At 49.3% G+C, this 57,671-nt stretch carries 53 protein-coding genes, 1 rRNA gene, 1 pseudogene and 1 riboswitch (1 of these 56 running past the window's edge); of the genes and pseudogenes, 7 read left to right on the top strand and 48 right to left on the bottom strand.

Annotated features, from left to right (window positions below; genetic code table 11):
• On the top strand, positions 1 to 123 hold the end of the coding sequence (locus J2736_RS29030; RefSeq protein WP_310502068.1) for a helix-turn-helix transcriptional regulator. 1,986 nt of this gene lie to the left of the window's left edge; only the last 123 of its 2,109 coding nucleotides appear in the window; the start codon falls outside the window, past its left edge; the stop codon is at positions 121 to 123.
• A gap of 395 nt (positions 124 to 518) precedes the next feature.
• Here the strand turns inward: J2736_RS29030 and J2736_RS29025 are convergent, their stop codons facing one another.
• Both J2736_RS29025 and J2736_RS29020 read right to left on the bottom strand, forming a co-directional pair.
• Complete coding sequence (locus tag J2736_RS29025) at positions 519 to 1,916, bottom strand: ABC transporter substrate-binding protein (protein ID WP_310502067.1); 1,398 nt, start codon at positions 1,914 to 1,916, stop codon at positions 519 to 521.
• 79 nt (positions 1,917 to 1,995) lie between these two features.
• Positions 1,996 to 2,895: a DUF3048 domain-containing protein gene (locus tag J2736_RS29020; RefSeq protein WP_310502066.1), complete on the bottom strand. Its 900-nt coding sequence runs from the start codon at positions 2,893 to 2,895 to the stop codon at positions 1,996 to 1,998.
• Between J2736_RS29020 and J2736_RS29015 the strand changes: the two genes are divergently transcribed.
• Entirely contained in the window at positions 2,888 to 3,118 is a 231-nt protein-coding gene (locus J2736_RS29015; protein WP_310502065.1) for a hypothetical protein, read from the top strand. The two genes, J2736_RS29020 and J2736_RS29015, sit on opposite strands and share 8 nt — an antisense overlap.
• 123 nt (positions 3,119 to 3,241) lie before the next feature.
• Here J2736_RS29015 and J2736_RS29010 read toward each other — a convergent pair whose 3' ends face one another.
• The 7 genes and pseudogenes from J2736_RS29010 to J2736_RS28980 form a co-directional block, all read right to left on the bottom strand.
• Positions 3,242 to 8,650, bottom strand: coding sequence for a fibronectin type III domain-containing protein (locus J2736_RS29010; protein ID WP_310502064.1), 5,409 nt, complete (start codon positions 8,648 to 8,650; stop codon positions 3,242 to 3,244).
• A 213-nt stretch (positions 8,651 to 8,863) separates the two neighbouring features.
• The gene (locus J2736_RS29005; protein ID WP_310502063.1) at positions 8,864 to 9,271 is read right to left on the bottom strand and encodes a rhodanese-like domain-containing protein; all 408 of its coding nucleotides are present in this window, start codon (positions 9,269 to 9,271) and stop codon (positions 8,864 to 8,866) included.
• Between the two features lie 27 nt (positions 9,272 to 9,298).
• Positions 9,299 to 9,541 carry a metal-sensitive transcriptional regulator gene (locus J2736_RS29000; RefSeq protein WP_397341850.1) on the bottom strand — a complete coding sequence of 81 codons (243 nt, stop codon included), beginning with the start codon at positions 9,539 to 9,541 and terminating at the stop codon, positions 9,299 to 9,301.
• A 100-nt stretch (positions 9,542 to 9,641) separates the two neighbouring features.
• Positions 9,642 to 10,121: a DsrE/DsrF/DrsH-like family protein gene (locus J2736_RS28995; protein ID WP_310502116.1), complete on the bottom strand. Its 480-nt coding sequence runs from the start codon at positions 10,119 to 10,121 to the stop codon at positions 9,642 to 9,644.
• A gap of 13 nt (positions 10,122 to 10,134) precedes the next feature.
• On the bottom strand, positions 10,135 to 10,359 hold the full coding sequence (locus J2736_RS28990) for a sulfurtransferase TusA family protein (protein ID WP_310502061.1): 225 nt from the start codon (positions 10,357 to 10,359) through the stop codon (positions 10,135 to 10,137).
• Complete coding sequence (locus J2736_RS28985) at positions 10,356 to 10,655, bottom strand: rhodanese-like domain-containing protein (RefSeq protein ID WP_310502115.1); 300 nt, start codon at positions 10,653 to 10,655, stop codon at positions 10,356 to 10,358. The genes J2736_RS28990 and J2736_RS28985 overlap by 4 nt, the downstream gene beginning before the upstream one ends.
• Positions 10,656 to 10,715: 60 nt before the next feature.
• A pseudogene (locus tag J2736_RS28980) lies at positions 10,716 to 11,852 on the bottom strand (MBL fold metallo-hydrolase); the annotation flags it as partial.
• 307 nt (positions 11,853 to 12,159) lie between these two features.
• Between J2736_RS28980 and J2736_RS28975 the strand changes: the two are divergent.
• Complete coding sequence (locus J2736_RS28975) at positions 12,160 to 12,567, top strand: thiol-disulfide oxidoreductase DCC family protein (protein ID WP_310502060.1); 408 nt, start codon at positions 12,160 to 12,162, stop codon at positions 12,565 to 12,567.
• Positions 12,568 to 12,696: 129 nt separating this feature from the next.
• On the opposite strand, the gene J2736_RS28970 is transcribed toward J2736_RS28975, so the two are convergent.
• Entirely contained in the window at positions 12,697 to 13,494 is a 798-nt protein-coding gene (locus J2736_RS28970; RefSeq protein ID WP_310502059.1) for a DODA-type extradiol aromatic ring-opening family dioxygenase, read from the bottom strand.
• Between the two features lie 95 nt (positions 13,495 to 13,589).
• A complete protein-coding gene (locus tag J2736_RS28965; protein WP_310502058.1) occupies positions 13,590 to 14,519 on the bottom strand; it encodes an N-acetylmuramoyl-L-alanine amidase family protein in 930 nt (309 codons plus the stop codon).
• Between the two features lie 94 nt (positions 14,520 to 14,613).
• Between J2736_RS28965 and J2736_RS28960 the strand changes: the two genes are divergently transcribed.
• Complete coding sequence (locus J2736_RS28960; RefSeq protein WP_310502057.1) at positions 14,614 to 14,742, top strand: hypothetical protein; 129 nt, start codon at positions 14,614 to 14,616, stop codon at positions 14,740 to 14,742.
• A gap of 290 nt (positions 14,743 to 15,032) precedes the next feature.
• On the opposite strand, the gene purD is transcribed toward J2736_RS28960, so the two are convergent.
• From purD to purE, 12 genes are all read right to left on the bottom strand, one after another.
• Positions 15,033 to 16,298, bottom strand: coding sequence for a phosphoribosylamine--glycine ligase (gene purD, locus J2736_RS28955; RefSeq protein ID WP_310502056.1), 1,266 nt, complete (start codon positions 16,296 to 16,298; stop codon positions 15,033 to 15,035).
• 67 nt (positions 16,299 to 16,365) lie between these two features.
• The gene (purH, locus tag J2736_RS28950; RefSeq protein WP_310502055.1) at positions 16,366 to 17,913 is read right to left on the bottom strand and encodes a bifunctional phosphoribosylaminoimidazolecarboxamide formyltransferase/IMP cyclohydrolase; all 1,548 of its coding nucleotides are present in this window, start codon (positions 17,911 to 17,913) and stop codon (positions 16,366 to 16,368) included.
• 271 nt (positions 17,914 to 18,184) lie between these two features.
• Positions 18,185 to 18,796: a phosphoribosylglycinamide formyltransferase gene (gene purN, locus J2736_RS28945; RefSeq protein ID WP_310502054.1), complete on the bottom strand. Its 612-nt coding sequence runs from the start codon at positions 18,794 to 18,796 to the stop codon at positions 18,185 to 18,187.
• Complete coding sequence (gene purM / locus J2736_RS28940) at positions 18,796 to 19,836, bottom strand: phosphoribosylformylglycinamidine cyclo-ligase (RefSeq protein ID WP_310502053.1); 1,041 nt, start codon at positions 19,834 to 19,836, stop codon at positions 18,796 to 18,798. The genes purN and purM overlap by 1 nt, the downstream gene beginning before the upstream one ends.
• 68 nt (positions 19,837 to 19,904) lie before the next feature.
• Entirely contained in the window at positions 19,905 to 21,437 is a 1,533-nt protein-coding gene (purF, locus tag J2736_RS28935; protein ID WP_310502052.1) for an amidophosphoribosyltransferase, read from the bottom strand.
• The gene (purL, locus tag J2736_RS28930) at positions 21,422 to 23,665 is read right to left on the bottom strand and encodes a phosphoribosylformylglycinamidine synthase subunit PurL (protein ID WP_310502051.1); all 2,244 of its coding nucleotides are present in this window, start codon (positions 23,663 to 23,665) and stop codon (positions 21,422 to 21,424) included. The genes purF and purL overlap by 16 nt, the downstream gene beginning before the upstream one ends.
• Entirely contained in the window at positions 23,643 to 24,338 is a 696-nt protein-coding gene (purQ, locus tag J2736_RS28925; RefSeq protein WP_028556673.1) for a phosphoribosylformylglycinamidine synthase subunit PurQ, read from the bottom strand. Before purQ ends, purL begins: the two co-directional genes overlap by 23 nt.
• 71 nt (positions 24,339 to 24,409) lie before the next feature.
• On the bottom strand, positions 24,410 to 24,649 hold the full coding sequence (gene purS / locus J2736_RS28920) for a phosphoribosylformylglycinamidine synthase subunit PurS (RefSeq protein ID WP_028556672.1): 240 nt from the start codon (positions 24,647 to 24,649) through the stop codon (positions 24,410 to 24,412).
• Positions 24,650 to 24,675: 26 nt separating this feature from the next.
• Positions 24,676 to 25,533 carry a phosphoribosylaminoimidazolesuccinocarboxamide synthase gene (locus tag J2736_RS28915; protein ID WP_310502114.1) on the bottom strand — a complete coding sequence of 286 codons (858 nt, stop codon included), beginning with the start codon at positions 25,531 to 25,533 and terminating at the stop codon, positions 24,676 to 24,678.
• 77 nt (positions 25,534 to 25,610) lie between these two features.
• Positions 25,611 to 26,906, bottom strand: coding sequence for an adenylosuccinate lyase (purB, locus tag J2736_RS28910; protein ID WP_310502050.1), 1,296 nt, complete (start codon positions 26,904 to 26,906; stop codon positions 25,611 to 25,613).
• A gap of 26 nt (positions 26,907 to 26,932) precedes the next feature.
• Positions 26,933 to 28,105 carry a 5-(carboxyamino)imidazole ribonucleotide synthase gene (gene purK, locus J2736_RS28905; protein WP_310502049.1) on the bottom strand — a complete coding sequence of 391 codons (1,173 nt, stop codon included), beginning with the start codon at positions 28,103 to 28,105 and terminating at the stop codon, positions 26,933 to 26,935.
• Positions 28,102 to 28,590, bottom strand: a complete 489-nt coding sequence (purE, locus tag J2736_RS28900) for a 5-(carboxyamino)imidazole ribonucleotide mutase (protein WP_310502048.1) — start codon at positions 28,588 to 28,590, stop codon at positions 28,102 to 28,104. The genes purK and purE overlap by 4 nt, the downstream gene beginning before the upstream one ends.
• 114 nt (positions 28,591 to 28,704) lie before the next feature.
• Positions 28,705 to 28,806: riboswitch (purine riboswitch) on the bottom strand.
• A gap of 364 nt (positions 28,807 to 29,170) precedes the next feature.
• On the opposite strand from purE, the gene J2736_RS28895 reads away from it, so the two are divergent.
• The gene (locus tag J2736_RS28895) at positions 29,171 to 29,605 is read left to right on the top strand and encodes a VOC family protein (RefSeq protein ID WP_310502113.1); all 435 of its coding nucleotides are present in this window, start codon (positions 29,171 to 29,173) and stop codon (positions 29,603 to 29,605) included.
• A 9-nt stretch (positions 29,606 to 29,614) separates the two neighbouring features.
• Positions 29,615 to 30,175 (top strand): YdeI/OmpD-associated family protein, encoded by a 561-nt coding sequence (locus J2736_RS28890; protein WP_310502047.1) that lies wholly within the window; start codon positions 29,615 to 29,617, stop codon positions 30,173 to 30,175.
• A gap of 23 nt (positions 30,176 to 30,198) precedes the next feature.
• On the opposite strand, the gene J2736_RS28885 is transcribed toward J2736_RS28890, so the two are convergent.
• The 5 genes from J2736_RS28885 to J2736_RS28865 all read right to left on the bottom strand — a co-directional run bounded on the left by J2736_RS28885 (position 30,199) and on the right by J2736_RS28865 (position 35,696).
• Positions 30,199 to 30,471 (bottom strand): Fur family transcriptional regulator, encoded by a 273-nt coding sequence (locus J2736_RS28885; protein ID WP_310502046.1) that lies wholly within the window; start codon positions 30,469 to 30,471, stop codon positions 30,199 to 30,201.
• Positions 30,472 to 30,746: 275 nt separating this feature from the next.
• Positions 30,747 to 31,769, bottom strand: coding sequence for a pectinesterase family protein (locus tag J2736_RS28880; RefSeq protein ID WP_310502045.1), 1,023 nt, complete (start codon positions 31,767 to 31,769; stop codon positions 30,747 to 30,749).
• 37 nt (positions 31,770 to 31,806) lie between these two features.
• Positions 31,807 to 32,745, bottom strand: coding sequence for a polyprenyl synthetase family protein (locus J2736_RS28875; protein WP_310502044.1), 939 nt, complete (start codon positions 32,743 to 32,745; stop codon positions 31,807 to 31,809).
• A gap of 15 nt (positions 32,746 to 32,760) precedes the next feature.
• Positions 32,761 to 33,393, bottom strand: a complete 633-nt coding sequence (locus tag J2736_RS28870) for a response regulator transcription factor (RefSeq protein ID WP_310502043.1) — start codon at positions 33,391 to 33,393, stop codon at positions 32,761 to 32,763.
• The gene (locus J2736_RS28865) at positions 33,390 to 35,696 is read right to left on the bottom strand and encodes an ATP-binding protein (RefSeq protein ID WP_310502042.1); all 2,307 of its coding nucleotides are present in this window, start codon (positions 35,694 to 35,696) and stop codon (positions 33,390 to 33,392) included. The genes J2736_RS28870 and J2736_RS28865 overlap by 4 nt, the downstream gene beginning before the upstream one ends.
• 77 nt (positions 35,697 to 35,773) lie before the next feature.
• Here J2736_RS28865 and J2736_RS28860 point away from each other — a divergent pair, with 77 nt between their 5' ends.
• Positions 35,774 to 35,974 (top strand): hypothetical protein, encoded by a 201-nt coding sequence (locus tag J2736_RS28860; RefSeq protein WP_310502041.1) that lies wholly within the window; start codon positions 35,774 to 35,776, stop codon positions 35,972 to 35,974.
• A 125-nt stretch (positions 35,975 to 36,099) separates the two neighbouring features.
• On the opposite strand, the gene J2736_RS28855 is transcribed toward J2736_RS28860, so the two are convergent.
• From J2736_RS28855 to rrf, 20 genes are all read right to left on the bottom strand, one after another.
• Positions 36,100 to 37,077 carry an aromatic ring-hydroxylating dioxygenase subunit alpha gene (locus J2736_RS28855; protein ID WP_310502040.1) on the bottom strand — a complete coding sequence of 326 codons (978 nt, stop codon included), beginning with the start codon at positions 37,075 to 37,077 and terminating at the stop codon, positions 36,100 to 36,102.
• Between the two features lie 22 nt (positions 37,078 to 37,099).
• A complete protein-coding gene (locus tag J2736_RS28850) occupies positions 37,100 to 38,224 on the bottom strand; it encodes a BMP family ABC transporter substrate-binding protein (protein WP_310502039.1) in 1,125 nt (374 codons plus the stop codon).
• A 6-nt stretch (positions 38,225 to 38,230) separates the two neighbouring features.
• Complete coding sequence (locus J2736_RS28845) at positions 38,231 to 38,716, bottom strand: (2Fe-2S)-binding protein (RefSeq protein WP_310502038.1); 486 nt, start codon at positions 38,714 to 38,716, stop codon at positions 38,231 to 38,233.
• Positions 38,709 to 40,997, bottom strand: coding sequence for a xanthine dehydrogenase subunit D (pucD, locus tag J2736_RS28840; protein ID WP_310502037.1), 2,289 nt, complete (start codon positions 40,995 to 40,997; stop codon positions 38,709 to 38,711). Before pucD ends, J2736_RS28845 begins: the two co-directional genes overlap by 8 nt.
• Complete coding sequence (locus J2736_RS28835) at positions 40,981 to 41,895, bottom strand: FAD binding domain-containing protein (RefSeq protein ID WP_310502036.1); 915 nt, start codon at positions 41,893 to 41,895, stop codon at positions 40,981 to 40,983. Before J2736_RS28835 ends, pucD begins: the two co-directional genes overlap by 17 nt.
• A 231-nt stretch (positions 41,896 to 42,126) precedes the next feature.
• On the bottom strand, positions 42,127 to 42,774 hold the full coding sequence (locus J2736_RS28830; protein ID WP_310502035.1) for a nucleotidyltransferase family protein: 648 nt from the start codon (positions 42,772 to 42,774) through the stop codon (positions 42,127 to 42,129).
• Positions 42,768 to 43,784 carry an XdhC family protein gene (locus J2736_RS28825; RefSeq protein ID WP_310502034.1) on the bottom strand — a complete coding sequence of 339 codons (1,017 nt, stop codon included), beginning with the start codon at positions 43,782 to 43,784 and terminating at the stop codon, positions 42,768 to 42,770. The genes J2736_RS28830 and J2736_RS28825 overlap by 7 nt, the downstream gene beginning before the upstream one ends.
• Positions 43,785 to 43,821: 37 nt before the next feature.
• The gene (gene ggt / locus J2736_RS28820; protein WP_310502033.1) at positions 43,822 to 45,417 is read right to left on the bottom strand and encodes a gamma-glutamyltransferase; all 1,596 of its coding nucleotides are present in this window, start codon (positions 45,415 to 45,417) and stop codon (positions 43,822 to 43,824) included.
• A 2-nt stretch (positions 45,418 to 45,419) separates the two neighbouring features.
• Positions 45,420 to 46,655 carry a pyridoxal-phosphate-dependent aminotransferase family protein gene (locus J2736_RS28815; protein ID WP_310502032.1) on the bottom strand — a complete coding sequence of 412 codons (1,236 nt, stop codon included), beginning with the start codon at positions 46,653 to 46,655 and terminating at the stop codon, positions 45,420 to 45,422.
• On the bottom strand, positions 46,642 to 47,934 hold the full coding sequence (locus J2736_RS28810; RefSeq protein WP_310502031.1) for a Zn-dependent hydrolase: 1,293 nt from the start codon (positions 47,932 to 47,934) through the stop codon (positions 46,642 to 46,644). The genes J2736_RS28815 and J2736_RS28810 overlap by 14 nt, the downstream gene beginning before the upstream one ends.
• Positions 47,927 to 49,318, bottom strand: coding sequence for an allantoinase (locus J2736_RS28805; protein WP_310502030.1), 1,392 nt, complete (start codon positions 49,316 to 49,318; stop codon positions 47,927 to 47,929). The genes J2736_RS28810 and J2736_RS28805 overlap by 8 nt, the downstream gene beginning before the upstream one ends.
• Before the next feature lie 57 nt (positions 49,319 to 49,375).
• Positions 49,376 to 49,732, bottom strand: a complete 357-nt coding sequence (uraH, locus tag J2736_RS28800; protein WP_310502029.1) for a hydroxyisourate hydrolase — start codon at positions 49,730 to 49,732, stop codon at positions 49,376 to 49,378.
• Positions 49,729 to 51,198 (bottom strand): factor-independent urate hydroxylase, encoded by a 1,470-nt coding sequence (gene pucL / locus J2736_RS28795; protein ID WP_310502028.1) that lies wholly within the window; start codon positions 51,196 to 51,198, stop codon positions 49,729 to 49,731. Before pucL ends, uraH begins: the two co-directional genes overlap by 4 nt.
• 605 nt (positions 51,199 to 51,803) lie before the next feature.
• Positions 51,804 to 52,289, bottom strand: a complete 486-nt coding sequence (locus tag J2736_RS28790) for a nucleoside deaminase (protein WP_310502027.1) — start codon at positions 52,287 to 52,289, stop codon at positions 51,804 to 51,806.
• Positions 52,290 to 52,304: 15 nt separating this feature from the next.
• Entirely contained in the window at positions 52,305 to 53,234 is a 930-nt protein-coding gene (locus tag J2736_RS28785; RefSeq protein WP_310502026.1) for an ABC transporter permease, read from the bottom strand.
• A gap of 103 nt (positions 53,235 to 53,337) precedes the next feature.
• Entirely contained in the window at positions 53,338 to 54,459 is a 1,122-nt protein-coding gene (locus tag J2736_RS28780; RefSeq protein WP_310502025.1) for an ABC transporter permease, read from the bottom strand.
• Positions 54,456 to 55,994 (bottom strand): ABC transporter ATP-binding protein, encoded by a 1,539-nt coding sequence (locus tag J2736_RS28775; RefSeq protein ID WP_310502024.1) that lies wholly within the window; start codon positions 55,992 to 55,994, stop codon positions 54,456 to 54,458. Before J2736_RS28775 ends, J2736_RS28780 begins: the two co-directional genes overlap by 4 nt.
• A gap of 244 nt (positions 55,995 to 56,238) precedes the next feature.
• Positions 56,239 to 56,775, bottom strand: a complete 537-nt coding sequence (locus J2736_RS28770; RefSeq protein WP_310502023.1) for a chromate transporter — start codon at positions 56,773 to 56,775, stop codon at positions 56,239 to 56,241.
• Positions 56,772 to 57,362 carry a chromate transporter gene (locus J2736_RS28765; protein ID WP_274318909.1) on the bottom strand — a complete coding sequence of 197 codons (591 nt, stop codon included), beginning with the start codon at positions 57,360 to 57,362 and terminating at the stop codon, positions 56,772 to 56,774. The genes J2736_RS28770 and J2736_RS28765 overlap by 4 nt, the downstream gene beginning before the upstream one ends.
• Positions 57,363 to 57,574: 212 nt before the next feature.
• Positions 57,575 to 57,671, bottom strand: a 5S ribosomal RNA gene (rrf, locus tag J2736_RS28760); the annotation flags it as partial.

The following is a 57,671-nucleotide window of genomic DNA, read 5'->3' as shown; positions in this document are numbered from 1 at the left end:
CAAGATATTGGAATTCAAGTCGGCTACCGCAACATCTCTTCCTTTAATCGCATGTTCAAGAACCGCACAGGCTCTTCCCCTGGTGAATACCGCAGGACACATTTGCTGGATAAAAGAGCATGAAAAGACCCTGAGGCTTGCCTCAGGGTCTTTTGTGTAGCGTAAATGTAGCTGAGCGGGGCGGGGCGGGTGCAATGGAGGCGGGGTTGGTGCTGGCAGTGCGGCGGATTCCATGCCCTAAGTCGAATTTTTCGACTTAGGGGGCGGCAGTGCGGCCGTTTCGCCGCTCTAAGTCGATTTTTTCCACTTAGGGAGCTGCAGGACGGCGCATTCCACGCTGTAAGTCGATTTTTTCGACTTAGGGGGCGGCAGTGCGGCCGTTTCGCCGCTGTAAGTCGAATTTTTCGACTTACGGCACACCAATTCGCCGGTTCCCACGCCCTAAGTCGATTTCTTCGACTTAGGGGACTCCATTCCGCCGGATTCCATGCGCCAATCCCCCCCCCCGCCCCTCTACTTCATTTCAACGCCTTATTATAAACGTCAATTTTGGCGTTGATCTCTAACGTCGCTGCATCGAGTGCTTCCTGTGGCGATTTTTGCCCGCTTAGCGCTTGCCCAATGGCGTTATCCGTCAGCTTCCTTGCTTCGGGGTAGACCCCTAGGACACCGCCTTGTGTCGCTAGATTTCGCTTTGCGGCGTTATGCTGATCAATCGCTGTCTTGAATTGGGGGAACTGCTTCATGTTTTCCTGCACGATCGGCAGCTCATAAGCCTTCTCTGTAATCGGAAAATAGCCTGTATTTACATGGAAGAAAGCCTGCTGCTCTGGCTCAGACAAATACTTCATGAAGGCCCAAGCCGCTTGCTGCTCTGCATCCGACTTACTGTTCATGATCCAGTTGCTCGCTCCACTGACCACCACACCGCCGCCTTCATCGGTTGGCTTAGGAAAGAAGCCTGTTCCGACTTCGAACTTACCGTCCACGGAATGAAGGATATCTCGCAGCGCAGCCGTTGTATCGAAGATCATCGCGACCTTGCCTTCGGCGAACACTTTTTTGAATTCGTCGCTCTTAGTCGCCGAGTACATCGCCGCTTTGCTGTCGACTAACTCTTTCCACCAAGTCAGCGCCTTAACGCCAGCTTCACCGTTCAACTGCCACTCCGTTGCTCTTCCATCGCGCCCGTTACCAACATTCACAAGCTCCGCACCTTGATTGGCAATGAGCTGTTCCATGTACCAACTATGTGAGCCGAAATAGGCGCCGGACACGCCGTCTTTGGTTAGCTTTTTCGCCGTTTGTGCGAGATCCGTATAAAGAACCGGCGGTTTATCTGGGTTTAGCCCTGCAGCCTTGAATAGATCTTTATTGTAATAAAGAATCGGATTGGAAGTGTTAAAAGGCATCGAATACAACGTATTCTCCACCCGATAATAATTGAGTATGGCTTTGTCCATTCGCGAGACATCATACTTCTCCTGATCCACGAAAGTCTCAATCGGCGTGACCGCCTTGGAATCAATCATGTACCGCGTCCCGATATCGTACACCTGAATCATGGTAGGTCCCAATTTGGAACCGATGGATGCTTTCAATTTGGTTAAACTATCGAAGTAGGAGCCTTGATAGACAGCCTCCACCTTAATATCCTTATGCGCAGCATTAAAGTTCGTTACGAGCATGTCCAACACTTGACCATTCTCGCCGCTCATAGAGTGCCACCAGACTACTTTCTTAACCTCATTAACCAATGGTTCGGCTTCAGCGGCTGATGCTGCATCCCCTACCTCTGTGCCTTTTGCTACTTCTCCCTGCCCCCACACCGAATACACGCCAAGAAGACCGAATAGCAGCACAATGAAGATGAAATAAGCGGGTATCGAAATCTTACGTTGAAAAATCTTCATCATATCCCTCCTATGACTAGTAATCATAGGATCTCAATGTTTCCCTGCGATTAAGGGAATGTAAAGGGATTGTAAAACCTGACTATTCCACCTTCAGCTTCGTCCCCTCTGGTACAATCTGCACCCACGTGTTGCCCGGCAGCAGCGGCACTTCCTTGCCATCATTGGCGTAGGCGCGTAGCATGCCGTTTTTGCGTTCCCACGTGATCGCTTGGGACATGCCTTCTTGGAAGATCATGCCCTTGTTCGGTCCGAACACATCCACAATTCGGCGACCCTCTTTGTCGATAATCTGATGCTTGCTCTCTAAAATAAGCAGATTCTTGGTCTGCAGTTGCTTGCCGGTTTCCTTGTCGTTATGAGGCTTCCCTTCCATGGAACGCATGTAGACACCAGCCGCAGCATCATAATCATACGAAGCGAAATACCCCATGAGGTATGGAATCTGTATGTAATGAGCGGCTGCTCCCGCGAGTTTGACAGCTCCTGGCTTTGCAAAAGTGAGCAAAGGCCCGTTCCACTCCGTACGGAACTTGCGCGCGTCGGCACCTTTTTTCATTTTATCCACAGAGGTATATAAATTGTGCGGTGCCTTCCGATCCGTGGAACGCCAATAGTAGGCGCCGTCGCCGTACACTTCATCGAGATGGGCCAGATTACGGCCTGCCATCATATCCATCGCATCCTGGCTCCAGCCAGCATGTACAATAATGGCATCCAGCGCATCGCCGATCTCCACAAAATAAGGCCGAATGCTGCGCACAGGACCGATCGCTCCAGCCGCATGGCTCTGGAACACTGAGACGAATCTAGTAATCTCGCCCTCGGCTAGGATCTCATAGACGATGTCGGCCTGATCGAGGCCGGTTTGCGGCCGCGCTTGCGGGGCATTTTCGACCATGACCATATAGGGACGTGTCTTCACCTCATGATCGGCAGGCAGACCGGTTAACGGAAACTTGAAAGGAAGCTGCGTGTCCACCGTGGATGTGGCAGGCAGCGTAGCTGGCGATGTTGTGGCTGAAGACGTCACAGGGACGGATTCCGGTGTCGTTGTAGATATCACAGAAGTTGCATCACTGCAACCTGCAAGGGTCAGGACAGAACATCCAAGTACGAGCCATGTGCTAAGGGTTCTTTTTGGGATTAACGGCAAAACTTTCAAAGGGGCTGCACCTCTTCTCTCGTGGACTATCGATCTTTGAGAAGTATATGCTAGATAGTTAAGGAATAGAAGTTAGCAGAGTCACTTGAGTCCATCTATATGTAACATTACCCTTCCAAATAAAAACTGAACCTACGCCTCAGCGTGGTCCAGTTTCCCTTTGTCACATTTGAAAATTTACGGCCAAGTTGGACGAGGTATTCGCTACTGTTTCCTTGTACACGCCACCATAGGACATACCGAACGTATAGACGCCAGGCAGTAGTTCCTTGTGAATCTCACCGCCAACCGTACTGCCGAAGGTCCGCCAACTCCCTGCATAATAACTAGCGGAACCACCATCCAGCGGACTGCCCAGACTATCTTTTAACTGTACGTTCACATTAACCGTCTGGAAGGCGACCACAGGGTCCGTTCCTACATTTTGCACGCTCTCCTTATACGTTCCTTCGTAAGTCATCGCAAACGTATACGAGCCTGGCAGCAATTCCTTGCGAACTTCCCCGCCAGCGATATTCCCGAAGGTCCGCCAACTCCCTGCATAATAACTCGCCGCCCCACTCGTAAGCGGATTGCCGAGACTATCCTTCAACTGCAGCTTCACATTCACGGTCTGGAAGGCGACCACGGGATCTGTTCCTGTGTTTTGCACTTTCTCCGTATACGTTCCTTCGTAGGTCATGGCGAACGTATACGCTTTATCCGGCAACGACTTGCTTACGATTCCAGCAGCATTCGTGACGCCGAACTCTTTCCATCCCCCATCATAGTAGGATACGACTCCACCACTGATGGCATTTCCGTTGCTGTCTTTCAATTGAACGCTTACCGCATCAGGATCTACCTCAGGGGCTGAATCCTGCAACACGATTTTACCGTATTGACTTACGTTTTTCGTACCGCCAATCCCACTAGCCCACTCCAAATATCCGAGTCGACCGTTGCCATTGTTATTATTGACAAGCAGCGAGACAAAGATTGGTTTCGTCGTATCCAGATTGTAAGGATATAATTCTGACCACGCAATATGAACCTTGTAGGTTTTCTTGCCGCTCTGGGAACTGTCGACGAGCATGCTGCCGTGCTGAACGAACTGACCGGCAGGCGTCCAGTTGGATGGCAAATCCCCTCCAATATACGGCACAGTCCCCTTGTAGATGACAGGACCGTTAGCCGTCAATGCAGCTTGGAATTCCACTTGGGCCCCGACCATGCCAACTCCTGACGTATCAAGACCAAATTGAATACTGTCACCGATATAATAATTACCGTAGGAATTGTTGGGTACGAAGCTGGCATCCGTTACCTCTATCACGAGATCGAGTCCATCATTGGCCGCCCCCACTGCAGCTCGAGCTGCAAACCCTGCGGGTTGTTCAGGAGTCAAACTTTTAAACTCCCAGTTTTCGGTAATCCAATGAATATCCGAGCTCAAAGCTCCTGTGGTTCGGTCGAACAAATTGCTCTTACTCCCAGCAGCGATGGGAATATTGGTGTTTTGTTCGGCTCTTTCATAGTCAGATAATAGGACGTCTTGCGTTGACGTCAATCCAGCAAGATAAGCGGCATTCACGTTGCGGATGTAATACATTTTGTTCGGTTTCACTTGCAGTGTAGGAGCTGCTGCCTCTGTACCGCCGATCCAATCGCGAACTACGGTGTTGCTTGTAAAAGCACTAGCAAGCGCTGGAGCGATTGCACCCGCATTCGCATCCTCAGACCATACGACGAGGATCGGCGATCCTTCACTTTCAAAATAGACAGCTTTCTGGTTTCCACTTAGCGCATACTCGCCTTTGTAGACAATATCATTCCCCAGTGTCTCGATGAATCGATGCATGACCACAGAACCGAGCCTTGGTTCAAGCTTCGGTTTCTTGCGGAATAATCCAGAAGATTCCATAGTCCAACCTTCGGCATTGGCGAATGGGATGTTTTCGATTTCAATATTATTCACCATGTCAAAATAGGCAATTTGTTCGACCCCATTCTTCATCTGGTACATATAGTCGTAAAGCATCTTTCTTGCAAGTACAGGCTCAGGTTGGATAGTTGTTGTTTCCGAAGCATTAACGAGTCCTGCATGGCTCTCGGAAGACACCCAAGGCTTCGAAGGTACATTGTATCTTTGATCATAGGCCTGGTACTCTTTAGGATCGGGCAGCTTCCCATGAAGCGCCAACTTATCATAATAGTTCGCTCCGCCAAGACGCAGCAGCTCATTATAAAAAGGCAAGTATCGATGGCCGCCCATGCCTCCGATCCAAATTTCAGAATTCGGTTGAACACTTTTAATCGTCTCATATCCAGTACGCAGCAATTCCACGAACTTCTCCGGTGTATCCTGCCAGAAAATGCTTCTGTCCTTTAAATGAGGTTCATTCCATACTTCCCATTTGGTAATTCGATCGCCATATCGCGCGACAAGTGCCCTTAGAAAATTAGCAAAATCATTCATGTCGGTTGGGGCATAAGCCGCATACCCAGGTACACCGATATATACGTATGTATCTTCTGGGTGCGAAGACGCCCACTGCGGTGTAAACACAATGTTGCCAATGATGTCCATGCCGGTACTTTGCAATTTATTGACATGTGCATCAAGCATTTCCCATTTAAACACACCACGACTCGGTTCAATGGCCATGTTCGTATCGTTGAACTGTCCTCCCCATGGGATTGTATGAATTCTGGCAAAGTCAAAACCAATTAAATCTGCGAGTTCTACTGCTCTTAAATCACTAAAACCATTACTGAATCCAAACAGTGGATTACGATCCGCTTTGCTTATGGACTGACTTTCTACGACAGCTACGGACGTTCGATTACGTACAAATTCTGCTGCCGTTCGTTTCGGGCTAGACATAATGCGGTACGATTGTTGTAGAGGAAACGTTCCCGTAATCCCTTGTTTCGTATAGTCAAAAGCGATTTCGTAGTATCCTTCGTGACTAGGTGTCCAACTCCAACCCGTTGTTAGTAATGTTACTCGATCTACTGTTGCTTGCCCAACAACTTGATTATCTGTATCATAAACCGTCCCCGTCAACGTTTGCACAGAAGTGGGCAGTTGATCTTGGATACCCTTAAACACCACGTTTTGGCCGATCCTCCACCAGTTTGCATAAGCTTCTGCCTTCAGTGGGAAATATTCCACGGACTGCATACTGGCGTCGTCGTAATACAGTGTTCCTGCATACGTACCACTTGTTGATTTGGTTGTCGCTACATTTAACTGAATTTGATTCGTTCCTGCTGGAAATTGACTATTATCTAATGTAAAGGAAATATCTGTCCATACCGTGCTGCTCAAAGTTGGCGTGTTAGCCTCATCTATCTTGAGGAACGTACCATCCTTAAAATAGCTGATGAATACCCATGCGCCATTCCCTGCGTAATCCCCTGATTTCTTGGCTTTTACTGAAAACTTAATGGTTTGCATACCGCTGTCAATCGGGAGGATTTTGGATGAAAACCCTGCGGCTCCGGTACTTGTCGCGTTGATATATACCGCGCTCGTGCCGCTATTGACCGTTGCCGAGGTACTACCCATATCGACTCCGCTTGCCCCGCTCCAGTAAGAAGTGTTCCAACTCACAGGAACAAGTTTCGTTCCACTTGTTTTCGTTTCTTCAAAACCTGGATTCGCTAAATCATAATAGCTCGAGGTAATGACATTGGCTACATTACTCGCAGGAGAAGGATTGCCCGAACCATCCCTCGCTTTCACCGTAAACGCATATCCACTATAGGCTTCGAGTCCTGTAACCGTATAGGTCACCCCGGTGACGGTTGCTACTAGCTTCGTACCATCGTTAATCTCGTAGCCTGTTACGCCCCCATTGTCGGTTGACGGGTTCCAGGTGAGCGTGACACTCTTCATCTTAATGTCGGATGCCGTTAAGTTAGTTGGTGCTGTCGGCGGCTGAGTATCGTTAGTCACGAAAGCCTGGCTTGCTGGGGAAATATTCCCCGCCGCATCGACGGCCTTCACCGTAAACGTATAACTATTTGTCGCGATTAAGCCACTTGCGGTAAAGGTTAAACCTGTCACAGTCCCCACCAAAACCGTGTCTTCATAAATATTGTAACCCGTCACCCCGATATTATCGGTCGAGGCGTTCCAAGCCAAATCAACACTTCCTGCCGTCTGACCTACGGCGTGGAGATTCGTTGGCGCGCTAGGTGCTGCCGTGTCTGGGATTAATTCGATTGCAGCGTCATCATAATACAGCGTGCCTTGCTGGCTAGCACTGCCGCCACGCAGCGTCGCTAGATTCAACTGCAAGTTATTCGTGCCTGCTGGCAGGGTAGCCGTATTCAGAGTCACCGAAATCTCTCTCCACTCACTGCTGCTCAGCGCCACACTTGGCGCAACCATGGTGCCAAGAAAGGAACCATTTTTCGCATAACTGAAGAAAACCCACGCATCATTGCCGACATAATCGGCCGACTTCTTGACCTTCACCGTCGCTTTGATTTGCATGTTATTGTCAATCGTCATTGTCTTGGATACCCAACCTGCGGCTCCTGCATCCACTGCATTGATATACAGGGCATTAGTTCCGCTGTTGGCCTCAAGCATCGTTACCCCTGTATCCACCGGCGTCGTTCGCGACCATAAGTTCGAATTCCAATTGACAGGAACAAGCTTATTTCCACTTGGCGTCGTTATCTCAAACCCAGGATTGGCGATGCTTAATTCAATCGGCGTGGTCAAACTTACAGCATTACTGGCCACAGACAGATTGCCCGCCGTATCCTTCGCTTTTACAGTAAACGTATAACTGGCGCCTGAATTGAGAGCGCTTACGGTATACGATAACCCTGTCGTAGATCCAATCAGCGTTGTACCATTGTAGACATCGTACCCCTGGACGCCAACGTTATCTGTTGAAGCATTCCATGTCAGGTTAGCACTCGTCGCTGTTTGGCTCGTAATGGCAAGATTCGTTGGAGCTGTTGGCGCCACCGTATCCAGCAGTTCCATCGTGACATCATCATAATAGAGTGTCCCGGCGTTGCTTACAGTGCCTGCTTTCGATGTCGCTAAGTTCAACCAGAGCATATTCGTTCCCACTGGAAACTGATTGCTGTTGACGGTTAACGTGATCTCTGTCCAATCTGTACTGCTTACGGTGGTCATATTCGATGAGGTTATTCCCAGGAAACTACCACTATTTCCATAGCTGATGAACACCCATGGGTTATTGCCGGCGTAATCCCCCGATTTCTTCACTTTCACGGTAGTTTTAATGGTTTGCGGACTGCTGTCGACCGGAATCGCTTTGGATACCCAACCAGCCGCTCCCGCATCCGTTGCAGAGATAGAGAGTGACTTTGCCCCGTTGTTATAAACCGCTGTCGTTACACTCGTATCCACCGGCGTCGTTCTATTCCATAGCCCTGTCGTCCAATTCGTCGGTATCAGTTTCGATTGATTCATTGTTGTTTCTTCGAACCCTGGATTAACCACATTAATAAAGCTTGCTGCCTGAACACGCGCTGACATCGTTGGAAACATTGCAACCAACATGGTGCAAAGTAACAGCCATACGACGGTCTTCCTCATAAATAAATCCCCTCCTCAATTTCATTTGGACTCTCAAAAGCACTTACCAAGATTTCACTTCCCTTTATTGATGGATTACATGGATAATTATAAGTTGACTGAAGTGGCCAAAGATATGAGACGATTTATACTTGGTTATCCGATTTTATCTTTTTTGATAAAAAAAAGCCGTCAACGCATTGATCGTTGACAGCTTTGCCCTACGCTATTCTTTTACGCTCCACCACTGCTTTGCTGTGTTACACTACCCTTCCACGCCATCATACCGCCCTTCAAGTGGGATAGCTCACTAAACCCATTTCTCCGCAGTATTCTCGCCGCCTGCTTGCTCCGCATGCCGCTTCGGCAGTAGAGATACACTGGACGATCCTTCGGGATCTCGGCTAGTCTGCGGTTCATCGTGGACAAGGGCATATTCACCGCGCCTGGAATGTAACCCTGCTTCAATTCACCCGGCTCACGCACATCAATAAGAACATGCTTGTCCTTGTCCACTGCCATAGCCTCCTGAAATTGCTCGGAAGATAGATTGCGCAGCCCTTTGACACCGGCGAACCTAGAATAGAAGAAAAACACGATAAACCCAAGTGCCACAATATTGAAAATCATCGTACTATCCATGTGAGGCCTCTTTTCCGGAAGGTGTCCTTATCTGCTTTTGACTAACAATTCCACAGCTTGCTTCACGATCTTGCTCGAGTCTCTGCCCGCTTCCTGCTCCTCTTTGATACAGTTCTCCAAGTTGACAGCGACAATCGTCGCGATCGCTTTATCGGCAGCGCTGCGAACCGCAGAGATTTGGCTCACAACATCTTTACAATCCTGCTCTTCCTCCATCATCCGCAAAATACCACGAATTTGGCCCTCCATGCGCTTTAGCCTTTTTTTCATATCATCATCGTATTGCATAGACAGCCACCCTTCCCTATACCTGTATAGGTATATTATTGCCCATGTTCTGGATGAAAACAACTTGCAATTCTGTCCCCCGTTAAATAAATAAGTTCACCTTCGCATCCGTCGCATCTCCCAGATACGCCGCTACACCTGCATGCTCAACGCCATCCAGCAGCTCTTCCGCCTGCAACCCAAGCAAATCCATTGTCATCGTACACGCGACTAAGCGGATGCCTTGCTCCTGAGCCAGCTCAATCAATTGAGGGAGCGAAAGTGCGTTATGCTTTTTCATCACATGCTTGATCATTTGGGGACCCATCCCACCGAAGTTCATTTTGGACAAGCCTAGCTTACCTGCACCGCGCGGCATCATTTTACCGAACATTCGCTCAACGAAGCCTTTCTTTACGGCTATTTTCTGATCTTTACGAAGCGCATTCAGCCCCCAGAAGGTAAAAAATATCGTCACATCATGATCGTAAGCCGCCGCCCCATTGGCAATAATAAAAGCCGCAATCGCCTTGTCGAGGTCCCCGCTAAACAGCACAATCGTCGTTTTTTCCTTCGTTTCCATCTCCGTCATGCCCTCACCCTTTCTTCACGAGAAATGTAAATACGCCCTGATCTTCTTTGGCTTCCAGCAGCTCATTTTTCGTTTTGCCGACCCATGCCTGAAAATCCTTCATCGACCCCTTATCCGTCGTAAGCAGCTCCATGATTTGCCCGGATTCTAGCGTATCCATGCCTTTTTTCGCTTTGACGAGTGGCATCGGACATGCCAAACCTTTCGCGTCTACAGTTAAATGAATCATAGGAATAACCTCCAATTAGTTTTTTCGATATCAAAAGTCCATTGCGACATACCAGGTGTTACGTTATGAATGTTGGCAAACCCATGCTCCGCTAACGTATGGCAAGCCATATCACTGCGACTTCCTGTTCGGCAGACCAGATAATAGGTGTGATCGGGTTGGAGTTGGGACAGGTTGTTAACCAACTCACCAAGCGGGATTGAAGTCGCTCCCGGGATATGCCCATTAGCAAATTCATCTGGCTCGCGGACATCCAGGATGTGCAGACTCTCCCCTGCTGCTAGCTTGGCACGCAACTCAGTATTAGTGATCGTATGAGAGAATCTTTGCGCTGGCTTCTTATTGGATGCCCCATCATGAACCGCACAACGGTTCGGCCCGATCTCCATCTCCCGCTGCTCCCCGTGTGTCGGATGGATTTTGCCCATATTGGTCTGTCTGATCTCCTCGTACGCGTTCGGCTGCGGCGGCAAATTCTCTGTCACCAACCGTCGAAATGCCCATTCATCTTCGATCTGGAGCCCTGGATTTTGCTGAAATAAATCACCCAGCCGCGCGGCTACTCGCCCGCCTTCACCTAACTCTGTCATCTTGCCAAAATGGGCAGGAAGCACGATCAATTCCTCGGATAGCGCCTGATAACGCTCGTAAAGCGTTGATCGCAAGTCTGAAACCCAGTCCGCTGCTTTACCAGCTAGATCAGGACGGCCAATGGATTGGACGAACAAAATATCGCCCGACAACAAATACTTTTCATCAATGAGAAGGGATGTGCTTCCGATGGTATGACCTGGCGAGTAGATCGGCTGGATGCTGATTTCCGTAGAGCCAACGATCAAATTGCGGCCTTCTTCAAGCTTTTCATAAGGGAATTGGACCTCTGTCGCATCCTTAGCCGGGAGCCAGTAGGAGCCGTTGGTTGCCGCCGCCAGCTGTCGTCCACCAGAGATATGATCCGCATGGAGATGCGTGTCGATCGTATGGGTAATGACGACGTTCTTAGCCTCAGCGAACTGTTCAAAAACCTCCGTCATCCGCACCGCATCAATCACCGCAGCTTCCCCTTGCGAAATGACCATGTAAGACAGGCAGCCCTTCCCTACACGAACGAACTGATAGATCTCGCCGCCATCGTTTAGATCTCCGATTTTGACTGGTGAAAGCTGCTCGCTCCAGCTTTTCATGCCTCCGATCAGGTAGGATACGTTGCTTTTGCCTGCTTCTAGAAGCTGCTCTGCCACAAAAATAGACGAGCCTTCTTTGGCACAGACGACCAGCACCTCTTGATCGTTTGGGATCTTATCGAGAATAGCCTCGACACCATCGATTAGGTCAAAATAAGGCACATTCAGCGACTTGATCTGGCTACCTTCAATATGCCAGTCCGCGAAGTCGGATTCGTTTCGCACATCTAGGATGAATATAGGTTGCTGATTCAGCACTTTCTGAGCTAATTGAGCGGCTTGCATACCGCGTACTTGGGTTTGGTTCATCGTTGTCCCTCCGATTTATGGATTAGGTGATTCCTATTACATACCCTATGGGGTATGTGAATGAGCAAAAAAAAATACGCTGCACTACCTCTATAGTTGGGGTAATTAAGTACTCTTGTTCTTTTATACGCATACCCCTATGGGTATAGAAGAACTATACAACCATATCGATTCCCCGTCAACCCTGACCCACTTTTCTGCGACCTCCAATACATGCGCAAGACCTTTTCCGATGTTGCTCTATCCTCTCACCAGCGTATAATAAAAAGAAACTTCACTCACATCGTGAACTCCCAAAGGAGATACCATGTCGTCGACTCCTACTTCTGTTATTTTATTCGATGGTGTTTGCCTGCTCTGCAGCAGCGCGGTGCAATTCATCTTGCAGCGCGATCCGAAGGGCGTGTTTCACTTCGCCACTCTACAATCCGAAACTGGGCAACGGCTTCTTGCCCAGCACAAAATGCCCCTCGATCAACTTAGCACGATTGTGCTGATCGAAGGTGATCGTGCCTATACGCGCAGCTCGGCTGCCTTGCGTATTGCCCGACGTTTGCGCGGCGCGTGGCCGCTGGCCTACGCGGCCATTGTCATTCCCTCGCCGATCCGCAACCTCGGATACCGCTTCATTGCCCGTAACCGCTATCGCTGGTTCGGTAAGAGCGAGCAATGCATGCTGCCGAGGCCGGAGCATCGGGCACGTTTTTTGGAGTGAGCGGGAACTCGCTGGACCTCTTTTCGATTCCCTAACTCGATTTTTTCGACTTAGGGAACTCGCAAGACCATTCCACCATAACGACAAAAAAACCTGCAGCACCTCGCAGGCCTTCGAACAACAACGAACCTAAATCTCCTGTTTACGTATGCGTAGACTGCCAAACATCCAACAGCATAGGCTTAGGCTCCCCATTTGAAAGCTATGATGCAGCAACTTCGCATTCCGTGAAGCATCGCCTGCGCCCATTGCGATGAGCAATGGGGCAAAATGCTCCGGCGTCGGAACCGCCTCCCGCGCATGCGGCGCGCGTTCGTCGTAGCGAATCAACGCCTCCAAGTTCCACGTTTCTAGCTGCTCTGCTAGCCACTCATCAAACTCCACGGCCCATATCTGCGGCACCGGATTGTTCTCATCCAGCTTGCGCAGATTGTGAACCGTTCCGCCACTCCCTATAATCAGCACCTGTTCATCCCGCAAGGAGCCTAAAGCGGCACCGATTCGGTAATGCTCCTCAGGTGTTAACCGAGGGTTAACCGAAAGTGTCACAACCGGGATCTGCGCATGGGGGTACATAATCGAGAGTGGCGCCCACACGCCATGATCCAGGCCTCGTCTATCATTTAGCTCACAGCGTATGCCCTCTTGCTGAAACAACTGCTGGATATGGAGACTTAGGAGTAGATCCCCTCTGGCTGGATAGTTAATGTCATAAAGTTCTTCGGCGAAACCTGAGAAGTCGTACATCATCTCCGGCTCGACTGCTGAGCTAATCTTCTGCACGGGGCTCTCCCAATGTGCACTGAACACAACAATAGCTTTTGGTTTTGGCAGCGACATCGCAAGTCTTTGCAAAAACTCCGTATACGCATGCTGCTCAATAGCCAAGTTCGGTGAGCCATGTGCAATAAAAAATGCAGGCAACACAGCAACACCCCCTCCCACAACCAAATCAGTGCCAATTAACTACATTATTCACGAATTCGTGAAAATAAAACCTCTTTGCACTCCATCCGTCCGCCTCACTTACCGTTCACAAACTGCTCAATCCCATCCGCGATACCTACGGCAAGCTTCTGTTGATACGCAACTTCCGACATCAGCTCATCCTCTTCGGGATTCGTCATGAACCCGATCTCCACGAGAGCGACGGGTACCTTCGACCAGTTAAAGCCGCTCAAATCATCTCGCGCGGATAAGCCACGTCCCTTCGAGCCTGTCGCTTGCTGCATACCAGCTAGAAGAAATCCAGCTGCCTGCTTACTTTCCGCTGCGATCGGCTTAACAGCTGGTTGTGCTGCTGACGGGTACAAGACCGAAAATCCTTTCGTACTGGCCGAAGCATCGCCATCTGCATGAATCCTTACCACCAGCGCCGCACCTGCCTCATTCGCCATATCAGCACGCTGCTTGTTGCTGATATCCACGTCATGCGTCTCGCGGGTCATTGCAACGTTAATTCCTCGACGCACTAGCTCATCTTTAAGCAGCAAGGATACCTCCAGATTGAGCACATATTCTGGCTTCTTTGTACGTACACCAACCGTTCCTGAGCTGACCTTGGCCTTCGTTTCCCGCGTATCAGGCCCGACCTGCTCCGGCGCATTATTGCCAACCCGCTGATGTCCGGGGTCGATCATGACAAGCTTATTGCTTTTAGGGACGCTCGGCAGCGTAGTTGGAGCAGGCGTCTTCGTTGGTGTCGGCTTCGCTTCTGGCGTTGCGACAGGCGTCGGAACCGCTGTCTGGGCCGGGGCTGGTGCAACCGTAGTTGCCGCCTGCACCTCGGATGGCACAGCTGTTGTTTGAGTTGCTGTCGCCTGCGGTAAAGCGCTTTGCAGAGCCTCTGCCGTTGGCACCACCACGGGCACCGGCTGGTTATTTCCACAACCAGCCAACACACCAACCAGCGTTATGACTGCAGCGAGTATCAGCTTTCTTTTATCAAACATCGGCAATCCCCCCATTTCTATGCTCTGTATAAAAACCGCCGCTACTCGCGAAAACTAACACTACCACGCTTCTCCACATCTGGGAGGTTCCGCTATGCAAGCATTTTGGCAGTATATCACTGATCACTGGCTGTCCATTTCCTTAGTCGTTCTTGCCTTATTGGCATGTTATTTCGTCTACAGAGGCAGAAGCAAGTATATACGTAACTGGGATAAAAAGTAATCAAAAAAAACTCGCTCCTTCATCGGCTGTTCACCAGTGATGGCACGAGTTAATCACTACGTATGCACGACCCCTTGGCCAATAACCAACCACCCAATGAGTAATTGACTTTCTTCCCATTATATCATACAACGACCTGCCCTAATCACGACGGCTTAGCCTATTAACTAAGTAGTCCCACATCTGTGGTTCCACCCAATCCTCCTGATAAGCAAAAAACACAACCCTCACGCGTACGCCCCATTCGGGTATTCGCTTCTAAGAGGACTGTGTTTTGTTGTTCCTACTGCTTATCTCAATGCCTTCATCGCAATATCCGTCCGATAATGCTTACCCTCAAAATGAATCCGATCCGCATCCGCATAAGCCTTCTGACGAGCTTCTACGATATCCTTGCCAAGTCCTGTGATTCCGAGCACACGTCCACCGTTGGTGACGATTTGCCCGTTCTCATCAACTGCCGTTCCCGCGTGGAACACAAGCGCTTCCTGCACTTGATCCAGCCCCGTGATTGGCAAACCTTTTGGATACGGCCCAGGGTATCCTGGCGAAGCGACGATGACGCATACTGCGGCTTGCTCGCTCCACTCGATTGGCTGCTCAGCCAACGTGCCGTTGTTGATCGCTAGGAAAATATCGAGCAAGTCCGTTTTCAATCGTGGCAAAATCACCTGCGTCTCCGGATCACCGAAGCGCGCGTTGAACTCAATTGTTTTTACACCGTTCGGAGTCAAAATCAGACCCGCATACAGCACGCCCTTGAACGGGCGGCCTTCTGCCACCATCGCATCCGCTGTTGGCTGAACGATGTTCACAAGTGCTTCTTGCACGATGGACTCTGGAATGTGTGGAAGTGGAGAGTATGTCCCCATTCCGCCAGTATTCGGTCCTTTATCGTTATCAAAAACCGGCTTATGATCCTGCGAAGGCACCATCAAACGCACAGTTGAACCATCCACGAAAGCAAGTAGTGACATTTCTTGTCCTGTCAGGAACTCCTCTATCACGACGCTTGCGCCTGCCGATGCTCCAAAAACCTGTCCAACCATGATGTCCTTCAGCGCAGCTTCGGCCTCTTCCATCGTTTGAGCAACGGTAACGCCTTTACCAGCGGCTAAGCCGTCTGCTTTGATAACGATTGGCGCTGTTTGCGAGCGCAAGTAAGCCAATGCCGGCTCATACGCGTCAAATGACTCGTAAGCCGCTGTAGGGATGCTGTATTTTTTGAGCAGCTGCTTCATAAATACTTTGCTGCCTTCGATAATCGCTGCGTTGGCGCGAGGGCCGAATGCCGCAATGCCTTTTGACTCCAAGTGGTCGACTAAACCTGCCGCTAACGGATCATCAGGCGCGACCATGACCAAATCAATCGCCTGCTCCTTCGCAAACGTAGAAATCTCTTCGAACTGTAATTCCGTAATCGGCACACACTCCGCTAAGCCTGCGATACCGCCGTTGCCTGGTGCGCAGAACAGTTTGCTGATTTTTGGGCTTTTGCTCAGTGCCCATACGATCGCATGCTCACGTCCGCCACGTCCAATAACTAATACACGCATCTATGGAATCCCCTCTCATGGGGAATGCCCACGGTCCCCTTACGAAACGTGAGCATTCTCAATTGTTTTAGTGTTTAAAATGACGAACGCCAGTCATAACCATCGCAATGCCTTTTTCGTTAGCAACGCGAATGGACTCTTCGTCTTTGATGGAACCGCCTGGCTGAATAACAGCTGTAATGCCCGCTTTTGCTGCCATTTCGAGTGTATCGCCCATCGGGAAGAACGCGTCGGACGAGAGGACGGAGCCTTTGGACTTCTCGCCAGCTTGCTCGATTGCGATTTTCGCTGCGCCAACACGGTTCATTTGACCCGCGCCTACGCCCACAGTCATATCGTCAGCCACAAGTACGATGGCATTCGATTTAACGTGCTTAACTACTTTCCATGCAAAAAGAAGTTGCTTCATTTCTTCCGCTGTCGGTTGACGCTCGGAAACGACTGTCAGATCCGCTTCTGTCAATTGACGAGCATCGCTAGCTTGTACCAGCATGCCGCCTTCAACTGTTGTAATTACTGGTTGGGATTCACGACCAGCAATCGTATCCAAACCGGCTACTTTGAGTAGGCGGATGTTTTTCTTTTTAGCCAGAATTTCAAGAGCTTCTGGTGTAAAATCTGGTGCGATGACGATCTCCAAGAAGATCTCATGCAGTAATTGCGCTGTCGCTTCGTCGATCGCACGGTTCGCAGCCACGATTCCACCGAAGATGGAAGTTGGATCTGCATTGTAAGCTTTCGTGTAAGCTTCCAGCACGTTCGTACCGATACCTACGCCGCAAGGGTTCATGTGCTTAACCGCAACAACCGCAGGCTCGCTGAACTCTTTTACAATCTGTAGGGCAGTGTTAGCGTCATTGATATTGTTATACGATAATTCCTTACCGTGTAATTGTTCAGCTGTTGTGATGTTGCCAGCAGCCGCATTCGGCGTGCGATAGAACGCTGCGCTTTGGTGCGGGTTCTCGCCGTAGCGAAGATCTTGCATTTTTTCATACGTAACGGTGTAACGCTCTGGGTAAGGCTCGCCTTGGAGGCCAGTCAAATAGTCGCCAATCAAAGCATCGTAAGCGCCCGTGTGACGGAACACTTTTGCTGCAAGCGTTTTACGTGTTGCCAGCGTAGTGTCACCAGTCTCTTGCACTTCTTCCAACACTTTCGCATAGTCATTCGTGTCGACGATAACGGAAACGAAAGCATGGTTTTTCGCTGCGGAACGAAGCATCGTAGGTCCACCGATATCGATGTTCTCGATCGCATCTTCGTAAGTCACGTCAGGCTTAGCAATCGTCTCTGCAAAAGGATACAAATTCACGACAACTAGATCGATGTACTGAAGGCCAAGCTCTTTCATGCTTGCTTGGTGCTCTTCGTTGTCACGAACAGCCAAAAGTCCACCATGCACGTTAGGGTGAAGTGTTTTCACGCGTCCGTCCATGATTTCCGGGAACCCTGTAACCTCGGAAATACCAATAACCGGTACCCCTTTATCCTTTAACAAACTAAGCGTACCACCTGTGGAAATGATCTCAACGCCCAGTTTTGACAGCTCGCTCGCGAATTCAACGATGCCCGTTTTATCGAAAACGGAGATCAGTGCTCTTTTGATTGCCACTATGCTTCCTCCTTAGGGAATGGGATTGTATATGAATGAAATAAGTTCAATACTATAAAAAGTCGGTTCCGCCCAGCAGCTGCCGAGCGTTCCGTGGTCAAGCAGCCATCTATCGGCACTATACCCTAGACTCAGGAACCATCATAATGCTGGTTGGCCTGAGCCATTGGGATAGTGGTCATAGAACTAGCTATCAGCACTATACCCTAGACTCAGAACCCAGCAAAATGCTGGTTGACCTGAGCCAATGGGATAGTGGTTATAGAGCTAGCTACGTCCGCACACTAACCCTGCGTCCGTCCAAACTCACGCGGCCCTCGCGCAGCCACCGCACAACCTGCGGCAGCAGCACGTGCTCGGCCGCGTGGATTCGCTCCGTGAGCGAATCGGCTGTCTCGTGCTCGTGGATTTCCACGGCACGCTGCGCAATGATCGGGCCGGAATCCAGCCCGCCATCGACAAAATGCACCGTGACGCCCGTCTGCTTCACACCATACTCCACCGCCTGTTCCACGGCGCGCACGCCGGGGAACGAAGGCAACAAAGATGGATGAATGTTAATCATCCGCCCGAAGAACGGCTCAACCAGCACATTCGTAATAATCCGCATGTACCCGGCCATAACGACCAGATCAACCTGGCGGTCCTGCAGCTCTTTCAGAATCAACGACTCATAAGCCTCACGGCTCGCGTATTCCTTCGGGTTGAAGGCAAATACAGATACCTTCGCTTCCTTAGCTCGTTCAACGACGAACGCCTTTGGGCGGTCACAGACAAGAAGCTCGATGCTAACATCAAGCTTCCCCTTCTGTACCTGATCCACAATCGCCTGAAAGTTCGAGCCGCTGCCCGAAGCCATCACTGCAATGCGATAAGGCTGCATTACACGTCAGCTCCTTGGAACGTAACTACACGCTCACCTTCAGTTATAACGCCTAAACGATAAGCTTTCTCGCCTTGTGCTTCCGCTGCAGCGATCGCTTTCTCTGCATCGTCAGCTGCCACGATCACAACCATCCCGATTCCCATGTTGAACGTGCGGAACATATCGTTATTACTAATTCCTCCTACACGCTGCATCAAGGAGAAAATCGGAAGGATCGGCCAAGATCCGTATTGAATGTCTGCGTTTACGTTATCAGGCAGAACCCGTGGAATATTTTCGATGAAACCGCCGCCTGTGATATGTGCCATGCCTTTAATCGCTACGTCTTCCAACATAGCTAGAACTGGCTTCACATACAGCTTCGTTGGCTCAAGCAGCACGTTACCAAGCTTGTCGCCAAGCTCTTCCACATGCCCTTGAAGGGTATAACCGTTATCCTCAAGCAAAAGCTTACGCACAAGCGAGAACCCGTTGCTGTGCACACCGCTTGAAGCAAGTCCTAGCACGACATCTCCAGGACGGATCGTTGTTCCGTCGATGATCTTTTTCTTGTCGACGATTCCAACCGTAAAGCCGGCAATGTCATACTCCCCTTCAGCATACATGCCCGGCATTTCCGCCGTTTCACCACCGATTAGTGAGCAACCTGATTGCGCACAACCGTCGGCGATCCCTTTAATAATCGCTTCAATTTTCTCTGGAATGACTTTGTCACAAGCAAGATAGTCAAGGAAGAACAATGGCTCCGCGCCTTGAACGATAATATCGTTCACGCACATCGCAACCGCGTCGATCCCAATCGTATCATGCTTATCCATGGCAAAAGCAATCTTCAGCTTCGTGCCCACGCCGTCCGTACCCGATACGAGTACAGGCTCCTCATACTTGTCTTTGTTCAAGCTGAACAGCCCGCCGAAGCCTCCGAGATCTGTTAACACTTCAGGACGGAATGTCCGTTTCACGTGCTTTTTCATCCGTTCTACTGCTTCGTTCCCCGCCGCGATATCGACGCCAGCCTTTTTATAAGCATCCGACACTGACCAACACTCCTTAGTTTATCTATATATGGGGAGGTCGCTAGACCCCCGTTTTCTCTCTCATACTGTTAATCACAAGCACAGCCAACCTTCGTCACATCAACGATTTCCGTCGGATAGTTGTTATCAAAACAAGCCGTACAATATCCACTCTCTTTGCCAGCAGAACCTTGACCGATTGAATCCAACAACCCATCCTTCGTTAGAAAATGAAGGGAATCCGCATTAATCGCCTTACGAATTTCCTCGATGGAATTCATCGCTGCGATCAGCTCTTTGCGATCCGGTGTATCAATTCCGTAGTAACATGGGTTCATAAAAGGCGGCGAAGAAATCCGCACATGAACTTCCGTTGCCCCTGCTTCACGCAGCAGGTTAACGATGCGTAAGGACGTTGTCCCACGAACGATGGAGTCATCGATCATCACGACACGCTTGCCTTCGACCACCTTGCGAACGGCGCTCAGCTTCATTTTAACCCCTTGCTCACGAAGCTCTTGGCTTGGAATGATGAACGTACGGCCTGTGTAGCGGTTCTTGATCAGACCCAGTTCATAAGGAATGCCCGTTTGTTCTGCAAAACCAATCGCTGCCGAAATACTGGAATCCGGAACGCCGGTTACAATGTCCGCATCCACGAAAGCTTCCATCGCTAGTCGTTTACCCATACGCTTACGCGCAGAGTGAATATTGACCGTGTCGATGTCGCTGTCTGGACGTGCAAAGTAGATATACTCCATTGCACAGATCGCACGCTTGCCACCTTCTGCAAATCGCTCGGAACGGAAGCCGTCACGATCAATCACAATGATCTCGCCGGGCTGTACATCACGGAAATAGGTTGCCCCAACCGCATCAAAAGCACATGTCTCCGACGCGAACAAGTAAGCATCTCCGAGGCGACCAATCATGAATGGACGTAAACCGTTCGGATCAAGCGCAGCAATCAATTTATCTTTCGTGATAATGAGGAAAGCGAAGCCGCCGATGACTTGATTCATCGCATCCTTAACGGCATTAACGATATCATCATGCTCCGAACGAGCAATCAGATGCGCCATAACCTCAGTATCACTTGTTGTTTGGAAAATAGAACCCTTGCGCTCCAACTCACGCTTGATAATATTTGCATTATCAAGGTTTCCATTCGTCGCAATCGCTAGGTCACCCTCACGGTATTTAAAAACAAGCGGCTGCGCATTTGCCAGCTTGCTTTCGCCTGCTGTGGAATAACGTACGTGAGCGATAGCCGTTGAACCCGTAAGAGGGTGCAAATTGTCGTTCGTAAATACCTCTTTTGCCAATCCCATACCGCGATAATAGTTGAATTTACCGTTATCTACTGTACAAATGCCGGCACTTTCCTGCCCACGATGCTGAAGTGCATGAAGTCCGTAATAACACAGGGACGAAGCGTCGGGATGACCATACACCCCGAACACGCCGCACTCCTCATTCAGCTTATCGAACAATCCACCTTGGCCGCCAATACCTTCGTTGTAATAGTCACCTGTCCAAAGCTCATGCTGACCATTCTCTAATTGCTCCAATGGTGCCACAGGAAGCTTCAGGGCCTTGGATTGTTTCACGCCATTAGACATGGAATCGCATCCTTCCAGACTTTCGCCAGCTCGCTTACAGGAGACTGGAGACGCTGTTCGTCATTGATTTTCACAGTGAGGTAAGAACCTGTTACTTTACCGATTTCTTGATAAGGAACACCTTGGGAAGCGATCCAGTGCTTAAGTGCGTCTGCTTTGTCTGGTGTCGCGCTAAGCACGATACGAGATTGTGTTTCACTGAACAATGCAAAATCAGGACGTAGATCTGACGCGAAGTTCACTTCTGCGCCGATGTTGCCGCTGATACAGCTTTCTGCTAATGCGACAGCCAAACCGCCTTCAGACAAGTCATGTGCGGATGCAACTAGACCTTCTTGGATCGCTTTAAGTACTGCGTTTTGCAGACGTTTCTCCGTAGCCAAATCCAATTCAGGAGGACGGCCTTCTGTTACTCCGTGAATCACATATTGGAATTCACTGCCGCCGAGCTCAGCTTTCGTCTCGCCTAGCAGGATAATGATGTCGCCTTCGTTTTTAAAGTTTTGCGTTGTGATGTGATCTGTGTCATGCACAAGACCAACCATCCCGATAACCGGAGTCGGGTAAATCGCGCCTTTGGAGTTCTCGTTGTACAACGAAACGTTACCGCCGATAACCGGCGTATCCAAGAAGCGGCAAGCTTCTGCCATACCGTCAGTGGATTTCTCCAACTGCCAGAAGATTTCTGGCTTGTCCGGTGAACCGAAGTTCAAGTTATCCGTCACAGCAAGAGGCTCAGCACCGGAACAAACGATGTTACGCGCAGCTTCGGATACCGCGATACGTCCGCCCACTTCTGGGTCTAGGTATACGTAGCGTCCGTTACAATCCGTTGTCATCGCAAGACCTTTGCGCGTGCCGCGGATTGTTACGACTGCTGCGTCCGAACCTGGACGCACAGCTGTTTCCGTACGAACCATGTAGTCGTACTGGTTGTAAACCCACTCTTTGCTCGCTACCGTTGGGGACGCGAGTACGGATTTCAGCGCATCTGTCAACTTCACGACTTCTTCGTAACGTGTTGTATCGATCGCTGCGCTTGCTTCGTAATAAGCCGGCACTTTGCTTGGCTTATTGTAAACTGGGCACTCGTCAACGAGTGCGCCTACAGGCATGTTCGCCACGACTTCACCGTGGTGAATCAATTTTAAGAAACCGTCGTCAGTAACTTTACCGACTTTAGCACAGTGCAAGCCCCAACGCTCGAAGATGCCTTTCGCTTGCGCCTCATCCTTCGGCTCAACAACGAATAGCATACGCTCCTGGGACTCGGACAACATCATTTCATACGCTGTCATGCCTTCTTCGCGCTGTGGAACTTCATCCAGGTACAGCTCCATGCCGTTACCTGCTTTACTAGCCATCTCAGCGGAGGAACATGTAAGTCCCGCTGCACCCATATCTTGAATTCCTAGCACGATGCCGGAATCGATCAACTCTAAGCAAGCTTCTAGCACTAGCTTTTCCATGAACGGATCGCCAACTTGAACCGCTGGACGCTTCGCTTCAGATTCAGCTGTCAGTTCCTCGGATGCGAATGTCGCACCGTGGATACCATCGCGGCCTGTTGCCGGGCCTACGTAGAACACTGGGTTGCCTACACCTTTGGCAACACCGCGTTGGATCATGTCGTGGTCGATAAGACCTACGCACATTGCGTTAACGAGCGGGTTCCCCTCGTAGCTCTCGTCGAACATTACTTCGCCGCCAACTGTCGGAATCCCGATACAGTTACCGTATCCAGCGATACCGGAGACTACGTGCTCGAACAAGTACTTCACACGATCGTTTTCTAGTTTACCGAAACGCAAGGAGTTCAATAACGCCACTGGGCGAGCGCCCATGGAGAAAATATCACGAATAATACCGCCAACACCTGTCGCCGCGCCTTGGTAAGGCTCGATTGCGGAAGGGTGGTTATGACTTTCAATTTTGAAAACAACCGCTTGGTTGTCCCCGATATCTACAATCCCTGCACCTTCACCAGGTCCCATAAGAACGCGAGGTCCTGTAACTGGGAATTTGCGAAGAACTGGTTTGGAATTTTTGTAAGAGCAATGCTCGGACCACATTACGCTGAATACGCCGATTTCTACGTAGTTCGGAGTACGTCCAAGGAAACCACAAATCTTAGCAAACTCCTCGTCGGTTACACCCATTTGCTTGTAAATCTTCTGTTCCGCGATTTGTTCTGGAGATGGTTCCTTAGCGGATAGCTGCTGCGTCATGTTTTTCCCTCCAAGCACTTAGAATTGATGTGAACATTTTCTTACCGTCTGCGGAGCCTAGAATCTCATGAATGGCGCGCTCAGGATGGGGCATCATACCCACTACGTTCCCTGCTTTGTTGCTGATTCCAGCGATATCATCAAGTGAACCGTTCGGGTTGTTGCCCGCTTCGTAACGGAACACGATTTGGTTGTTTTCTTGCAATTCTTTCAATGTAGCTTCGTCACAGTAGTAGTTGCCTTCACCGTGCGCGATTGGAATGTTGATTAATTCACCTTCGGCATAATCACGTGTGAACGCCGTTGTGTTGTTCTCCACTTTCAGCACCGCTTGGTGACAGCGGAATTTCATGCCGTTATTGCGCAGCAATGCGCCTGGCAGCAACCGTGCTTCCGTCAACACTTGGAATCCGTTACAAATACCTAGAATGTACTTGCCTTCTTCCGCAGCCTTCACAACAGCCTTCATTACGTTCGTAAACTGAGCAATCGCTCCACAACGCAGGTAATCCCCGTAAGAGAATCCTCCTGGTACTAGGATGCAATCGTATTTGGACAAGTCGCCGTCCGTATGCCACACATAGTCAACGGGTTGACCAATTGTATCTTCAATCGCTTTGTACAAGTCGATATCGCAATTCGATCCCGGGAACACAAGAACCGCAAAATTCATGACGTTTTTCCTCCTAAAAGTTTGCTTTAGTAAACTATTTTTGTAAGCCTATGCTGGTTTTCTTCTGTCTACTAAACCAACTCGTAGCGGTAGTCTTCGATCACTGTGTTTGCAAGCAATTTCTCGCACATTGCTTTTACGCGTGCTTCTGCTTCTGCTCTGTCTGTCGTACCAAGTTCAAGCTCCAAGTATTTACCGATGCGCACTTTGCCAACTTCTTCAAAGCCCATGGAGTGAAGTGCTCCTTGTACTGCCGTTCCTTGCACGTCCAATACGTTTTGTTTAATCGTTACATAGACTGTTGCTTTCATCGTATAATCGCTCCTCAGCGTTATTTTTAGTCAACCAAGCGGTGCAGAATCCCTTTATATCGGTTCGAAGTCTCTTCCACAACAGAAGCTGGAAGCTCATCCGGTTCACTATTTTTATCCCATCCTGATCCCGCCAAATACGTGCGAACAGGCTCTTTGTCCATGGAATCAATCTCGATATCCAAAGCATATTTATCTTCTGACCAATAGCGGGAAGAATCCGGCGTGAAAATCTCATCAATAATAATAAGTTCGCCCGCATAAAAACCGAATTCAAACTTCGTATCCGCCAAAATAATGCCTTTTTGCTCACAGATGCTATGCGCCAGCACATACAGCATAATGCTGCGCTCTTGCAGGGCTAGGGTTAGCTCCTCGCCAACCAGCTCCTTCATCTGCTCAAGGGTGATGTCCTCATCGTGACCCACATCATTTTTCGCTGCCGGTGTGAAAATCGGATCGACCAAACGCTCGTTTTTACGCAAGCCTTCTGGAAGCTTAATGCCGTTAATTTCTCCGGTTTTCTCGTACTGTCTCCAGCCGTTCCCCGTGATGTAGCCGCGAACCACGCACTCGATGGAGATACGCTCTGCTTTTTTCGCTACAATAATACGTTCCTTCAACAGTTCGCGATCTTCCGCACTTGGAATGATTGCATGAAGCTTCTCAACATCCGTGTGGATGATGTGATTGTTCATATAACCGCTTGTTACGCCGAACCAGTACTTGCTGAGTGCATTCAGCACGTACCCTTTATCCGGAACGCCTGGCTTCAAAATATAATCAAAAGCCGAAATCCGATCCGTTACCACGATCAAAAAGCTATCGCCAAGATCATACAACTCACGTACTTTACCTTTATGCACGAGAGGCGCATTAATCATTTCTTCAGCTGTATCCACGATCCCACTTGCGTTTGCCGCCACGAATTCCACACCCTTCCCCTTTAAAAACGTATCTTCTAGTTCAAACCAAGACGATCAAAGATCGTGCTTACATGTTTCAAATGCCAGCTAGGATCGAAGCAATCTGCGATTTCTTCTGGGCTAAGCACTTCGGTGATGACCGATGTGTTCTCAACGATTTCGCGGAAGGAACGTTGCTCTTCCCATGCTTGCATCGCTCTCGGTTGCACCGTATCGTACGCTTGCTCACGAGCAAAGCCTTTGTCGATCAGCTTCGTCATCACGCGGCCGGAGAAAGGAACATCATACGTGCTGCGCATGTTGCGTTTCATGTTTTCAGGGAACACCGTCAAATTCTTGATGATGTTGCCAAGACGGTTCAGCATGTAGTTCAACAATTGCGTCGAATCCGGAAGGATAATACGCTCAACAGAGGAGTGCGAAATGTCGCGCTCATGCCATAGCGGCACGTTCTCATACGCGGACACCATGTGTCCACGAATCACACGGGATAGACCGGAAATGCTTTCGCAACCGATTGGGTTACGTTTGTGCGGCATTGCAGAGGAACCTTTTTGACCTTTGGCAAACGGCTCTTCAACCTCGCGGAACTCACTCTTTTGAAGCGCGCGAATTTCCGTTGCAAATTTGTCCATGGACGTCGCAATTAGTGCTAATGTCGCCATGTAATCAGCGTGACGATCACGTTGCAGCGTTTGTGTAGAAATCGGTGCCGGTGTTGTGCCTAGTTTCTCACACACATACTGCTCAACGAACGGATCGATGTTTGCGTAAGTACCTACAGCACCCGAGATTTTACCGAATTGTACGCCATTCGCGGCTGTACGGAAACGCTCCAAGTTACGCTTCATTTCTTCGTACCATAGCGCCATTTTCAAACCAAACGTCGTTGGCTCTGCATGAACACCATGCGTTCTTCCCATCATGGCTGTATCTCTATGTTCAATCGCTTTATTGCGAAGAATTTCGATGAAATTAATGATGTCTTTTTCCAAGATTTCGTTCGCTTGTCTCAATAAGTAACCCATCGCCGTATCGACAACGTCAGTTGAAGTCAAACCGTAGTGAACCCATTTGCGCTCAGGCCCTAATGTTTCAGATACAGCGCGTGTGAAAGCAATGACGTCATGACGTGTTTCTTGCTCGATTTCATAGATGCGATCGATGTTGAAGCTTGCTTTTTCGCGCAATACTTTGACATCTTCCTTCGGAATAACACCAAGCTCTGCCCATGCCTCGCAAGAAAGAATTTCTACTTCTAAATAAGCTTGGAATTTATTCTGTTCTGTCCAAATACTTGCCATTTCAGGGCGTGTATAACGTTCAATCATAATCCCGTACCTCCAATAAGTTTCATTTACTTACTTTCCCAAATGCCTGTTTGTTCTATCCAAGTCAATGCTTTCTCAACATCGTTTGTTAAAAGGTTGATGTGACCCATTTTGCGTTTCTCTTTCGCTTCTTTCTTGCCGTACAAATGAAGTTTGGCAGACACGCCTAATGCTTCATTCTCTAAGAAGCCCGGCTCAGCAAGTTTATCGTGCAGCGGCGCTATGTGCTCACCTAGCAAGTTTACCATGACTACAGGTGTAATCAGTTCTGTTGAACCTAGCGGCAAATTGCAGATCGCACGTACGTGCTGCTCGAACTGTGAAGTCCGGCAAGCTTCCATCGTGTAATGCCCCGAATTATGGGGGCGTGGCGCAAGCTCATTCACATAAAGCTGACCATCCTTGGTTAGGAATAGCTCAACCGCAATGAGCCCGATGACACCGAGTGACTCCGCGATGCGAATCGCGAGTTCTTCGGCTGCCTTCTGCACGGGCACAGGAATACGTGCCGGCACGATGGATTCGTGCAGAATATTATGTACATGTATATTTTCAGCAGCAGGAAATGCTTTAACCTCGCCGCGTGGACTTCTAGCTGCAATAACGGATAATTCCTTGTCAAAATGAATGAATTGTTCGAGCACCAGCTCGGTTTTGGCGCGGCTTAGCGTATCATAGGCTTCTGCGACTTCGTCTAGGGAGCGAAGCACCCACTGCCCTTTACCGTCATACCCACCGGTTGCGGTTTTGAGCACGCATGGCGTACCGAAGCGCTCCGCTGCTTCTCTCAGGTCCGCTTCGCTTTTGATCTCTGCGTAAGGCGCTACTGGCACTCCCGCTGCTTCAATCGCTCTCTTTTCACGAAGACGGTGCTGTGTCGTGTATAAAAGATGACTTCCTTGTGGAACATAGGATTCTTCCATCAAGATGTTGGTGACGTGTGCGTCGACGTTCTCGAACTCGTACGTAATCACGTCCGACAATGCGGCTAGCTTTCTAGCTGCCTCAACGTCGTCGAAATTCGCTTGAATTTGGGTCGCCACTTGCCCGCAAGGTGCGTCCTCAGTTGGATCAAGCGTCACAAAGCGATACCCCATGTTGCGTCCGGCTAGTGTAAGCATACGTCCTAATTGTCCGCCGCCAAGGATACCGATGGTGCCGCCTGGCTGAATCACTTTACCGCTGGAAGTGTCACTCATAGATTGTCACTGCTTTCTAGCACCGTTTGCGTAATGCGCGCGCGGCGTGCTTTTACTCTCGCTTGGATCTCCGGATCAAAAGCGCCCAGAATTTGCGCAGCTAGCAAGCCTGCGTTTGTCGCACCAGCATGACCGATTGCAACTGTAGCAACTGGAATGCCGCCTGGCATTTGTACAATGGAGAGCAAAGAGTCCATACCGTTCAATGTAGACGTTTTGACTGGAACACCAATAACCGGAAGCTCTGTTTTGGCTGCTACCATTCCTGGTAAATGCGCCGCACCGCCTGCTCCGGCAATAATGACTTGTAGCCCACGTTCGATCGCCGATGCTGCATAGTCAAACATCAGATCCGGCGTTCTGTGCGCGGAGACAACCTTCTTCTCATACGCTACACCTAGTTCGTCCAACATATCACAAGCATGCTTCATCGTTTCCCAATCCGACTGGCTTCCCATAATTACACCAACACGTACCGTCGTCATCTTAAACCCACTTTCGTCACCTTTATAATAAAAAATGCCCAGAGCTAGAATTCACGATTCTATACGCTGGACAGCAAAAGAACCGAATGCAAAAAGACCATCATTTCCTATGGTTCCCCTCATTCGCTTCCTCGTAGTCCAAAAATTCATGGTTTTTGGGTAGATACTTTCAGGCCTTATTCCTGATTTTATACGAGTTGATTCGACATTTTCAATTAGTGCGGCTTCATTTCCCGCTTTCCTAGTTTACTACCAACTAACGTGCCATGTCAATTTCAAAAAACGAACAATTATTACTTTATACTTTTAAATAGTTCGCTTTTTCGGCACATTTTCTAGCTTTTACCTGTAAATGAGTGAAGATGCGTTTCTCAACCGTTTCTCAACATCTCAATATGAAATCATTTGTTGTTCCTAGACATCAATTGGCCTGTGTAATGAACTTTTAATATTTTTCGACAATCTCGTATGTGGATATTTTGAAAATAAATAACAAACACACTGACATATAGTTGTCAGTGTGTTCCGTTTACAATACTCATATAGAACCGATACTTCATATATGAGGAGGAATTATATGATGAATACAAAACAAACACTTAGAGGATTTGCCACAATCAGTTATTGGGCAGATGATGTAGGGGCTGCACAGGCTTGGTATTCCGAATTGTTGGGCATGAAGCCTTACTTCGAAAAATCAGGACCCGATGGTCAACTCGTCTATGCCGAATTTCGCCTTGGTGACTACCAGCATGAACTGGGTCTGATCGATCGCCGCTTTGCCCCTACGCATGCATCAACTAGTCCTGGCGGAGCCATCATGTACTGGCATGTTGATGATATAGAAGCCACGCTTACCCTTTTGAAAGCTATGGGAGCAGTCGAATACGAACCACTAGTACACCGCGGAGAGGGATTCATCACAGCCTCCGTCACAGATCCTTTTGGAAACGTGCTAGGCATCATGTACAATGCTCACTATTTGAAAATGGTACCTACCACAACTCGGGGGTGATTAGCAGTTATGATCATAGATAACGTAGTACATGTACAGTCGCGACAAGAATGGCGAGAGTGGCTAGTTAACCATCACCGTACAGAGAATTATTGTTGGTTAGTCCCTGCCCAGCGCACTTCCATGAGTTACATTGACTTTGTTGAAGAAGCCTTATGCTTTGGCTGGATTGACAGCACAACTAAGAAAGTTGATGACACCCACACAGCGCAACGCTTCTCCCCTCGAAAAAAGAAGAGTAAATGGACAGAACTCAACAAAGAACGAGTCCGGCGTTTAGATAAATTAGGCTTCATGACGGAAGCAGGACATCAAGTATTGCCCGATATGAACACCGCATCATTCGTCATAGATGAAGCTATCCTAACGCAATTACGTCAGGACGAAGTGCTCTATCGCCATTTTCAGTCCTTGCCAGAGCTATATATGAGAGTAAAACTCGACAATATACAGTCTGTACGGAACGATGCAACCTTATATCAAAATCGATTAACCAAGTTCATTGAACATACCCGTCTCAATCACATATATGGACAATGGCATGATAACTGCCGATTACTCGCGTACTAATCCCGTCCCCTAGTAAAATTCACTTACGAACAAATAGCTGCTTCATATCGCAAGGAAGCTTCGCCTACTGCCAACTCATTCACTAATCCCAGCTGTTTAAAAACGTGAAGAGAGCTGTTAACTGTCATCGCATTCACATGCGGATACTCACCGACCATTGCCTCGCAAATGTCTTTCACCGTCGTGTAACTTTCCTGCGCATAAAGATATGTTAACAATGCTCGCCGCTGTGGAGTTAACGGGATATTTCGAGCTCGCATCCGCTGTAAGGCTTGATTCAGATCATGTTTGACCATTAGGGTAACCTCCTCTTTCATTTTTCATTGTATGGTGTTCATGAACTTACGGTTCGCTTGCTGCACATAAATGTAATATCTATGTTCATGCTCGCCGTTAGAGTTATGCATTATACATCTTATTTATAATTATTATTATATAATATTTACTTTATTTTGTCGAGAATCATTATCAACACGAACAGTGCACTGGCGAGGCTACCTTTAAGGCCCTAAAATGGCCTTATCCTTCGGACCTGCTGCCGCGAGGGCAGAAATAGCGCCCTTTTTGGGCGCTATTTCTCAGCTTTCACCTCCGCTGCGCTGGAGGGCTTTTCTGCTGCGACGTGTAAATCCCCACTGCGAACCGTCGGATCCCAACCATCCGCACCTGCTAGAACGTGCTCAGCAGTCAACTTCTTCGCTTCCTGCTCGTTCAATTCCGTTGCCCACGCAGCGCGCCCGCTAGTTACTGCTCCAGGACCCACACTTCCGAACTCCATGTACCTAACCGCTTCTATCGGTTCCTGTTCATTCCATCGATCCCAGCCCGCAGACTTTACATGCGCTCCTACCCAGCAATCTACAAACGCAACGTTCGCATAGTTCCGCCACGGCCTCCCTAGACCTACTGACTGCTCAGGCACATCTCCTGTCAGCTTGCATCTCAGAAAGACATAACCAAACTGAACCTCCTCCGGCGTAGAGGCTGCTGTAATCCAGCCGCTTCCCAAGGAGACAATCTCACACTCCTGAAACACCGCTGTCGCCGAGCCAAAAATAAAATCAACGTCGCCCTCCACATAGCAACGTTCGTAATACTGCCTCACTGAACGTCTCGGCGCATCTTCCCTTGGACCGCCAAAGCTGCCGCGATCCCGCGGTTTCGGTGGCAACGGTCCCGTGAATAACGTATCCTGATGCCCGAGGAATCGGCAATCCCGAAAGACAATACAGTCCCCATCGACATAAGCAGCTAAGGCTTGCCCCACAATATCCCCGCTCCCTGCTGTATTTTCGAAGGTAATCCCCTTCACCTCAATATGATCCCCGCCTATGTAAGCCGTATAAGAATGAAACGTGTGGTAAGGCTCTCCGCTGGGAAATAACTTTTTCGCATAATCATCATAAGAGATGATGGTCGTGTCCGCCCCTTCGCCAACCAACGATATCCATGGCTTATCGATATATAACTTCTCTTTATATACACCGCTTTTAATGTGAATAGTCGTAAGCTTCGTCTGTCCCTCTGGGATATGATCAACAGCCTCTTGTATGCTAAGGAAGTCACCGCTCCCATCCGTTGCAACGGTAATCATTGTTTTCCACCCTTTCTATACATAGAAAGAGCAGGCATTACGCCTGCTCCACTTCAATACCCATCTTGATGAAATCGCCGTACATGAGCATTCGGAACTCCTCCTTCCAAGGCGACAAGGCCTGCAGTTCTCCCCATAGCTCCTCAGCCTTCTGAACACAGACTGTTTGAACAATCCTAGCGTATTCCAAACAGCCCGAATCCTCAATCAACGCTTTGACCTCATCTTCCTTTTCTGCAAAACGTTCAGCCGTGATCTCCCCCTTATAGTACGCCTTCACGGGAGAGAAACTCTCCTCTTCCATGGAGAGGAGATACAAGATTGGCAGTGTTCGCTTCTGCGCCATTAAATCACTTTTTTCATCATAGCGAACGAGATCCCGGACATCATTTTGAATCTGATGGAGGAGCCCCACACAATCTGCCAACTGATGCAGCTGCTCTACTGTCTGTTCCGCACACCCTGTATGGGTGTAACCCATAAAGCAAGCAAGTCGGAAGAGGGAACCCGATTTTTCTTGGGTCATCCATAGGTAATCATCGACTGTGGAGACCACATTCGTCACATCTTTATGCTGGCCATTGATGGATCTCGCAACGATTTTGCTGATTTCGACAAGCATGGCTCCACTGGCATTCAATCTGCCCAATTCACCTACAACCCCCATAATTAACGCTAATACAGCATTCAACGCACTTGCCGTGTCAACGCGCATCCAAGGCTTACTGTCGCTATCCTGATCCTGCATATCATCGATGATGTCTAGGATGAGCACAACTAATTCTGTTAAAGCCGCGCGACGATGAATGTCAGGCGAATTCCCGCCGAGCATGGCGTGTGTACACAACGTGACTTTGGACCAAGATAGACTTGAGGTCTCCGAATCTGACAGACATGATTTCAGCAGAATTTTCAAATCCTCATCAAACATATAATCATCTATCATCCGTGCCATGTGCTGTTGAATGTCCTGCATGTAAAGCGCCTACTTTCAGGTGTAATATTTACTTTTAATAAATTTTTCCAAAGCTTCTGTCCGCGATTTGGCGCCCCACTTGTCATATATTTTACGTAGATAATTATCGACCGTTCGCTTACTCATGAAGATGCGCTCCGCGATCTGCTCGTGTGTTGCTCCTTTAACCAGCATGTTCATCATAAGCACTTCTTCCTCTTGCAGCTCACATTCTTCTCCGGCATCAGCCTCATGTAGCTGCATCTGATTGAAAAATGACAGGGGAATCATTGTATAGCCATCTAAAATACAATACACCATATTCTTTATCGTCCGCTCCGTCGACTCTTTCGAGAGTACACCGCTTACTTTCATTTCAATCAGTTTATTGTAAATGCCTGCGAGTTCGATACCTGTGAAAATGACAATATGAATGTGCGGATACAGCTGTTTAAGTTGCGCGGCTACCTCCGTGCCCGTTTGATCAGGCAACTGATAATCCAGAAATACAAGCCCAGGCTGATGAAGCTTCACATACTCCAAACATTCGCTGGCATTACTAACAACCCCAACAACCTCAATACGATCTATTTCATCTAGCAACGTCTTCGTTGCCCGCGCGAATAAGGGATGGTCATCGACCACTAATGTTTTGACGATTTCACTCATGCTGACATCACTTCCTCAGTTGGTATTGTGATTAAGATATGGGTCCCTTCCCCCACCGCGGTCTCCAGTTCGAAACTGCCGCCAACATGCAGAACACGGCTTCTCATATAGGCTAGTCCCATCCCTGATGCAGCGATTTCAACAGCGACCTCTTCCTTCACAAGAAACCCTACGCCGTCATCCCGGTAGCTTAAGTAGAAGAAGTTCTCTTCTTCCCATAAATGGAAGCTCACATTGGCTGCCTGTGAATGTTTCTTAGCGTTGTTAAGTAATTCTTGTACGATTCGGAAGATATGCCGTTTCGCTGATAAATCCTTGCCTTCAATGTCGGAAATTTGCTCGGCTCGGAAGGAAATATCGAACGGCGTCGTATAGGATTCCTTTTCAACGAACGTCTTCAAGGTTTGCTTCAAGCCTACCTCTTTCAACAGGTGGGGATTCAACTCAAAGCAACTCTGGCGCAAACTGGCATTAATCATTTCCACAAAATTGTTCATACTGTTCAGCTGTTCACGATCTTCTTGACGCATCGACGGCTTCTCGGCTAATGAGGTTAATCTTCGCTTGAGGAAAAATAAATCCTGCATCGTTGTATCATGAAGATCTGTTGCAATGCGAACCCGTTCCTCTTCCTGCAGTTCGAACATCACTTTCCGTAACCAGAGATGTTCTTCCTGGGGAAGATGGGAAACCATTTGCTGAAGGCGGCCGGTTAACTTACGAATCAGATACACATTTTCCATACTTACCTCCAAATACGAGGTAATTAGCTGCAGCCACTGCCATTCTTCTTTTGCGATTCGCGTGTTCGTCTTCTTCCGTGTCACGATGAGATAGCTCGTGTATTCTTCATGGCAGTTCATTTCTAAGAATGTATAGTAGGGATGATCCAGAATCGCAGATGAATTCACTAAATGCTGAATTTCTGCCGTATCGACTTCTCCTTCACAAATGATTTCGATATCGTTTTTATGCCGAAAAACAATCGCCCCACCCGTCACTTGCAACGTGCCAACGATATCGACTAGGATGATATCCTTTAGATCGCGAAAGCTGGAGATTGTTCCCAGATTTTTGGAAATCTTTTTGAGCGCTGACTGCAATATGTATTTTCTAGGGAATAAATAGGGCTCCAATCTCGTCGTCCAATACTCCGCTGCATACAACACAGCTGAAAGAAGGGCTATTGAGCCTAGGAATACGAATAAAATTTGTTTCCCATTGGTTTGCCCATGAAAAATAATAGCAAAAGCTCCTGTAAACAAGCTGACGGGTACGACCGCCATCAGACTAGCAAATACAATACGCCGTACGACAAGACCAATATCGTATAGCTGATCAGAAGCTATTAGATAGGAGAACGTAATAGGGAATATTAATAATAGCCAACTGGTATAAATAGGATCGAATATCCATTCTCCGACAATTAACTGTGGTATGAAAGAGAGACAGATAATAGGTAGAAATGAAATGAGCAATGAGTAAAACACACTTTTGATAATACCAGCAAGCGGCGTCTGCGCCCTCCTAACTTTCACAAACAACGTTGCTAACAGGGAAATATTCAAGGAAATAACAATGATAAAGAATCCCATCGTAACGGATCCGTCATGCCGATATATGAAAGCCATCGAAGGGAAGAAGTAGAGACCTCGCAAGAGAAATGCTGCTAAGGCTATCCCGTATAAATATTTAAAATGTCCCTTGGGCAGCTCCATGTCTCCCTTTTCCTTGAAGAACACGACGAGAAAATGTAGAAACACAATGGGCAGTACCATCATCGAACTAGCAATCAATAATTTGCCTATTAAATCTCCCCGCATGGATGCGCCTAAACTCATAAAGATGACGGCTGCGCTAAGAAACGAAAAGGCGAGCAATCGTGCGGAAGGTGAACGATTTTCCCTCACCAATAATAGTACGCACATGAACAGACAGACAAATTCCTCCGCGAGCGAAATGATATCGAATAGGGATGGTCGGCTGGTCCTTAAATCGATCGATTCTACAACGCCATCTCTCCAAATCACAACTGTATCCGCTTTCTCAACCACATTCCAACGTTTGACGGTTGGCCATTCATTTGGTGGATTCCCATCAATCGCAATGACTTTATCGCCGATATGAATCTTATCATTCGTGCTATTCGCTTCAAGTTTACTGACAACCCACTCGTCTGTACGAGCCGTGTCTAAATAGATACCATTATAGGGAAAATGGAAAGTTACAAACGAACACCAGATTTGCAGTGCAATGAAGAGTACCAGATACATACTAACAAATATTTTCGCTATTATTTTCAATTAACTCTCCCCTAAATTCCAATATTTTGCTATAATCACTCTTGTAATCTATTATTAAAAAAGAGGGAGCTAAACCAATGGCAATTATTCAATTGAACCCAGAATTGCAACGTTCCGTACAAGCAGTGAAGCGCGCAGAACTGCGCAAACAAGCAGATTCCTTTATGGTGGCTCAACCTCTATCTGCTGAAGAAACAGCTGCACTTATCAAAACTTTCACAACTCCTTCAGACACAAGAAAACAACATGCAAATGAGCCTTCTAACTACTGGTGGTAGTCTAGTAGTCTTATTTTACCAAATTAAAAAAAGGATTGCATAATAGCTTAAGCTAATTATACAATCCTTTTTTTATTTCGTATGCATGTCATTCGCACTACTCATCCCAGATCCGACAAATCTCGCTAGGCCGTCCCGAAGGTGACGCCTAACTCACGCAGTCGATTGCGGTAAGCAATGCTCAAACGATCGCATTTCAAATGCAGCTCAGCCTGTAAATCTAGCGGCAGCAGCTCCGGCTTCTGGTTCTCAACCATCATCCGATCCTGCTCGATGAGCCTTTCTTGGAATTGGATGAACACCTCATCGGGTTCGTCGTACGCGTAGTTTCTTTGCTTCAACATATAAGCAATGCTCGTCTGCTCCGTGACCGGCAACACCATCAGAAACAGCCGAAAAATATGATCGGAAACGTCATCTCTCTTCGTTAAAGCTACACATAAAGGACCAAACACCTCATACACATAACGACTATTCACCCCGCGCCCTGTCCCATCCGCATCCGGCTGATACACGATGATTTCTTCGGAACGCAATACGCCGTCCTTTTCCAACACGTGATAATCATTGATCTCAGCGAAGTCACTATCGCCCAGCAGACCCTCATGCACGAACATCAGGTGGGATACATCGAGGAAATTCTCAATAATGCGAGGACCTGCGGCTTGCAGGGTGTAGGGCCCCATGAATACTTCCTTGAAGCCCTCTGGCACATAGGCACTCACTTTAGGCAGCGGTCCCGCTGGCGTCCCAAGGCATACCCAGATCAGTCCGTGCGCTTCTACGCAGGCGTAAACGAAAGCTTTAGCCTTCGAGGGTATCGCTTGCCCCCTCGGCAAAGAAGGAATTTTGGTACAGGTACCGCAGCCGTTGTATGACCAGCCGTGGTAGGCGCATACCAGCTCATCGCCGCTTACTTTCCCTAGTGAAAGCGGCACACCCCGATGAATGCATAAGTCTTTAAACGCGTGGACGCCTTGCGTGGTGCGGAATACCGCTACTTTTTCGCCAAGTACAACAACAGCTTCCGGCTTATCCGTGAGTGCTGACGACAACAACACCGGGTGCCACTCGTGAATTAATGCGATATCTTGTATTGTCATCGCCACTCACATCCTTCGTCCTTTATTTAGGGATAACACCTTTAATGCCCTTAACAAACCAAGTTGTACCAAGGATTTCATCATCCGTCATCTTCTTCCCGGATTCGAAACGTGTTTTGCCATCTTGATCCACGATAGGTCCTTGGAATACCTCAAACGTACCATTCAAAATTTCTGCTTTTTTCTTTTCTACTAGGGCTTTAACATCCGCTGGCACATTTTTGCCTAGTGGGGCAATATCCGTGATGCCTTCTTTCATACTGCCGAAATATGCCTCGGATTTCCAAGTACCATCCATAACACTTTTCACCGTTTTCACATAGTAAGGGCCCCAGTTCCATTTCGGGTTGGATATGTACGTATCGGGTGCGAATCTGCCCATATCGGAATCATTCCCGATGCCCCATACTTTACGCTCAGCAGCAGCCTGAATACTTGCCGGTGAATCTTGGTAAGCCGCTAAGACGTCTACACCTTTATCCAACAACGAGATAGCCGCTTGTTTCTCTGTAGCAGGATCAAACCAAGTGTTACTCCACACGACGGAGACATCGATGTTCGGATTCACACTTTGCGCGCCTAACGTGAACGCATTAATCGTATAAATGACCTCTGGAATCGGGAAAGCTCCGACATAGCCCATATGGTTGTTTTTCGTCATTTTCCCAGCAGCCATACCGACCAGGTAAGCACTTTGATATTCCCGGCCCATGTACGTGCCTAGGTTTGGTGCTGTTTTGTAGCCAGTTGCATGCAGGAATTTCACATTCGGATGCTTCGCTGCTACCGCAACCATGGGGTCCATGTACCCGAAGGATGTTCCGAAAATGATGTCATTTTTCTGAGCTAACTCTTCGAATACTCGTTCGGCATCAGGTCCTTCAGGAATATTTTCAACGGTCGTCGCTTTAATGCCAAGTTCCTTCTCCATCATCAATCGACCTTGATCATGCTCGAACGTCCAACCGCCATCCCCTGGAACACCGATATAGACAAAGGCAACTCTTGGCAGCTTCTTCTCCGTTGTTGTTGTAGTGGAAGTCGTCGTGGTGGAAGCCGGTGATGTAGTACTTGTTGTCGTACTTGTGGAGCAGGCGCTCAGAATAACTAACATAATGGCAGTTAAGGACAGTATGGTTTTTCTCATTGGCTTCTACCCCTCTCTTTTTATGGACAATCCACATTTCTCTACTGCTCTGAAAATCCCCTCATACCCTGTGCATCGGCATATATTCCCACACAATGCTTTCTCGGCCTCAGCCCTCGTTGGAGATGGATTGGATTCCCACAACGCGGTTAAGGTGACTACCATGCCTGCGGTACAGTAACCGCACTGCAATCCCCCCTCCTCTAACATCGCTTGTTGAACCGGATGCAGCTCTTCACCTGCTGATATCCCCTCAATGGTGGTAAGCTCCTTGCCTGATGCCTGATACGCCATCAGTAAACAGGAGTTTACAGGTTGACCATCAAGCAGAATCATACAAGCGCCGCAGCGCCCAATTTCGCAAGAAACTTTGGTTCCGGTCATCCCCAGGTCCTCTCGCAGTATCGCTGACATCCGCTTGGATGCAGGGACTGGAATGGAGACCGCCTTCCCGTTAATGGAGCAATCTAGCACAAAAGATGTATTAATCACTGGCCTCCACCCCTTCTAACCAATCGATGGATTGCACGATGTCTTCTGGTGATATGGGCAACTTATTGACCCAAATACCTGTTGCTTGCCGCACTGCTGCCGTAATGGCAGGCGCCAAACCGACAGAACCGATTTCTCCAACGCCGCGAGGGCCAAATGTATCTCCCTCTGGCAGTTCTTCAATGGCTTCAACTTGAATGCTGAGTGGGCTGTCGCTGAAAGTGGGAACGAGGTAAGTGTCCAAGTTATGCCTTAGGTAGCGGCTATCTTGCATCACCGCATCCTCGGTCAGTGTATAGCCCAACGCCATGACACTGCCGCCCTCAATTTGTCCAAGAAAGCCCATCGGATTAATGACAGGACCTGCGGCGATGACGTGATCGGTCTGCAGCACCTTGACCCGTCCGGTCAACATGTTAACTTCGACCTCTACGATCGCAGCTGCGTACGAGTACAGATAGTGCGCCCCGACCTGCCCTTCGGGCGTCGTCGGGTAGTCGAACTCCGTATGCGCAAGAATCGGCTTCCCTGCTGCCGCAGCGGCCTCCGCATACGTGACAACCGGCTCCCCGGATTCATCACCCTTATGATGAATCCCGCCTGCGCCGGTTGCGAGCTCTGCGGCCGGAACGCCGCAGAGCTGCGAAGCCTGCTCCAGCAGCGCCAGCACGAAGGCTGGCTTCAGCCGCTGGAGCGCGCGCCACATCATCGTGGTGGCGCGTGAAGCTGTGCTCGACCCACTGCTGGGCACGCGGTCGGTATCGCCGATGACGATGCTTATGTCATCGGCGGCGCAGCCGAAGCTGTCCTGCAGCATCAACGTAAGTGCTGCATAGAGCCCTTGGCCGAACTCCTCGAAGCCGAAGGAGGCCTGGATCTTGCCCTCCGGCGTGAGCTCGATGCGGCCGCTGGAATGGTCGGGGATGCCGATACCGAGCCCGGCACCGTGCATCACCATCGCAGCGCCGACGCCTCGGCGCAGCCACGGCTCTTGCGCAGCCGCCAGCGGCTTGGCGTGGCGATTCGCCAAGAGTGGCGACTCCTGCGCCTTGGCCCACACCTGGGCCGCGCCCTCGGTAGCTACGATCTGCTGACCCATCGGGCCAAGATCGGCTGGCTGGCGCAAGTTAAGCTTGCGCAGCTCCCACGCGTCCATGCCGAGTTTCTCGGCTAGACGTTCGATTTGGCTCTCCACCGCGAAGATCACCTGATTACCGCCGAAACCCCGAAACTCGCCAGATACTCCGTTATTCGTGTAAACGCTCTTGCCTTCTACATCCACATGCGGGATTCGATAAGGACCTATCGCATGCTCGGTTGCGAAATTCAAAACCTCGCAGCCTAACGTCGCGTAGGCGCCTGTGTCCGCTAGGATGCGAACTTGGTGCGCAATCAGCTTACCTTGCTCATCTGTGCCTGTTTTCATCGTGATCCGCATCGGATGACGTTTAATGCCGGAGATGACGGATTCACGACGGGAATTGTGCATTTTGATTGGCTTATTTGTCATTAACGCCATCAGTGCGCCGAATGGCTGCACATTAAGCTCATCCTTGCCGCCGAATGATCCGCCTATCGGGCTGGAGACGACTCTGATCTGCTCTTCTGGCATGCCTAGAATGCGCGCTAGCTGAAAGCGATCCATATAGCCATGTTGGGTTGGTGAGTAGACAGTCAATCTTCCATTAACTTCAGGAATAAAAAGTCCACCTTCGGTTTCCATATACGTATGCATTTGCCGAGGGGTCAGATAAGTCTCTTCAACGATGTGTGTGCAAGTTTGAAAAGCGGATTCAATATTCAAATCCCCCTGTTGCAGGGTTGTTTGATGCAGCATATTTCCTTCGGGATGAAGAAGGATCGTCCCCGCTTCTAACGCAGTCTCTGGATTATCGACCAGAGGAAGCGGCTCATACACGACCTCAATGAGGCTTAGTGCATATTCGGCAATTTCCTCTGTATCTGCGGCGACGGATGCCAGTGCATCCCCAATATAACGAACCCGATCCTGACAAAACACAGGCTGATGCGGAAAAGCAATACCGAATAAGTTCAACCCAGGCACATCAGCAGCTGTTAGTACTGTGCGTACGCCAGGTAATTGTTTAGCTTTCGTGGTATCAATAGAAAGAATCCAAGCATGCGGGTATTGACTCCGAAGCACCTTACCGTGAAGCATGTCTGGCGCTGTTAAATCCGTCAGATAACGAAGCTCCCCCGTCACCTTCTCTTTCCCGTCAGGTCTGATAATCCATTTCTTCGCATTACGATTGAGAAGCATAGGCTCCGCCCCCTTTGCGCCAAGCTTTGTAACATTCCGATACAATCAGATTCGCTGCCGTCTGCTTACGATAAGCAACCCCTGCATAATCATCCGTCACAGCGTTGAAGTCCGCCATGACGCCTTTGTGCAGATGTTGTAAACCAGCCTTCGATAATGGCTTTCCGCGCATTTCTGCTTCTAGTGCTGACAACCTCGCAGGAATCGCATTGCCACCACCTACCGCTAATGCGATGTCGGCAATTGTTCCATCTGCTAGTAGGGAAATCCTTCCTGCAACCGTGACGACCGATGGCGTAAATGCCTCTCTTCGTCCCACTTTGAGGTAAAACTCATGTAGGATTCCCGCTTCTTTCACAATCTCGGTCTGCACGATTATATTTGTCATGATCTCATCCTCCGCCCCGAGTGGAGCAGCTAGCCAATCCTTCAACGCCATTATTCGTTCGTTCTGTCCATCTGTGCCTTGTATTTGTGCATCCATGACCAACAGAGCAGGAATCAGATCGCCTGTACGTGTCATCACATTGCCTCCGATTGAGGCTAAGTTCCGAATCGATGGAGCCGCAATCTCTGAGCATGCCTGTACGAGGAGAGCACATTTCTGTTGGACGAGCTCGTTTTTCATCAAATCTGCAATGCTTAAGCCAGGACCTATATGAACTTTCCCTTGGGCATTAACGGTTAATCCCGAGAGTGCAAGAATTCGTCCAAGACTAATGAAATGCTGCGGCATAGGGGCAAGCCCATTCTCCCACCGTGTGCGAAGCCAAGTACCTCCGGCAACAATGACCGCATCACTGCCCCATTTATGCTTCAATTGAATCGCTTCCTCCACACTCGTTGGCTGCCATACGGAAGGGAGCTGTTCAGGTAGTTGATACATTGGAACTGACATAATCAACCCTCCTCAGAGTTTCTGAATGACCACGTTGCGTTCTGAGTTTACCGAATAAAACCGGCTTGCTGCGCGGTGACGCTGGGTGTTCGCACGAAACGTTTAATAAATTAGATTTACTATAAACAATATTCCAATTTTGCGTCAACTAACATAACATCATTTTGTTTTTTATATACAAAAATAGTGCATCATTCGTATCAATGCACTATTTCGCCATTTATATATGATTTAACTTAACATTATTTGGTGTTTGTAGATGTCTTTTGCTTCTTTATATCGCTCTACAGTGTCGACATCCATAAATGTCAAAGAGGCAGCCTCGATGATTTGACCGCGAAAGGCAGGCAAGTGAAACAGCACTCGCGCGCCAGTATCTCCTTTTAATGCTGAAGCAGCAGGCCACATGCCTCGCCCCAGAATAACAGGCGGCTTAGGGACCCCACTGTCACCACTAGCAACGAAATCGCAGCCAACCTCCACGTTAAAGGCAGCAATCAGCTCCTCTAGCGTGGAACCATCGATAAATGGCTGGTCCGCCAGCATAACCATAACTCCGTCAGCCTCCGACTCTTCCGCCGCCTGTATACCCGCACGAAGCGAATGTGCCATGCCCAATTCCGCATCTGGACTCACGATCAGTCGGCATCTGCCGCTAGCAAGCTGATTATGAGCCGCTTCTGGCAGCCAATGCAGCGCATCTCCTTGTCGTACAACGACAATCACCTGCGCTAACTCCGCACAGGCGAGCGCCTTCAACAGCGCTAGACCTCCAAGGCAGATGCCTGCTGCCAGTTCTAGGGATTGCTTCGCAGTCCCCATGCGCCGACTACTCCCCGCCGCCAAATAAACACCCACGATTTGTTTCGGTCTCACCATGAGCAGAAGCTTTGGACATCCCGTCCATGAGCTACGGGGGATCGCCACGATCCTGCTCCATGTTTCCCGCGTTTGATCGCAATCAGCTCAGCTGCAATACTGATCGCATTCTCGAACGCGCCCTCGGAGCCGATGTTGAGACCAATTGGCGCGTGCAGCCAGTCAGGTCGCTCGAAGCCATCCAACATTTTGGACGTACGCTCCTTGGAGCCCATAATGCCGAGATATTGCAATGGATAGGCCATGACTCCTTGCAAGAAAGCGGTATCCTTCTCGAACTGGTGACTCATGATAACAACGTAGTCTCGCTCATTTAGCGCAAGCTTTTTGACTAGCGTCTCTGGAAAAGCCACCATCGTTTCCACCCCAGGAAACCTTTCTGCCTGACATACAGCCTCTCGCCAGTCCGTAACAACCACACGAAAGCCGCTGTTGGCAGCCATTTGCACGAGCGGGATCGCATCTAGATTCGCACCGAATATGATGACCCTTGGTTTTGGCACAAAAACCGTACTCGTCACGACATGGAATGATTCCCTCACAGCCGAAGATGCAGCAAGCTCTTGCTCCTCTACACCTGATCCCCGTAACGCATACCTAATGTCCGAATACCCATCGGTATAGGTGCGAATAAGTTCCACGGTTTCACCCTGATCTAACTTATTTTTCACCACCAGCAAGTTAACCAGCAGCTCTCCGGCAAGCGGCTCTAGCAAAATACGAATTAACCCACCGCACCCAATTGTCTCCCCCCAACCGAAGTCGTCAGCTGGCCTCATATCGTATTCAACCATTTGCGGCTTTTGTGATTCCCACACACTGGGCACGTAAGCAGCAAGATCCCCTTCCAAACACCCAGGAGAAATGCTCCCCACCATACTTCCATCTGCCATTAACAGCATAACAGCGCCTTGCTTGCGATAAGCGTGGCCTTCCACATGAATCACTGTTGCTAATACACGAGCTCCTGTATTACTTTCCACAGCTTGCAGAATGTCATAAGCCTCCATCGCTCATCGCTCCTTCTTTTTTGTAGATGCTTACCTGTTACCAGCCAATCGCTAACCCATCGCCACGGGGATCTGCCGCCCCGCTTTTGAAACCTTGCTCGTCAATGACAATGCCCTGCGCCTGACCCATGATGCCATCCCATGCATGGACAGGCTCTACACGATGTCCCCATTGCTTCAATTTTGTATAAACCTCAGGTTCAAGCCGATGCTCCAGCTTTAGCGCATCTCCATCCTCTCCCCAAGTACGTCCATATACCCAACGTGGAAGCGAGATGGCTTCTTGAATCGATAATCCATAATCCAATACCCCCGTGAGTATCGAAAGCTGCGTCTGAGGCTGACCTTCTCCCCCTTGCGTGCCGAACAGCATATAAGGCTTTCCAGCCTTACTTACCATGGCGGGCATCAACGTATGGAACGATCGTTTGCCAGGCTCCAAAACGTTCGCGCACTGCGCATCTAACGAGAAAAAGGAACCGCGATTTTGCATAATAATACCTGTATCTCCTGGAACGTAAGCTGCCCCGAAATCAAAATAGAGACTTTGGATAAAAGAGACGGAATTCCCCTGCTCATCCACAACTGCCGCATAAGCTGTATCTTGACCGATGGCTGGCGAGAGGTGCTCACTAACCTTCATTGGATTGGTCTTAATGTCATCCCAAAGCTCCCGCGCGTATGATTTGGACAACAATCTTTCGAGTGGAATGTCCCTAAAATGAGGATCCGTTAAATAACGGTCGCGATCTTTGAACGCCTTCTTAATCACTTCCGACATGAGATGATAGAAATTAGCCGATGCCCTTGGTACAGCTGCCATATCAATATGTTCTAACATATTCATCATCATGAGTGCTGTGAACCCTTGCGAGTTCGGCGGCATCTGATAAATTTCATAATCGCGATATGTCGATGAAAGCAGTTCCACCCATTCTCCGGAAAAGCTGCGGAAATCTTCTTCCTCCAGCAAACCGCCGTCTTGTTTAACACAATCAATAATCGACTGCATGAGCGTGCCAGTGTAGAACGCATCTCTGCCTTCTTGCTGAACCAGTCTCAACGTTCTCGCCAAATCAGGCTGAATCAGCCGATCGCCTTCCTTCAAAAGCTTGCCCTCACACATATACAACGCACTAAGCTGTGCAGAAGCCCGAATGTAAGGCTCATCCTTCCGCATCCAGAACAGTAAGTTCCGTGAGATCGGGAACCCTTTTTCCGCATAGCTAATCGCTGCATCTAATAGCTTTGCCCAAGGCAGCCTGCCGTGCTTTTTCCATACCTGCCACCAAGCATCCACCATCCCCGGCACTGTAATTGCACTCAAAATGCCGCGCTGGGGAATCTTATCCATCCCACTCTCGCGATAAAAATCAGGCGTCGCCTTCGCAGCTGACTTCCCGCTTCCATTAAATCCGGTATAAGCGCCAGTTGTTGCATCATACATAAGGAAAAAAGCATCCCCGCCAAGCCCTGTCATATGCGGGTAAACAACGCCGAGGGTCGCACTAATGGCAATAGACGCATCAAAGGCATTGCCTCCTTGCTGCAAAATCGCACTCCCCACAACACTAGCTAAATAATGCGGTGTAGCAATCATGGCTTGCTCTGCTCGTGGCATGATGTTTAACATGATTATCCCTCCCGTTTCAGAGCGTATACGGCTAGCGCAGCTTGCAGCGCCTTCCCTACAGAAATATCCACACCATGCCAATGTAGTGTTGCTTCCAGTGCCCCAAGCACATGAAGCACGTTTTTCTGATTACAGCTAAACCCCATTGTGCCAATGCGCCAAATTTGCCCCTTCAATGGACCGAAAGATGAAGCGATTTCAATGCCGAAGCTATTCAGCAACATCGCGCGTACCTCTTCCCCATCGACCCCACTGGGAATACGAATGCAGGTTACTACTGGCAGCTTACACATTGGATCCCCGTATAGCGTCAACCCCATTGCTTGCAAGCCAGCAATCAACGCCGTTTCGTGACGTTTGTGCCTATCAAAGCGCGTCTCCAGCCCCTCCTGCAGCAGAATGCGCAAGCCTTCGCGCAGTGCATACAGCATCGTTGTAGCCTCTGTATGGTGATTCAGCCTCTTCGGACTCCAGTAGTCCTGCAGCTGTCCAAGATCGAAATAGTTGCTCGCTACAGCTTTACCCATCGCAACTGGAGAGCCCTTTTCCCTCAGTCCACGCTCAATCGTTTTACGGCGCAGCACCTTTGCCTCCACGCGGTCATTGTACGTAATCGGTGACATGCCCGATGGGACGGATAAACATTTTTGCGTTCCGCCAATTACGGCATCCAGCAGCCATTCATCCGTTTTCACAGGAACTCCGCCTATTGTTGCAACAGCATCCACGACAAGAAGAGCATTCATTTGACGACAAGCTGCACCAATTCCATCGAATGGTTGTATACAACCTGTAGAAGTTTCCCCATGGACCATTGCCACAATGGCAGGCTTCTCCCGCTCAATGGCTGTAATGATATCCACGGGGTCAAACACAGCGCCCCATTCCTGCTCAATGGTCATCACTTCGGCCCCACAGCGCTCAGCGATTTCTACTAACAAATGCCCAAATCGTCCGTATATCGGCACGAGCACCTTATCTCCTGGCTCAATAATACTCACAAGCACAGCTTCTATTCCTGAACGGGAAGTCCCATCGATCGGAAAAGCCCATTGATTGTTCGTCTGAAAAACTTCGCGAAGCATCTCCATCGTTTCATTCATCAGCTCTGTGAACTCTGGATCGAACTGACCAAGAATCGGATAGGACATCGCCCGCAGCACCCTAGGATCAACCTCTACAGGACCTGGGGTCATAATTGTTCGAAGGGAGGGTGATAAATCTTTATAGGTTTTCATCTGCTTTTCCCCCGTAACCATATTGATATAACACATGAACGAGTGTCTGAAAGCCAACAATCAGATCTTCCGGCTTCGTAAACTCTTTGGGACTATGGCTGATACCAGCCCGGCTTGGCACGAAAATCATGGCTGACGGACAGATAGGCCCGAATAGCTGCGCGTCATGTCCAGCCCCGCTTGGCATCCGCATATGTTCGTAGCCATAGAAGTCGCAGGCAGCCTCAATTTCCGCTGATATCCCGTTATCCATGGCCACTGGTAAGGCATTTAGATGTTCCACTGCATCTATATGAAGTTCTCTTCGCAAAGCGATTTCCATAAATCTTGCTAGCAATTCTGCGCGAAAAGCTTCTATTTTTCGTTCATCCGTATGTCGAATATCTAATGTGAATTCCACTTCACCTGGCACTACATTCGATGTTCCATGTTTCACTTCTAAGCGTCCTACGGTAGCTACCAAAGGTTCACCCTCTGCAAGTGCCATCTTCTCTGTCAGTGCAACCATTTCGGCGGCGGCTGCCAACGCATCTTTGCGCATCGTCATCGGGGTCGTTCCCGCGTGATTCGGCGTACCCGCAACAACGATCGTCATTCGAATTTGGCCGACAATGGCCGTTACCACACCAATTTGCTTCTCTTTAAACTCTAAAACCGCGCCTTGCTCAATATGAATTTCGATATATGCGCCTATATCCTCACGTTTGGCTGGATAGAGCTGGCCTTGAGTTGTTTCAAATCCCGCCTGCTCCATGGCTTCAAGCAAGGTTACTCCTTCTGGATCGGCAAGACCGATGCCATCGGTTAGTGAGAGTATGCCAGTCACATGACCGGAGCCCCAATACGCCAAAGGAAATCGACTTCCTTCCTCCTCGCAAAAGGAGACCATCTCCAAAGTCCGTTTCGGTGTCCCGTACACGGCCTTCAAATAACCAAGCGCCATCATGGATGCGATAATGCCGTAGGCTCCATCGTATTTCCCGCCGTTTTTGACGGTGTCCATATGCGAGCCTGTGAGCATTGGTTTCAACGATGGGTCCGATCCCTGCAATTTGCCGTACACATTGCCGATTTCATCAAAATCTGCCTTGAGCCCCATGCTTTGCATATTGTCGATCAGTGCTAATTGCGCCTTGAGCCAAGGCTCCGCATACAACAGTCGGGTCACGCCGCCTTCTGGATCAGCGCCGAAGGTCGCTAGCCACTCCAAAGCTAGCAGCATGCGTTCCCCGTATTGAGCTAGCATTTCCTCCTGTGGGTGGTGTTGTATTTTAGCCATCTAGCTCGCCTCCGATCGATGCATTGTGACGCAACCAAGCTCCATCCAACGTTGTTCCAACACCCACACCTCGCTCATAGACCTGAACACCTCGCAAGAAGGTTGTTTTCACGCTGCAGTCGAACATTTTGCCCACATAGGGACTCTGTTTATGGCGGTAAAGTAAGTCACTCTCTTGCAGCGTATAGCGGGCTGCCAAATCCACCAAAGCTAGATCCGCGTCCGCTCCAATGGTGATTTCCCCCTTGCGAGGATAGAGCCCGAATCGTTTGGCTGGGGTGAGCGCTAGCATACGAGCGATCTCCGTAAGCGGTATCCCTCTACGGAGATGACCTTCGTGCAGCATAAGCTCCAGTGAGCTTTGCGCGCCCGAAATGCCGCCCCAAGCTGCGAAGAAATCCCCCTGCTTCATGTGCTTGGGTGAAGGAGAGTGATCCGATGCGATGATGTCGAACCGACCTGCCTTCAGCTCCTCCCATAACTGAGCTTGATCTTCTACCGTGCGTATCGGTGGCGCGCATTTTGCAAGGGGTCCGAGGTTTTCAACCTCCGTATCTGTTAGTGCCAAATAGTGCGGGCACGTCTCTACGGTGACGTCAAGTCCGCCTGCCTTCGCTTCCGTAATCACCTGCACCGCCTCTGCGGAGGAGATATGAACGAAGTGCAGCTTACAGCCTGTCTGCTTCGCATAGCCCAATGCTCGGTTAACAGCTTCCACTTCTGCGGCTATCGGCCTTGTCGCAATGAAATCTAGCGCGCTGCGCTTGCCTGCTTGGGCAGCCTCGGCAGCGAGCTTCGAGACGATCTCTTCGCTCTCCGCATGAAGAGCTAGCACCAGACCTAGGCGTGCAATTTCCACCATGCCTTTGAAAAGCGTCTCATCATCCACTTCGGTGAATATATCTTCACCTTCTCCGCCAGGGCATGACATGAACGCTTTAAAACCAATCACACCCGCTTGCGCCAAACCCTCCAGTTCGCTGATATTGCCGGGGACAAGCCCGCCCCACAGGGCATAATCAACATGGGATTGCCCTTCGGCTGCTTCTAATTTTAGCTCCAAGGCACTGAGCCGAACCGTAGGCGGAACGCCATTTAGCGGCATATCGATATAGGTTGTGCATCCACCTGCAGCTAGCGAGGCAGACCCTGTAAGGAAGCCTTCCCAATGACCAAGAGCCGGTTCATTCAAATGAACATGTGCATCAATCATACCAGGAAGAACGATTAAGCCTTCTGCATCATAAACAGGAGTCTGCTCCGAGTACACGAAGTTGTCACCTAGCGCTGCAATTTTACCGTCCCGAATTCCGATGTCTAGCTGCCGACACTCATCTTGCAGAACTACTGTTCCTTTGCGAATGATAAGATCGAATCGATTCATCCTACGAAACCCTCCCCGAAGCTCTCTGTATATCTCATTAAGGCTAACTAGTTTGGATTAACTACCGCGATAGGTGTTATACCCCCAAGGTGCTATTAATAAGGGAACGTGATAATGGGAAGTGTGATTAGCGACACCAAAACGAATCGGCACCTGGTCTAAAAAAGCCGGCTCTGGCAGCTCCTCACCCTTCTCCCTGAAGTAGTCGCCAACATGGAAGAGAAGTTCATACGTCCCTATTGTAAAATCATCCCCACTTAGCATCGGCTCCGGCAGCCTGCCGTCTGTATTCGTAACACCAGAGTGAACCAGGTCTGCTGCGTTTCCATCTAAGCGAAACAAGTCAATCCTTACACCAACTGCGGGTCTGCCGCTGCTAACATCCAGAACGTGCGATGTGATCCCTACGCTCATAGGCCCTCCAGATCACGCTTTGTCATCGAAAATCCTTGAAAACCATACGGCGGTCTAGGCTCTGTAAACACTTTGCCTTCCCCAACAGATACTTCCTCAAGTATCGTTTCCCACGTGCGATTATTGGACTCGAAACGAATTTCTTTCAACTGCGGGAAGCGAAGTAATGAGCGCTGCCCAATGCGATAGATGAGGTTTTGGATTGACAGCGAATGCTGTTCATGAAATACGGTATGCGCAATATCACGAATCTGCTCAGCGGCTACATAGCGCCCTAGATCAGCATCGAAGGCATCCTCTCCCGATTCATAGCTCCATGCGATGTCTAGAAATATAAACAAAGGGCGATCCGACGATTCCGGTAGAGTCGTGTACTCATCGCGAACGAAACCGGCGAAGGAACTTCCTTTGACTTTGATCAGCTTGAGGTCTGCAATGCCAGCAGCATGGTCGAGGACGACGATTTCATTCGCATTGCGAACGAGTTCTACCGAAGCAGTAGGGTGTTCATTTTGTGAATAACGATATACTAAATTTCCTGCTTCCAACCCATTTGAACCTGGTACCTGCAACGTTTCGAAGGCCACCTGATCCGCACTCATTTTGATCCCCGTCATCCAAGGATACTTCTCCAAAAATAGCCGACTAGCGAAAGCTAAAAAACCCTCAGCCGTAGCCCCTTCATACTCGCCCGCTTTGCGTAGGATGAAATTCTTCATCGAATCCGTTGCCACAACATTAGCGTTGTCTCCCTCGCTAAACGATGTAAAAAGTTTCTCACCGCTCACCGCCACCTTGATGTTCATGCCAAACAATACATTATCTCGCCCTGTGAAACCCGATTCCGGAATTAACGTGATATTCGTGAGTGGCTTGGCATAGGAACGATAGACCCAAACATCACCTTTCCCGTAGTACATAATTCTTTCTGCTCCTTTTGCTTGTTCCATCGCTTTCTCCTCCATTTCATTCATCACGATATCCGCCAGACGAAAACGCCCAATCTTACAAACCTCATGCAACGCTGTTTGCAGCTCCACTTCTGGAGCACCTTGTATGCGTTCACGCAACGCTTCGCGTATCGTTTCTTTGGTCTGTCCCTTCACCGCCATGATAAACGGGAACTGGAATCGATCCGTGTACTGTTTATTTAAAGTAAGAAAATGTTCGTATTCTTCTGGGGTTAACTGGCTTAGGCCGGCACCAGACTGCTCCTGGACAGAGTGATCCGTCATTCGTACGCGTGTGCCCAAATCGGGATGAGCCCTTAGCAGTGCCAGTTGTTCTTCACGACTCGCTTGCTCTACTTCTTGTTCAAGAGAACTAATCATGTCATTGACGTCGGCAAATGGCAGAGAACCAGCAGCCCTCTCAGCTACCCAAGGCGAATGCTCAAATAGAGGGCCAAACATTAGCACGAATGCTTCATGACTCATATCGTTGACTTGCTTCTGCTTCATTTTCATAGCCTCTTCACCTCGATTTCATCCTAAAATCCCCTGCATGCTTTACCAAGATTTGTTTCATTGTAAAAGGCGACATCCCTATGGGTCAATTTATATGAAAGAAGTTTGTAATCTTTCATAACATCGTTAAGTTTTTTTGTATTTTTGCTAAAAAGTCAGGCGGTGGTGCTTCGTACCTATTGGTTACTCCACCATGGTAATTACCCTCATGACCACTCCTCCTCTCCAACGGCACCTCCACTTTTCCTACGCCTCACCTCCATCCCCCAATCCCCCACGACTAATTTCGCCCTCACCGGTGTTTCGCTCAACCTCAATAGATGTATAAACTACAGTTAATTTCGCCGAATTGACTGATTTTTCTAGAATAACTGTAAAATATACAGCTAATTTCAATGGATTCTGAAGAATTGAGCATATTGTTAAAAATTAACTGTATTAAATACATGTAACTCATTCTTTTCCTAAAATTACGTTTAATTAACTTCATAAAATCCAGTTAAATCCAGCTTCGACAGCCCGGCACGCTTTCCGAGCCAACCGGCCAGCCCCCCAGAAACACAAAAAGCCACCAAGACAACAAACATCCCGGTGGCTTTCCTATTTTAATCCCAGTACCCGCTATGCGCAGCGACTGCCGCTTCCACAACCTCAAGAACAGGCCCGATTACCTGAATCGGCTTGTTCCCTCTGGCAAAAACCTCACGACAAGGCAGCATCAACGTCGGATTCTGCTCATGTTCTCCCGTCAGCCCTGCAAGCATCACCTCCGACATCGCGAAGACAACGCGCCCGACGTTGCCCCAATAAATCGCTCCTGAGCACATCGCGCATGGCTCCGTTGAGGTGTACAACGTGCAATCCCACAACGTCTCCTTGCTATATCGCTTAGAGGCGACCTCCATCAGCATCGTTTCCGCATGTCCCGTACAGTTCGATTCGGTAATCTCGACATTGCCATGCTCCAGCAAAATCTCGCCCGTTGGCCCAACGAGCAACGATCCGAACGGCGTATTGCCAGCTTCTCTGGCTAGCAGAGAAAGCTCTACACATCTTTTTAAATAAGGAATATGAACCTCAAATTCACTCATAGTTTACCCTCCATCCTAAAATCTCTGCTCTCTTATATAAGACACACCAAGCGCCTCAGGCGCACCAGATGGCTTATTCTTATTCCGCCAGCCGAGGAACATTAGCACCAGGATCGTGACGACGTACGGAATCATTTTCAAAAAGTAAGAAGGAATATGACTGCTGATCAGCTGCACGCGGAACCCCAAACTATCCAACACGCCGAAGAAATAAGCGCACACGAGCGCACGAATCGGATTCCACCTCGCAAAAATAATGAGCGCCACCGCAATCCATCCTCGACCAGAGGTCATCCCCTCGTTCCACGTCGGTGTGTACACAAGCAGCAAATCTGCCCCGCCTATCCCAATCAGCATCGAACCCACGACAATGCATCCGTAACGAATCGCGATTACAGGAACCCCCATCACATCCGCCGTAGCCGGATTATCCCCGACTGCACGAAGATGAAGTCCCCATGATGTGCGATGGATGAACAAGTGCATAGCCAGCACAAGCACGAAGCTTAACCATGTAAACAAATCCATATGGGCAAAAATCCCACCAATGACCGGCACAGGCTCCAACCACGGCATATCGAGTTTCGGCACCGCACCCACAAGGGGTTGACCACTCACAGGCTTTCCTAAATATGCACTAAGACCAGCACCAAATATCGTCATCGCTAACCCGCAAACAACCTGATTGGCATGCAGCGTCACACATAGAAATCCATGGAGCAACCCGAGTACCCCGCTTACTGCGAGTACGCACAGAATGGCCAGCGCTAAACTTCCTGTATGTATGAAAACGAGGCAAGAAGTCACCGCCCCCATTAACATCAAGCCCTCAGCGCCAAGCTGCATAATGCCCGACCTTTCGATTAAGATGCCACCTAGTACGGCCAAAAGCAACGGTGTACCCGAAGAGATCGCCGAAACCATAATTTGGATGATCGCATCCATCTCCTGCACCCCCTCTATCCCCTCGTTCATTAACATCATTAACTAAAATAACTTTCCCGAACTCAGCAGCCCACGCCTCGCTCCCCCGTACCATCCAACCCCTTCAGGTGTTCCGACGAATACGAAATTTCCCCGCCATGCCGCCAGCAATGAGGAAGAACAGTATCGCGCCCTGAATCATGGAGGAAATGGATGACGGAAGCCCGATCGTTTGCACACTATATCCGCCTACAATCAGCCCGCCAAAAAGCACCGAAGCTACCACAAGCCCACTCGGATTCAACTTCGCCAGCCAAGCCACAATAATCGCCGTGTACCCATAGCCGGGTGATATCCCATACATAAGACGGTGCGCTACTCCAGAGACCTCCCCCATGCCAGCAAGCCCCGCCAGTCCGCCGCTAATCACCATCACCAGCAGGACATGTCTGGAAATCCGTATACCCGCATTTTTAGCCGCCTCACTATTGGCTCCAATCAACCTCAGTTCATAGCCCCAACGTGTATAACGGATAACAAAGGCATAGATGAAGACAGCGATAATGGCAAAAATCAGTCCCATATGCAGCCGCGATGTACCAAAGGTTGGCAAGGACTGCGCCACAGAGAACATCGGCGATCCCGGGAAATTAAACCCTTTGGGATCTTTCCACGGTCCGAACACCACATAGTTCAGCGCCAGCAACGCCACGTAATTCAGCATCAACGAGGTAATCAGTTCATTTACCTGAAAATAGTTCCGTGGTATCGCCGTCAGCAATCCCCAGAATCCGCCGGCCACGATGCCCGCCACCATCATAGCTGGAATTGAGAGGTACATCGGTAGATGTGGAAAATAAACCGTAATCGCCGTCGCCGCCATCGCCCCAGCCACAAACTGACCTTCCGCACCGATGTTCCACACGGAGATGCGGTAAGCAATCGACACGCCCAGCCCGCAAAGGAGCAGCGGAATCGCCTTCACTAACGTTTCCGTCATTCCAAAGGTGGAGCCGAAAGCTCCCTTCACCATTTTGCCGTAGACCATGAACGGATTCATCCCATTCAGTGCGATAAAAACCCCACAAGCCACCAACGCCAATACGATGGCGATAATCGTCACCCACCATGGGCTATTCGCCCCTGCTGGATCGATTTCCAAACGAAACGGCAACCGAAACCCTGTTCCACGCTTTGGCACTTTATTTTCGATCGGAATACTGCCTGCTGTTTGTTGATCGCTCATCCTGTATCCTCCTCCGATCCCGCCGTCATCAGCATGCCGATATACTCGCGGCTCGCCGCTTCCCTAGGCATATTCCCAACTATGCGCCCTTCGAATATCACAAGAATACGGTCAGCTAGCCCCAGCACCTCATCCAAATCCTCCGAAATGAGCAGCACAGAGCGACCTTTGCTTCGCAAATCCTCCAATAGCTGATACACACCCTCCGACGCACCTACATCGAGCCCCTGTGTCGGATGCACCGCAATCATAAGCTTCGGACCCTGATCAATCTCCCTGGCAAAAAGCAGCTTCTGCTGATTTCCTCCCGACATGAACTGAACGGGTGAATCGATCCCCGACATTTTCACATCGAACTTGTCGACCAATTGCTGCGACCAACTCCGGTTATTTCCCTTCCGCAGCAAGCCGAATCGCGATCGCTCTGACGAACGGTACGTTTTAAACAAGAGATTATCTACCGCTCCTAGACTCCCAGCAAGACCGCTCCGCATCCGATTCTCCGGCACATGCCCAATTCCAAGCTCAATCGCTCCCCGAACCGAACCATTCTGCATCATCTTCCCGTCAAAATGGACCTCCCCCTGCTTCCACATACGAAGCCCGGTCAGCACTTCCGCCAGCTCCTTCTGCCCGTTCCCGGAGACGCCTGCAACACCGACAATCTCCCCTTCATTGACCTCAAAATGAAGCCCATCCAGCGCCTTGCGTCCATGGTCCGCATAGACATCAAGCCCTTTGACCGTGAGCATCGGCTTTCCAGTCGCCTTCGTTTTCAACGGTGCTCGGCTCGCTAAACTCATCTCGCCCACCATGAACTGCGCCAGCTCACGCTCGCTCGTTTCCGATTTCGCCATCGTCGCTATCATCTTGCCCTTGCGCATGACCGAGATATGATCCGCCGCGAACATCACCTCTTTGAGCTTATGCGTCGTCATAATGACCGTTTTGCCTTCCTTCTTCATGCGGTCCAGCGTCTCAAACAGCTGATCAACCTCTCCCAGTGTCAACACCGACGTTGGCTCATCCAAAATAATAAAATCCGCTCCCCGATAGAGCGTCTTTACAATTTCAACTCGCTGCTGCTCGCCAACCGATAGCTGCCAGATGGGCCGATCTACAGGAAACAGCAGCCCAAAACGCTTCGAAATCGCCTCAATCTCCTCCGATTTCTTCGCCAACCAACCAGGCCCGCGCCAGAAAGAGCCCGCTTCCCCAAGCACAATATTTTCGGCAGCCGTCAGGGTCTGCACGAGCCGAAAGTTCTGAAACACCATGCCGATCCCCAGCCTCATCGCACCCTTCGGAGAGCGAATACGCACCTTCTCGCCATGTATGTAAATCTCTCCGCTCGTCGGCCTGTATACGCCTGACAGCATGCACATCATTGTGCTTTTGCCCGCACCATTTTCACCTAGCAGCGCATGAATCTCCCCCGATCTCGCTCGGAAATCCACCTCATTATTCGCCAGCACAGAACCGAATTGCTTAACGATTTGGACCATCTCAACGGCATCTTTCTCGTGTGTACGCATAGGTCTCTGACCTCCTTATTCCGTTAGACACTGGCTACTCTCCCTGATATGACAAAACAGCATCTCCCCCTATGGGATTTGCTGTTTCAGAAATCTGATACCGCCGATCAATTCACGTCTATCCCTCTCACATCACTATACGGTCCGCTCATCTTAAGCGTCAATAAACATGACTCCAAGTTTGGTTTCGTAACAAAAAGAGGCGCAAGCTTTGTGCTTTGCGCCAAATTTATGTCAGATTTAATTACGTGGATAGAAAAATCCCACCATATACGAACCCAGTAAGGATCACAAAAGCAGGATGAATCTTCCGAATTTGGATCAAATAAAAGGCCACCGCGGCGATACCAAAAAACTGCAGGTACCCGATCGCTTTTGTAGACTCCACCAAACTGCTCCAGGTGACCAGCACCATCATGATCGCAATAACCGGCTGAACCAGCAGTGTCATGCCTTTAATCACAGGGGATTGCTTGTATTTCTGCAGCATATTCAGCAAAATAATCAGTGCAATAATCGAAGGCACTACCGTTGCCGCCACCGCAATCAGCACGCCGATCCAGCCGCCGATTTGGTAGCCGACGTACGCCGCGATTTTCGTCGCAATTGGCCCTGGCAGCGCGTTGCCCAGCGCCAACATATTGGAGAACTCACTGCTGTTCATCCAGTTATGATTCGTCACGATCTCTTGGAACATCAGCGGGATTGACGAAGGACCACCGCCATAGCCAAACACATTGGCAAGAAAAAAACTAACGAGCAAATGCCACCAATCCATCATACGCCATCACCTTTGCCAAGCGTCTTTTTGCTTTTGGTCCACTTGTCCTTTAGCTTATGATGGAAAGCTCCATACAGGAGGAACATGAATATCACGATAGCGGGGTGCACCGATAATGGTTGAAGCAACAGGAAGGCTATGATGAAAAAAGTAACCCCCGCCGGCCATCCTAACCCTTTGATCGCCTTCTCTCCGAACTCATACGCCATCACGCCTAGCATGACCGCGACAATCGGCACAACTGCCGCAATCATTCCCTTAATCACATGCGACGTGCTAAAGAACGTAATAAACGAATATAACCCTACCATCGCCACACAAGTAGGCAGAATATGTGCCAAAACGCCGAGTAGCGCACCCCACCCGCCTTTCAACCGATAGCCTAAATACCCCGCTAACTTTGTCGCAATCGGCCCAGGCAGCGTATTCGCAATCGCTAGCACTTCCATGAACTCCTCATCCTTCATCCATTTAAAACGCGTTACCGCTTCATACCGAATTAATGGCACAATCGACGGCCCGCCGCCATATCCCAAAATCCCCGTCCGAAACATCGCCGTCCCTATCTGAACATAGGCGTTCTCCACTATGTATCACTCCCCAAAAAGTCAACTAAGCTTTATTGTATTATAAAATGAAGCCTTTATTAGCGATTCTCCTTATATTTTTGTGAAAATAACAAAATTTCTTCGAAATCTTGGGACCTGGCTCGAAGCTCGAAGCTCGCCTTTCTCTCCCTCCCACATGAATGCAAAAAAAGAGCCTTACCTAGAATACTCTAGATAAGGCTCTTTCAATTGCTTGGCAACGTTCTACTCTCCCAGAACCCTGCGGTTCAAGTACCATCGACGCTGGAAGGCTTAACGGTCGTGTTCGAGATGGGAACGCGTGGATCC

The sequence above is a fragment of the Paenibacillus qinlingensis genome (assembly GCF_031455095.1).
In the GTDB taxonomy this organism is placed as follows: Bacteria; Bacillota; Bacilli; order Paenibacillales; family NBRC-103111; genus Paenibacillus_E; species Paenibacillus_E qinlingensis_A.
The sequence above is the reverse complement of the archived record's forward strand: the minus strand, read 5'-3'. Positions and strand labels throughout refer to the sequence as shown.

What these genes read in the sequence shown, in the direction of transcription:
- J2736_RS29025 (WP_310502067.1), bottom strand. Translation starts at nt 1,916, where the DNA reads ATGATGAAGATTTTTCAACGTAAGATTTCGATACCCGCTTATTTCATC.
- J2736_RS29010 (WP_310502064.1), bottom strand. Translation starts at nt 8,650, where the DNA reads ATGAGGAAGACCGTCGTATGGCTGTTACTTTGCACCATGTTGGTTGCA.
- J2736_RS29005 (WP_310502063.1), bottom strand. Translation starts at nt 9,271, where the DNA reads ATGGATAGTACGATGATTTTCAATATTGTGGCACTTGGGTTTATCGTG.
- J2736_RS29000 (WP_397341850.1), bottom strand. Translation starts at nt 9,541, where the DNA reads ATGAAAAAAAGGCTAAAGCGCATGGAGGGCCAAATTCGTGGTATTTTG.
- J2736_RS28995 (WP_310502116.1), bottom strand. Translation starts at nt 10,121, where the DNA reads ATGGAAACGAAGGAAAAAACGACGATTGTGCTGTTTAGCGGGGACCTC.
- J2736_RS28990 (WP_310502061.1), bottom strand. Translation starts at nt 10,359, where the DNA reads ATGATTCATTTAACTGTAGACGCGAAAGGTTTGGCATGTCCGATGCCA.
- J2736_RS28975 (WP_310502060.1), top strand. Translation starts at nt 12,160, where the DNA reads ATGTCGTCGACTCCTACTTCTGTTATTTTATTCGATGGTGTTTGCCTG.
- J2736_RS28965 (WP_310502058.1), bottom strand. Translation starts at nt 14,519, where the DNA reads ATGTTTGATAAAAGAAAGCTGATACTCGCTGCAGTCATAACGCTGGTT.
- J2736_RS28960 (WP_310502057.1), top strand. Translation starts at nt 14,614, where the DNA reads ATGCAAGCATTTTGGCAGTATATCACTGATCACTGGCTGTCCATTTCC.
- purD (WP_310502056.1), bottom strand. Translation starts at nt 16,298, where the DNA reads ATGCGTGTATTAGTTATTGGACGTGGCGGACGTGAGCATGCGATCGTA.
- purN (WP_310502054.1), bottom strand. Translation starts at nt 18,796, where the DNA reads ATGCAGCCTTATCGCATTGCAGTGATGGCTTCGGGCAGCGGCTCGAAC.
- purF (WP_310502052.1), bottom strand. Translation starts at nt 21,437, where the DNA reads ATGTCTAATGGCGTGAAACAATCCAAGGCCCTGAAGCTTCCTGTGGCA.
- purL (WP_310502051.1), bottom strand. Translation starts at nt 23,665, where the DNA reads ATGACGCAGCAGCTATCCGCTAAGGAACCATCTCCAGAACAAATCGCG.
- purQ (WP_028556673.1), bottom strand. Translation starts at nt 24,338, where the DNA reads ATGAATTTTGCGGTTCTTGTGTTCCCGGGATCGAATTGCGATATCGAC.
- purS (WP_028556672.1), bottom strand. Translation starts at nt 24,649, where the DNA reads ATGAAAGCAACAGTCTATGTAACGATTAAACAAAACGTATTGGACGTG.
- J2736_RS28915 (WP_310502114.1), bottom strand. Translation starts at nt 25,533, where the DNA reads ATGATTAATGCGCCTCTCGTGCATAAAGGTAAAGTACGTGAGTTGTAT.
- purB (WP_310502050.1), bottom strand. Translation starts at nt 26,906, where the DNA reads ATGATTGAACGTTATACACGCCCTGAAATGGCAAGTATTTGGACAGAA.
- purK (WP_310502049.1), bottom strand. Translation starts at nt 28,105, where the DNA reads ATGAGTGACACTTCCAGCGGTAAAGTGATTCAGCCAGGCGGCACCATC.
- purE (WP_310502048.1), bottom strand. Translation starts at nt 28,590, where the DNA reads ATGACGACGGTACGTGTTGGTGTAATTATGGGAAGCCAGTCGGATTGG.
- J2736_RS28895 (WP_310502113.1), top strand. Translation starts at nt 29,171, where the DNA reads ATGAATACAAAACAAACACTTAGAGGATTTGCCACAATCAGTTATTGG.
- J2736_RS28890 (WP_310502047.1), top strand. Translation starts at nt 29,615, where the DNA reads ATGATCATAGATAACGTAGTACATGTACAGTCGCGACAAGAATGGCGA.
- J2736_RS28885 (WP_310502046.1), bottom strand. Translation starts at nt 30,471, where the DNA reads ATGGTCAAACATGATCTGAATCAAGCCTTACAGCGGATGCGAGCTCGA.
- J2736_RS28880 (WP_310502045.1), bottom strand. Translation starts at nt 31,769, where the DNA reads ATGATTACCGTTGCAACGGATGGGAGCGGTGACTTCCTTAGCATACAA.
- J2736_RS28875 (WP_310502044.1), bottom strand. Translation starts at nt 32,745, where the DNA reads ATGCAGGACATTCAACAGCACATGGCACGGATGATAGATGATTATATG.
- J2736_RS28870 (WP_310502043.1), bottom strand. Translation starts at nt 33,393, where the DNA reads ATGAGTGAAATCGTCAAAACATTAGTGGTCGATGACCATCCCTTATTC.
- J2736_RS28860 (WP_310502041.1), top strand. Translation starts at nt 35,774, where the DNA reads ATGGCAATTATTCAATTGAACCCAGAATTGCAACGTTCCGTACAAGCA.
- J2736_RS28855 (WP_310502040.1), bottom strand. Translation starts at nt 37,077, where the DNA reads ATGACAATACAAGATATCGCATTAATTCACGAGTGGCACCCGGTGTTG.
- J2736_RS28850 (WP_310502039.1), bottom strand. Translation starts at nt 38,224, where the DNA reads ATGAGAAAAACCATACTGTCCTTAACTGCCATTATGTTAGTTATTCTG.
- pucD (WP_310502037.1), bottom strand. Translation starts at nt 40,997, where the DNA reads ATGCTTCTCAATCGTAATGCGAAGAAATGGATTATCAGACCTGACGGG.
- J2736_RS28835 (WP_310502036.1), bottom strand. Translation starts at nt 41,895, where the DNA reads ATGTCAGTTCCAATGTATCAACTACCTGAACAGCTCCCTTCCGTATGG.
- J2736_RS28830 (WP_310502035.1), bottom strand. Translation starts at nt 42,774, where the DNA reads ATGGTGAGACCGAAACAAATCGTGGGTGTTTATTTGGCGGCGGGGAGT.
- J2736_RS28825 (WP_310502034.1), bottom strand. Translation starts at nt 43,784, where the DNA reads ATGGAGGCTTATGACATTCTGCAAGCTGTGGAAAGTAATACAGGAGCT.
- ggt (WP_310502033.1), bottom strand. Translation starts at nt 45,417, where the DNA reads ATGTTAAACATCATGCCACGAGCAGAGCAAGCCATGATTGCTACACCG.
- J2736_RS28815 (WP_310502032.1), bottom strand. Translation starts at nt 46,655, where the DNA reads ATGAAAACCTATAAAGATTTATCACCCTCCCTTCGAACAATTATGACC.
- J2736_RS28810 (WP_310502031.1), bottom strand. Translation starts at nt 47,934, where the DNA reads ATGGCTAAAATACAACACCACCCACAGGAGGAAATGCTAGCTCAATAC.
- J2736_RS28805 (WP_310502030.1), bottom strand. Translation starts at nt 49,318, where the DNA reads ATGAATCGATTCGATCTTATCATTCGCAAAGGAACAGTAGTTCTGCAA.
- uraH (WP_310502029.1), bottom strand. Translation starts at nt 49,732, where the DNA reads ATGAGCGTAGGGATCACATCGCACGTTCTGGATGTTAGCAGCGGCAGA.
- pucL (WP_310502028.1), bottom strand. Translation starts at nt 51,198, where the DNA reads ATGAAAATGAAGCAGAAGCAAGTCAACGATATGAGTCATGAAGCATTC.
- J2736_RS28790 (WP_310502027.1), bottom strand. Translation starts at nt 52,289, where the DNA reads ATGAGTGAATTTGAGGTTCATATTCCTTATTTAAAAAGATGTGTAGAG.
- J2736_RS28785 (WP_310502026.1), bottom strand. Translation starts at nt 53,234, where the DNA reads ATGGATGCGATCATCCAAATTATGGTTTCGGCGATCTCTTCGGGTACA.
- J2736_RS28780 (WP_310502025.1), bottom strand. Translation starts at nt 54,459, where the DNA reads ATGAGCGATCAACAAACAGCAGGCAGTATTCCGATCGAAAATAAAGTG.
- J2736_RS28775 (WP_310502024.1), bottom strand. Translation starts at nt 55,994, where the DNA reads ATGCGTACACACGAGAAAGATGCCGTTGAGATGGTCCAAATCGTTAAG.
- J2736_RS28770 (WP_310502023.1), bottom strand. Translation starts at nt 56,775, where the DNA reads ATGATGGATTGGTGGCATTTGCTCGTTAGTTTTTTTCTTGCCAATGTG.